Annotated in this window: 43 protein-coding genes and 5 pseudogenes (2 of these 48 only partly in view); 33 read left to right on the top strand and 15 right to left on the bottom strand. The window is 57.2% G+C overall.

Going from position 1 to position 57,671, the window contains the following annotated elements; genetic code table 11:
* Nucleotides 1–165, top strand: the 3' end of a protein-coding gene (gene coaE / locus PSPTO_RS04875; RefSeq protein ID WP_005770017.1) for a dephospho-CoA kinase. It extends 459 nt beyond the left edge of the window; the window shows 165 of its 624 coding nt (coding positions 460–624); its start codon lies beyond the left edge, outside the window; it ends in the stop codon at nt 163–165.
* The gene (gene yacG, locus PSPTO_RS04870) at nt 162–371 is read left to right on the top strand and encodes a DNA gyrase inhibitor YacG (protein WP_003381207.1); all 210 of its coding nucleotides are present in this window, start codon (nt 162–164) and stop codon (nt 369–371) included. The genes coaE and yacG overlap by 4 nt, the downstream gene beginning before the upstream one ends.
* Nucleotides 372–637: 266 nt before the next feature.
* Here yacG and PSPTO_RS04865 read toward each other — a convergent pair whose 3' ends face one another.
* Nucleotides 638–964, bottom strand: a complete 327-nt coding sequence (locus PSPTO_RS04865) for a hypothetical protein (protein WP_005770015.1) — start codon at nt 962–964, stop codon at nt 638–640.
* Nucleotides 965–1,160: 196 nt separating this feature from the next.
* On the opposite strand from PSPTO_RS04865, the gene PSPTO_RS04860 reads away from it, so the two are divergent.
* The 12 genes from PSPTO_RS04860 (at nt 1,161) to PSPTO_RS04800 (ending at nt 12,970) form a co-directional block, all read left to right on the top strand.
* Nucleotides 1,161–1,790 carry a DUF1780 domain-containing protein gene (locus tag PSPTO_RS04860; RefSeq protein WP_003381213.1) on the top strand — a complete coding sequence of 210 codons (630 nt, stop codon included), beginning with the start codon at nt 1,161–1,163 and terminating at the stop codon, nt 1,788–1,790.
* Nucleotides 1,787–2,320: an MOSC domain-containing protein gene (locus PSPTO_RS04855; RefSeq protein ID WP_005770014.1), complete on the top strand. Its 534-nt coding sequence runs from the start codon at nt 1,787–1,789 to the stop codon at nt 2,318–2,320. The genes PSPTO_RS04860 and PSPTO_RS04855 overlap by 4 nt, the downstream gene beginning before the upstream one ends.
* Nucleotides 2,321–2,536: 216 nt before the next feature.
* Complete coding sequence (locus tag PSPTO_RS04850; RefSeq protein WP_005614782.1) at nt 2,537–3,835, top strand: NAD(P)/FAD-dependent oxidoreductase; 1,299 nt, start codon at nt 2,537–2,539, stop codon at nt 3,833–3,835.
* Nucleotides 3,836–4,263: 428 nt separating this feature from the next.
* A complete protein-coding gene (locus PSPTO_RS04840; protein WP_005770011.1) occupies nt 4,264–5,478 on the top strand; it encodes a methyl-accepting chemotaxis protein in 1,215 nt (404 codons plus the stop codon).
* A 9-nt stretch (nt 5,479–5,487) separates the two neighbouring features.
* A complete protein-coding gene (locus PSPTO_RS04835) occupies nt 5,488–5,856 on the top strand; it encodes a response regulator (RefSeq protein ID WP_004880039.1) in 369 nt (122 codons plus the stop codon).
* 26 nt (nt 5,857–5,882) lie between these two features.
* The gene (locus PSPTO_RS04830; RefSeq protein WP_005770009.1) at nt 5,883–6,173 is read left to right on the top strand and encodes an STAS domain-containing protein; all 291 of its coding nucleotides are present in this window, start codon (nt 5,883–5,885) and stop codon (nt 6,171–6,173) included.
* A gap of 46 nt (nt 6,174–6,219) precedes the next feature.
* Entirely contained in the window at nt 6,220–8,322 is a 2,103-nt protein-coding gene (locus tag PSPTO_RS04825; protein ID WP_011103345.1) for a chemotaxis protein CheA, read from the top strand.
* Between the two features lie 28 nt (nt 8,323–8,350).
* A complete protein-coding gene (locus PSPTO_RS04820) occupies nt 8,351–10,006 on the top strand; it encodes a methyl-accepting chemotaxis protein (RefSeq protein ID WP_005770005.1) in 1,656 nt (551 codons plus the stop codon).
* A gap of 36 nt (nt 10,007–10,042) precedes the next feature.
* On the top strand, nt 10,043–10,582 hold the full coding sequence (locus PSPTO_RS04815) for a chemotaxis protein CheW (RefSeq protein ID WP_003381223.1): 540 nt from the start codon (nt 10,043–10,045) through the stop codon (nt 10,580–10,582).
* 9 nt (nt 10,583–10,591) lie between these two features.
* Nucleotides 10,592–11,401, top strand: a complete 810-nt coding sequence (locus PSPTO_RS04810; RefSeq protein WP_005770000.1) for a chemotaxis protein CheR — start codon at nt 10,592–10,594, stop codon at nt 11,399–11,401.
* Nucleotides 11,398–11,904, top strand: coding sequence for a chemoreceptor glutamine deamidase CheD (gene cheD, locus PSPTO_RS04805; RefSeq protein WP_005769998.1), 507 nt, complete (start codon nt 11,398–11,400; stop codon nt 11,902–11,904). The genes PSPTO_RS04810 and cheD overlap by 4 nt, the downstream gene beginning before the upstream one ends.
* Nucleotides 11,894–12,970, top strand: a complete 1,077-nt coding sequence (locus PSPTO_RS04800) for a protein-glutamate methylesterase/protein-glutamine glutaminase (RefSeq protein WP_005769995.1) — start codon at nt 11,894–11,896, stop codon at nt 12,968–12,970. The genes cheD and PSPTO_RS04800 overlap by 11 nt, the downstream gene beginning before the upstream one ends.
* Before the next feature lie 33 nt (nt 12,971–13,003).
* Here the strand turns inward: PSPTO_RS04800 and PSPTO_RS30155 are convergent, their stop codons facing one another.
* The 4 genes from PSPTO_RS30155 to PSPTO_RS04780 all read right to left on the bottom strand — a co-directional run bounded on the left by PSPTO_RS30155 (nt 13,004) and on the right by PSPTO_RS04780 (nt 18,461).
* The gene (locus tag PSPTO_RS30155) at nt 13,004–14,215 is read right to left on the bottom strand and encodes a hypothetical protein (protein ID WP_011103344.1); all 1,212 of its coding nucleotides are present in this window, start codon (nt 14,213–14,215) and stop codon (nt 13,004–13,006) included.
* A gap of 168 nt (nt 14,216–14,383) precedes the next feature.
* A complete protein-coding gene (locus PSPTO_RS04790) occupies nt 14,384–15,187 on the bottom strand; it encodes a type III secretion system effector phosphothreonine lyase (RefSeq protein WP_005769991.1) in 804 nt (267 codons plus the stop codon).
* A gap of 169 nt (nt 15,188–15,356) precedes the next feature.
* A complete protein-coding gene (locus PSPTO_RS04785; RefSeq protein ID WP_255302329.1) occupies nt 15,357–16,151 on the bottom strand; it encodes a cellulase family glycosylhydrolase in 795 nt (264 codons plus the stop codon).
* Between the two features lie 582 nt (nt 16,152–16,733).
* Entirely contained in the window at nt 16,734–18,461 is a 1,728-nt protein-coding gene (locus tag PSPTO_RS04780) for an NUDIX hydrolase (protein ID WP_226992680.1), read from the bottom strand.
* A gap of 19 nt (nt 18,462–18,480) precedes the next feature.
* Here PSPTO_RS04780 and PSPTO_RS04775 point away from each other — a divergent pair, with 19 nt between their 5' ends.
* Together PSPTO_RS04775 and PSPTO_RS04770 are read left to right on the top strand one after the other, a co-directional pair.
* Nucleotides 18,481–19,458, top strand: coding sequence for an IS5-like element ISPssy family transposase (locus PSPTO_RS04775; RefSeq protein WP_007247571.1), 978 nt, complete (start codon nt 18,481–18,483; stop codon nt 19,456–19,458).
* 214 nt (nt 19,459–19,672) lie between these two features.
* Nucleotides 19,673–20,650, top strand: a complete 978-nt coding sequence (locus PSPTO_RS04770; RefSeq protein WP_007247571.1) for an IS5-like element ISPssy family transposase — start codon at nt 19,673–19,675, stop codon at nt 20,648–20,650.
* Between the two features lie 144 nt (nt 20,651–20,794).
* Here the strand turns inward: PSPTO_RS04770 and PSPTO_RS04765 are convergent.
* A pseudogene (locus PSPTO_RS04765) lies at nt 20,795–21,238 on the bottom strand (type III effector); the annotation flags it as partial.
* 729 nt (nt 21,239–21,967) lie between these two features.
* Here PSPTO_RS04765 and PSPTO_RS04760 point away from each other — a divergent pair.
* Nucleotides 21,968–22,090: pseudogene (locus PSPTO_RS04760) on the top strand (M20 family peptidase); the annotation flags it as partial.
* Nucleotides 22,091–22,175: 85 nt separating this feature from the next.
* Nucleotides 22,176–22,595, top strand: a pseudogene (locus tag PSPTO_RS04755) (cell wall anchor protein); the annotation flags it as partial.
* 15 nt (nt 22,596–22,610) lie between these two features.
* On the opposite strand, the gene PSPTO_RS04750 reads toward PSPTO_RS04755, so the two are convergent.
* Complete coding sequence (locus PSPTO_RS04750; RefSeq protein WP_011103339.1) at nt 22,611–24,224, bottom strand: ATP-binding response regulator; 1,614 nt, start codon at nt 24,222–24,224, stop codon at nt 22,611–22,613.
* Between the two features lie 273 nt (nt 24,225–24,497).
* On the opposite strand from PSPTO_RS04750, the gene PSPTO_RS04745 reads away from it, so the two are divergent.
* The 3 genes from PSPTO_RS04745 (at nt 24,498) to PSPTO_RS04735 (ending at nt 27,901) form a co-directional block, all read left to right on the top strand.
* Nucleotides 24,498–25,121, top strand: coding sequence for a response regulator (locus PSPTO_RS04745; protein WP_005769977.1), 624 nt, complete (start codon nt 24,498–24,500; stop codon nt 25,119–25,121).
* A gap of 409 nt (nt 25,122–25,530) precedes the next feature.
* Nucleotides 25,531–27,153: an ATP-binding response regulator gene (locus tag PSPTO_RS04740; protein ID WP_161797801.1), complete on the top strand. Its 1,623-nt coding sequence runs from the start codon at nt 25,531–25,533 to the stop codon at nt 27,151–27,153.
* Between the two features lie 241 nt (nt 27,154–27,394).
* A complete protein-coding gene (locus PSPTO_RS04735) occupies nt 27,395–27,901 on the top strand; it encodes a hypothetical protein (protein WP_011103337.1) in 507 nt (168 codons plus the stop codon).
* A 124-nt stretch (nt 27,902–28,025) separates the two neighbouring features.
* Here PSPTO_RS04735 and PSPTO_RS04730 read toward each other — a convergent pair whose 3' ends face one another.
* Both PSPTO_RS04730 and PSPTO_RS04725 read right to left on the bottom strand, forming a co-directional pair.
* Nucleotides 28,026–28,526 (bottom strand): lipoprotein, encoded by a 501-nt coding sequence (locus tag PSPTO_RS04730; protein WP_005769982.1) that lies wholly within the window; start codon nt 28,524–28,526, stop codon nt 28,026–28,028.
* A gap of 179 nt (nt 28,527–28,705) precedes the next feature.
* Complete coding sequence (locus tag PSPTO_RS04725) at nt 28,706–29,974, bottom strand: OmpP1/FadL family transporter (RefSeq protein ID WP_011103336.1); 1,269 nt, start codon at nt 29,972–29,974, stop codon at nt 28,706–28,708.
* Nucleotides 29,975–30,399: 425 nt separating this feature from the next.
* Here PSPTO_RS04725 and PSPTO_RS04720 point away from each other — a divergent pair, with 425 nt between their 5' ends.
* Nucleotides 30,400–33,369 carry an autotransporter domain-containing protein gene (locus PSPTO_RS04720; protein ID WP_046463799.1) on the top strand — a complete coding sequence of 990 codons (2,970 nt, stop codon included), beginning with the start codon at nt 30,400–30,402 and terminating at the stop codon, nt 33,367–33,369.
* A 103-nt stretch (nt 33,370–33,472) separates the two neighbouring features.
* Here PSPTO_RS04720 and PSPTO_RS29850 read toward each other — a convergent pair whose 3' ends face one another.
* Nucleotides 33,473–33,631 carry a hypothetical protein gene (locus PSPTO_RS29850; RefSeq protein ID WP_005769963.1) on the bottom strand — a complete coding sequence of 53 codons (159 nt, stop codon included), beginning with the start codon at nt 33,629–33,631 and terminating at the stop codon, nt 33,473–33,475.
* A 167-nt stretch (nt 33,632–33,798) separates the two neighbouring features.
* Nucleotides 33,799–35,376 carry a carbohydrate porin gene (locus PSPTO_RS04715; RefSeq protein WP_032639929.1) on the bottom strand — a complete coding sequence of 526 codons (1,578 nt, stop codon included), beginning with the start codon at nt 35,374–35,376 and terminating at the stop codon, nt 33,799–33,801.
* A gap of 167 nt (nt 35,377–35,543) precedes the next feature.
* Between PSPTO_RS04715 and PSPTO_RS04710 the strand changes: the two genes are divergently transcribed.
* The 6 genes from PSPTO_RS04710 (at nt 35,544) to PSPTO_RS04685 (ending at nt 42,386) form a co-directional block, all read left to right on the top strand.
* Complete coding sequence (locus PSPTO_RS04710; RefSeq protein ID WP_011103332.1) at nt 35,544–36,818, top strand: ABC transporter substrate-binding protein; 1,275 nt, start codon at nt 35,544–35,546, stop codon at nt 36,816–36,818.
* A 21-nt stretch (nt 36,819–36,839) separates the two neighbouring features.
* Complete coding sequence (locus PSPTO_RS04705; RefSeq protein ID WP_005769959.1) at nt 36,840–37,802, top strand: carbohydrate ABC transporter permease; 963 nt, start codon at nt 36,840–36,842, stop codon at nt 37,800–37,802.
* On the top strand, nt 37,799–38,641 hold the full coding sequence (locus PSPTO_RS04700) for a carbohydrate ABC transporter permease (RefSeq protein ID WP_007246155.1): 843 nt from the start codon (nt 37,799–37,801) through the stop codon (nt 38,639–38,641). Before PSPTO_RS04705 ends, PSPTO_RS04700 begins: the two co-directional genes overlap by 4 nt.
* Before the next feature lie 27 nt (nt 38,642–38,668).
* A complete protein-coding gene (locus PSPTO_RS04695; protein ID WP_011103331.1) occupies nt 38,669–39,814 on the top strand; it encodes an ABC transporter ATP-binding protein in 1,146 nt (381 codons plus the stop codon).
* Nucleotides 39,811–41,313 carry a glycoside hydrolase family 32 protein gene (locus PSPTO_RS04690; protein WP_046463798.1) on the top strand — a complete coding sequence of 501 codons (1,503 nt, stop codon included), beginning with the start codon at nt 39,811–39,813 and terminating at the stop codon, nt 41,311–41,313. Before PSPTO_RS04695 ends, PSPTO_RS04690 begins: the two co-directional genes overlap by 4 nt.
* Before the next feature lie 80 nt (nt 41,314–41,393).
* Nucleotides 41,394–42,386, top strand: a complete 993-nt coding sequence (locus tag PSPTO_RS04685; protein ID WP_011103329.1) for a LacI family DNA-binding transcriptional regulator — start codon at nt 41,394–41,396, stop codon at nt 42,384–42,386.
* A gap of 71 nt (nt 42,387–42,457) precedes the next feature.
* Here PSPTO_RS04685 and PSPTO_RS04680 read toward each other — a convergent pair whose 3' ends face one another.
* Nucleotides 42,458–48,190, bottom strand: coding sequence for a hypothetical protein (locus PSPTO_RS04680; RefSeq protein ID WP_046463803.1), 5,733 nt, complete (start codon nt 48,188–48,190; stop codon nt 42,458–42,460).
* Between the two features lie 462 nt (nt 48,191–48,652).
* On the opposite strand from PSPTO_RS04680, the gene PSPTO_RS04675 reads away from it, so the two are divergent.
* The 4 genes and pseudogenes from PSPTO_RS04675 (at nt 48,653) to PSPTO_RS04660 (ending at nt 52,351) form a co-directional block, all read left to right on the top strand.
* Nucleotides 48,653–49,186, top strand: a complete 534-nt coding sequence (locus tag PSPTO_RS04675; RefSeq protein WP_005769947.1) for a hypothetical protein — start codon at nt 48,653–48,655, stop codon at nt 49,184–49,186.
* A 60-nt stretch (nt 49,187–49,246) separates the two neighbouring features.
* Nucleotides 49,247–50,095: pseudogene (locus PSPTO_RS04670) on the top strand (TraM recognition domain-containing protein); the annotation flags it as partial.
* Nucleotides 50,096–50,134: 39 nt separating this feature from the next.
* Nucleotides 50,135–50,884 carry a TIGR03747 family integrating conjugative element membrane protein gene (locus tag PSPTO_RS04665; protein WP_007251563.1) on the top strand — a complete coding sequence of 250 codons (750 nt, stop codon included), beginning with the start codon at nt 50,135–50,137 and terminating at the stop codon, nt 50,882–50,884.
* A 9-nt stretch (nt 50,885–50,893) separates the two neighbouring features.
* Nucleotides 50,894–52,351 (top strand): UvrD-helicase domain-containing protein, encoded by a 1,458-nt coding sequence (locus tag PSPTO_RS04660; protein WP_005769933.1) that lies wholly within the window; start codon nt 50,894–50,896, stop codon nt 52,349–52,351.
* A 237-nt stretch (nt 52,352–52,588) separates the two neighbouring features.
* Here PSPTO_RS04660 and PSPTO_RS04655 read toward each other — a convergent pair.
* Nucleotides 52,589–52,870, bottom strand: a pseudogene (locus tag PSPTO_RS04655) (phosphoribulokinase); the annotation flags it as partial.
* 189 nt (nt 52,871–53,059) lie between these two features.
* Between PSPTO_RS04655 and hopQ1-1 the strand changes: the two are divergent.
* Nucleotides 53,060–54,283: a type III secretion system effector HopQ1-1 gene (gene hopQ1-1 / locus PSPTO_RS04650; RefSeq protein ID WP_005769931.1), complete on the top strand. Its 1,224-nt coding sequence runs from the start codon at nt 53,060–53,062 to the stop codon at nt 54,281–54,283.
* Between the two features lie 115 nt (nt 54,284–54,398).
* Here the strand turns inward: hopQ1-1 and hopD1 are convergent, their stop codons facing one another.
* Nucleotides 54,399–56,516: a type III secretion system effector HopD1 gene (gene hopD1, locus PSPTO_RS04645; protein ID WP_011103324.1), complete on the bottom strand. Its 2,118-nt coding sequence runs from the start codon at nt 56,514–56,516 to the stop codon at nt 54,399–54,401.
* 465 nt (nt 56,517–56,981) lie between these two features.
* Nucleotides 56,982–57,671 carry the 3' portion of an ATP-grasp domain-containing protein gene (locus tag PSPTO_RS04640; RefSeq protein WP_005769303.1) on the bottom strand. Its footprint extends 555 nt past the window's final position, so 690 of the gene's 1,245 nt are visible here — the last part of the coding sequence; its start codon lies beyond the right edge, outside the window; it ends in the stop codon at nt 56,982–56,984.

Raw genomic sequence — 57,671 nt, 5'->3', positions numbered from 1 at the left:
AGCCAGGAGCAGGTCGAAGCCATTCTCAAGGTGCAGATCCAGCGCGAAGACCGCCTGCGCCATGCCGACGATGTGCTGGTCAACGACCGCGATCACGCTTGGCTGAACAGCGAAGTCGAGCGGCTGCACCACTTTTACCTTACTTTGCGTGGAGGCCAATCATGAGCCAACCAATGACCGTTCAATGCCCAACCTGCGACACCCCAGTGGAATGGAGCGCCGCCAGCCCGAGCCGTCCGTTTTGCTCAGAGCGCTGCAAACTGATTGATCTGGGGGCGTGGGCTTCTGAAGAACATGCCATCCCGGTGAGCCCGGATGCTGAGGATGAGATGTTTTCGGGTGATTTAGAGGCCCCGCACCGGGGGCATTGATACATTCCGGGATGCATGCACACGCTCTACGCTCATCGTTCTACTCAATTACAACTGAATCCCGTGCCAATGCTCCGCGTTGGCATGCATTTCGTGACGCTCCGCGCCACAACTCTGAGCCGCGCCGCACATTCCAATGTTAGACGCAGAGCGTCCAGAAATGCATTCCCACGCGCAGCGCGGGAACGAGAATGATCGAGATCAGAGCCCCGTTTTTCGGGCTCATTCCAACGCTTAAAAAACGTCACGCACGGGCTTAACAGTTTTTACTGAGTCTTTCCGCTAGTGCGAATGGAGTCCCACTCGGTGACAAAAGCAGCTTTCGCTTTGCTATTGAAGAGGCAAAGCTCGGTACCTTGACGACCTTTCATATGCTTCTGCGGATACTGGCCTTGCATGAGGATAGCTGTATAGCCAACGCGGTCATCAAATTGAGCTGGAGTACCGACAGGTTTGGCATCTTTCAAACCACTGGATCTGATACAGCTTTCCAAGGCGACTTTATCGTAAGCCGCCCAAGCATCAGCGCTGGAAGCTTGAGCTTGAGTGGCAAGGGCAGTGAGGCAGAGAAAGGCAAGCGAGGCGGCTTTCATAGGGAGGGATTCTTTATCGTAGGAACGAGCAGGGTCGGAGTACTTCCCGCAGAGTGTTCCAGCTCAGCGTAACAAAGCAAAGCTTTAGCCTGCTGAAAGGTTTTTTCACTCACTCTGGAGCTTTAGTCGAAAAACTCCCGAAATCATCTCAGTCTTTGTTTTTCACCTTCACGTTTGAGCGGTAAGCTACAGCCCCATGGATGACTCAGACTACCTACGCCTGTTGACGATCCAGGCCGAACAAGCCAACGCCTTTCTGTCCAATGCGCGGAAGTGGGAGCGTGAGCGTTGGGTTTGTCAGCGGTTGTTGCAGGGGCTGAACATTGCGCACCGTAATGAGGACTTCACGCCCGCCAGTCAGGAGCCGCCCGATGTGTTGTTTCGCGACGGGCGCTTTGAGGTGTTTTTTGTGCTGGATGAGGGCCGTCGTCTCAATGACGAGTGGCGTGAGGAACTGGCGCGACGACGTAGCGCGTTCTCGCTGAGCCAACTGGTGCGCCGGGAAGCCAAGCCCAAGCGTATTCCGGCCTCTGAATTGCTGCACCGACTCGCCCCTACCCTGCGCAAGAAATCCACCAATTATCGTGAACGCGGCATTGATCTGAGCGGGCTGGATATCATTGCCTTCGCCAGCCTCAAGCGCGAGGTCCTGGACCTTAACAGTCATTTTCCGCCGCCCACCGAATATCTGCGTCAGGGCTGGCGCTCGTTGTCGCTGGTGGGGCCGACCTTTGCTCGGGTATTGTTCGCGCACCCGGGCGCCCCGGATTTTCTGCGTACCAATCTGGGTCGCAGTGTTGTTTTCGATGTTGGAATCAGTCTATGAGCCCCTTGCAGGAACTGCTGGCCGATGTGCCCCAACACGGTCGTGTGCGCTGGATCGGCGTGCGCCCGGAGTCGCGGGTCGAGATGATCGAACTGGACGCTGTCGAGGCGCGCCGCGAGGCTGGCCTGACCGGCGATCACTCGCGCCCAGGCCCGCGCAATGCGCGGCAGGTCACGCTGATTCAGTGGGAGCACCTGGCTGTGGTCGGTTCGTTGCTGAACCGCTCTGCCGAAAACCCGATCGTGCCGCAGGATTTGCGGCGCAATCTGGTGATCAGCGGCATCAACCTGTTCAGCCTCAAGAATCGGCGCTTCAGGATCGGTCAGGCCGTCTTTGAAACCACTGGCTGGTGCCAGCCTTGCGCAAAGCTTGAGCAGCGCCTCGGCCACGGTACTTTTCAGGCGATGCGTGGGCATGGCGGAATTACCGCGCGGGTGTTACAAAGCGGCATCATCCGCCTGGACGATACGCTGCAGGTCGAGCCGCTGGAAATCACCGATCCCTGGCCCCCTGCCCGACAGCACGCTTGAGGCGACGCATAAAGTGAGTAGACGCCTGAACCCGGAAGCGCAAAGGTGTGTCGAAGAGTACCTTCAGGCAATCCCGTATCCAGTCGAGCGCAGGCCGCTCCTGATGCCGGTGTTGCTGTGATGAACCTGTTTACGAGCCATCTGACGCTATGAGCTGCCTTGCGCTCGCGAAGATCAAGCTCCCCCCCGATTCCTTAAACCTTCCGAGTAATCCTTATGACGCATCGTATTGTTATCGTTGGCGGAGGCGCTGGCGGTCTGGAGCTGGCGACCAGTCTGGGTAAAACCCTGGGCAAGAAAGGTACGGCCAGCGTCACGCTGGTGGACGCCAACCTGACTCACATCTGGAAACCGCTGTTGCACGAAGTGGCTGCCGGTTCGCTCAACTCTTATGAGGACGAGCTGAACTACGTGGCTCAGGCCAAGTGGAACCACTTTCAGTTTCAGCTCGGGCGCATGACCGGGCTGGATCGTGCCAGCCGCCAGATCCATCTGGCGGCCACGCTGGATGAAACCGGTGCCGAGCTGGTGCCGGCGCGCAGCCTGGGGTATGACTCGCTGGTGATCGCAGTGGGCAGCACCACCAATGATTTCGGCACCACGGGCGCTGCGGAGCACTGTCTGTTTCTCGACAGTCGCAAGCAGGCCGAGCGCTTTCATCAGCAACTGCTCAACCACTACCTGCGTGCTCACGCGGGCCAGGCAGACAGTGCGCAGGAAATCACCGTTGCCATCGTTGGCGCAGGTGCAACCGGTGTTGAGCTGGCGGCAGAGCTGCACAATGCAGCGCATGAACTGGCGGCTTACGGGCTGGGGCAGATCAAGCCGGAAAACCTGCGCATCACGGTCATCGAGGCCGGGCCTCGGGTGCTGCCTGCGTTGCCTGAGCGTATCGGTGCGCCGGTGCACAAGACGCTGGAAAAGCTTGGCGTCACCGTGCTGACCAATGCGGCGGTGAGTGAGGTGACGGCCGATGGTTTGATCACGGCCACCGGGCAGGTTATTCCGGCGAGTTTGAAGGTCTGGGCAGCGGGTATCCGTGCTCCGGCCTTTCTGCATGAGCTGGACGGGCTGGAGAGCAACCGCATCAATCAGTTGCAAGTGCTGCCGACGCTGCAAACTACCCGCGATGAAAATATCTTCGCCTTCGGTGATTGCGCCGCCTGCCCGCAGAAAGGCACTGATCGCAATGTCCCGCCGCGCGCTCAGGCGGCTCACCAGCAGGCATCGTTGCTGGCCAAGTCGCTGCGCCTGCGGATAGAAGGCAAGACGTTGCCGGAGTACACCTACAAGGACTACGGCTCGCTGATCTCGCTGTCAAGCTTCTCGGCAGTCGGCAATCTGATGGGTAACCTCATGGGCAGCGTCATGCTTGAGGGCTGGTTGGCCCGAATGTTTTATGTGTCGCTATACCGCATGCACCAGATGGCGCTGTACGGCACTTTCCGCACCCTGATGCTGATGCTGGGCAGCAAGATCGGCAAAGGGACAGAGCCGCGGATGAAGCTGCACTAACAGCAAGGGACGCTTCTGCGTCCCTTTTTTCGACGCAGAGCGTCGCGAAATGCGTTCCGACGCTGGAGCGTACGGAACGATAGCCTTCCAACTAGCGCAACTATCGTGCGACGCTCCGCGTCGCCATGCCGTTCTGGACGCTCTGCGTCCTCTTGTGAAGCAGCGACGAATTGTTGGCGATCATACCGGCCCTTTCGCGAACAAGCGAAGCGTCGCCCGGTTCGCTCCACGCCCTGCGGGCAGACGCCTGAAAGCCCCATTTCCGACGCTGACTTGCAGCGTTTTGAATACCCGCTATTTTTAAAGGGATCGGGCTCTACGCGCAGTGATCAGACGGAAGGCACCCGCACAGGTATCAAGTTCGTCTACGCCACGCAGATAACTAGGGAGTCGTGTATCACGCTGCACTGTTCAGGGATCGAACCCATATGTCGAATCAATTCAGCAGTACTGCTGCGCAAAGCCATCCGCGCTTTATCTGGTTTCCCCTGATTCCTGTCATACCTGCCGTTGCCTGGATACTGACGCAATCAGGTACGCGCCCTGCCGAACTGGTTGCGTGCGCTGCCCTTGTTGCCATCGGCGTTGGCGCTGCTTTCTGGGCTGCTCAGTCACAACGCAATGAAGTGCGTCGCGCCGTGACTCAAACGCTGGACCATCATCAGGCGCACAGCGCGCAAACCGCCGCGACGGCCACCAGTGCGCAGCTCAACGAGATCTTTCTCGGGGCCATGCCGATCTGGGCCAAGCAGGTCGAAAGCTCGCGCCAGCAGACCGAAACCGCCATTGTCGAGCTCACCGACCGTTTCACCGGTATTTCCGAGCGTTTGCAGGAAACCGTGCAGGCGTCGCAGCACGCTGCCGGTGAACTGGACGGGCAGAATGCCGATGGTGCGTTAAAAGTTTTGTCGCAAAGTGACAGCGAACTGAGTCAGGTGATTGACTCACTCAAGGCCACCCAGGCCAGCCGCGACCAGACACTCTCCCAGGTTCGCAACCTGACGGCCTACACAGGTGAATTGCGCACCATGGCCGCGGACGTTGCCGCCATTGCCGCTCAAACCAACTTGCTGGCCCTCAACGCCGCCATCGAAGCCGCCCGCGCGGGTGAAGCGGGTCGGGGCTTTGCGGTGGTCGCCGATGCGGTGCGCAGCCTGTCGAGCAAGTCCAGCGAGACCGGCCAGCAGATGTCGGCCAAGGTCGATATCATCAACAACGCCATCACGCAATTGGTCCAGGCGGCGTCCAGCGGTGCCGACCAGGACAGCCAATCGGTGAGCACCTCCGAGCAAAGCATCCAGAACGTATTGGAGCGCTTTCAGACCATTACCCGACATCTGGCCGAGTCCGCCGATCTGCTCAAGCAGGAAAGCTACGGCATCCGCGACGAGATGACCGAAGTGCTGGTCAGCCTGCAATTCCAGGACCGGGTCAGCCAGATTCTGAGCCATGTGCGCGACAACATCGACGCTCTGCATGCGCACCTGTTACAGGCCAGCCAGTCCCCCGACCAGGCCGTCGCCATCGACGCCCGGCAGTGGCTGGCGCGCATGGAGTCCACCTACGCGACCGACGAGCAACGCCGCACCCATCGCGGAGAGTCGGCGGCACAGCAGAATTCGCAGGAAATCACGTTCTTCTAGGAGCAGATCATGGCTAAGAGTGTATTGGTGGTCGACGATTCGAGCAGTGTCCGGCAGGTCGTCGGCATTGCCCTGAAAAGCGCCGGATACGACGTTATCGAAGCCTGTGACGGCAAAGATGCGCTGGGCAAGCTGAGCGGGCAGAAAGTGCACTTGATCATCAGCGACGTGAACATGCCGAACATGGACGGCATCACGTTCGTCAAGGAAGTGAAGAAGCTGGCCAGCTACAAGTTCACGCCCATCATCATGCTGACCACCGAGTCTCAGGAATCGAAAAAGGCTGAAGGTCAGGCCGCAGGTGCCAAGGCCTGGGTCGTCAAACCGTTTCAGCCGGCGCAGATGCTGGCGGCGGTCTCCAAACTGATTCTGCCCTGATCATAAAGCGGCCCCTGGAGGTCAGCATGTCTACAACCGCCGAGCACCGCGATGACATTGCACACATGCAGATCGACGGCGAGCTGACGATCTACACCGTGACCGAACTTGCCGCCCGTTTGCTGCCGCAGATCGCTGGCGCGGCGCGCGTGGAGGTGGACTTGTCGCGCGTTACCGAGATGGACGGAGCCGGCCTGCAATTGCTCGCGGTCATCCAGCGCGAGGCCGGGAAAACCGGCACAGCGCTGCATCTGACCGGCCAGAGCCAGGCAGTCACCGAGACCTTCGAACTGTGTAATCCGGGTGTCGTGCTGTAACGCGTCTATTTGAAGTACCGCCGGGTGATCGACAAAGGAAGTCATCGTGAGCATTAATCTCGATCAGGCACAGCAGACATTCATCGTTGAAGCCCGTGAGCTGTTGCAGGCCATGGAGGAATCCCTCCTGCAACTGGAAAACGATCCGGGCGACCAGGACGCGATTGGCGCGATCTTCCGCGCTGCGCACACCATCAAGGGTTCGGCCGGGCTGTTCGGGCTGACGCCTATTGTCAGCTTTACCCACATTGTCGAAGACGTGCTGGACCGCCTGCGCGAGGGCAGTGTTGCGGTGGATGCCGGGCTGATCGCGGTGCTGCTCAAGTCAGGCGACCACATGCTTGAATTGATCGAAGTGGTCGCCAGCCGTGGCGAAGCACTTCAGCCTGCGGCACTGGAGCGCGAAGCGGCCTTGCGCCAGGCGCTGCACATCTATCAGGCACCCGGCAGCGCCCCGGCCGAAGACACTGCCTGCGCGCCCGGCGCGGTGGACGGCGAACAGGCCGAGGTGGTGTGGCATATCTCGTTGCGCTTTGGCGTGGACGTGTTTCGCAACGGCATGGACCCGCTGTCGTTCCTGCGCTATCTCAACACTCTGGGGCAAATGATTCAGGTCACGACCGTGACCGACGGCATTCCGCCGGTGGAATCATGGGACCCGGAGTCCTGCCATCTGGGTTTCGAAATCGATTTTCGCTCGGCAGCCGGGCATGACGCGATCAACGAAGTGTTTGATTTTGTCCGCGAAGACTGCGTCGTACTGATCACCCCTGTCGAGCAGACGCCCGAGAGCAGCGAGCCGACCGGCACTGACCTCGTTTCGCAGAACGCGCAAAGCCCTGTGGTTGCCAACGGCGAACTGCTCGGCGATCAGCGCGCTGTGCCGCGAGTGCCAGGCCAGACGACGGCAGTGGAGCGCCCCGCCTCGGGCGGCGAGCACAAGAGCAAGGACGGCAGCTATGTGCGCGTCAACGCCGACAAGCTCGACGAACTAATCAACCTGGTCGGTGAGCTGGTCATCGCCAGCGCCGGTGCGAAACTGCTGGCCCGCTCGTGCAACAACGATCCGTTGCAGGAAGCCAGCTCGACGGTATCGGGGCTGGTGGAACAGATTCTTGATGGCGCGCTGCACCTGCGCATGATCCCCATCGGTGACACCTTCAACCGTTTTCGCCGAGTGGTGCGCGACGTCAGTCAGGAGCTGGGCAAAGACATCGACCTGATTATCAATGGCGCAGAAACCGAACTGGACAAGACCGTTGTCGAGAAGATCGGCGACCCGCTCATGCACCTGCTGCGCAATTCCATGGACCACGGCATCGAAAGCGCCGAGGCGCGTCGCGCGGCAGGCAAACCGGCCAAGGGTCATTTGAACCTCAATGCATTTCACGACTCGGGCAGCATCGTCATTGAAATCGCCGACGATGGGGCCGGGCTGAACCGTGAGCGAATTCTGGACAAAGCACAGCAGCGCGGGCTGGTGGCCGCTGGCGCAAGCCTGACCGATCAGGAAATCTACAACCTGATCTTCGAACCCGGTTTTTCCACTGCCGAGGCGGTCACCAACCTGTCCGGGCGTGGCGTCGGCATGGACGTGGTCAAGCGCAACATCACCCTGCTGCGCGGCACGGTGGACCTGGACAGCCAGCCGGGCCAGGGCACCATCGTGCGTATCCGCCTGCCGCTGACGCTGGCGATCATCAATGGTTTTCTGGTCGGCATCGATCAGTCCACCTACGTCATCCCGCTGGACATGGTTCAGGAATGCATCGAGCTGGACGAACACGACCGCCAGTCCAGCCGTGACAAAGGCTATCTGGACCTGCGCGGCGAAGTGTTACCACTGGTGTACCTGCGCGATCACTTCAACCTTGAAGGCCCGCCTGCCCGCCGTCAGAACGTGGTGGTGGTGCGCTACGCCGAGCACAAGGCCGGTCTGGTGGTCGATGACCTGCTCGGTGAATTCCAGACCGTGATCAAGCCACTGGGCAAGCTGTTCGGCGCACTGCGCGGCATCAGCGGTTCGACGATTCTGGGCAGCGGCGCGGTGGCCTTGATTCTCGACATACCGGCACTGCTCAACCAGATCGTCCAGCTGGAAGCCCGCCTGGCCCAGCCCCCCCATTCGCTCTCGCCCGCTTCTCGCTGACGGATTTGCAATTCCAAGGAGTAACCCGATGAAATGGTTCTACGATCTGAAGATTTCCACCAAGTTGATTACCTCGTTTCTGGTGGTTCTGTTGTTGACCGCAGCCATGGGAGTTTTCGCGATCATCCAGCTTGGCCAGGTGAATCAGGCCGCTCAGGACATAAAAGAAAACTGGATGCCGTCCATGCGAGCTGCTTCGGGCATGCGCTTTTACGCAGCCAATTACCGGCTGAAGGAAAACCGTCATATTGCCGCTGATGCCGCTCCGGAAAAAGCCCAGATGGAGCAGGAAGCTGCTGAGGCGCGCAGCCAGTTTGAAACACGGCTGGCAACGTACGACAAGTTGATCATCAGCGACCAGGATCGTCAGATGTTCAGCGCCGTCAGTGCGTCATGGTCCGCTTACCTGAAAGTCAGCACTAATCTGTTCGAACTCTCCCGTCAGGGCCAGGAGACCGAGGCACGTGCATTGCTGCGAGGAGAGTCCAAACTGCACTTCGATGAAGTGACCAGCCAGTTGCAAAAAATGGTCGAACTCAACGACGCCGGCGCAACTGCCGCCGGAGACAAAGGCTCGCAACTGTACGAAACCGCCCGCATCTCGATCATCGTGGTACTGATTGCAGCCTTGTTGGTCGGTCTGGGGCTGGCGCTGTTCATCGCCCGGATCATTTCTCGTCCGCTCAAGGAAGCAGCGACTGCCGCCGAGCAGTTGGCAGAAGGCAACCTGAACGCCTACATCGGGCACGGCTCGAAAGACGAAACCGGCATGGTGCTCAATGCCATGCGCAACATGGTCGGCAAACTGGCGCACATCATCGGCGAGGTGCGTAACGCAGCCGACAACCTGGCCAGCGCTTCGGAAGAAGTCAGCGCCACCGCGCAGTCGATGAGCCAGGCCACCAGCGAACAGGCCGCCAGCGTCGAAGAAACCAGCGCGTCGGTCGAACAGATGAGCGCCAGCATCAACCAGAACACCGAGAACGCCAAAGTGACCGACGGCATGGCCAGCAAGGCCGCCAAGGAAGCCACCGATGGCGGCGAATCGGTGCAGCAGACTGTCGTGGCGATGAAGAAGATCGCCCAACGCATCAGCATCATTGATGACATCGCCTACCAAACCAACCTGCTCGCGCTCAACGCGGCCATCGAAGCGGCCCGTGCCGGTGAACATGGCAAAGGTTTCGCAGTGGTGGCCGCTGAAGTTCGCAAGCTGGCCGAGCGCAGCCAGGTTGCAGCGCAGGAGATCGGCGAGCTGTCTTCCAGCAGTGTGGAAATGGCCGAGAAAGCCGGCAAGTTGCTGGACGAGATGGTCCCCTCGATCAACAAGACCTCTGATCTGGTGCAGGAAATCAGCGCCGCTTCCGAAGAGCAGGCGGCCGGTGTGGCGCAAATCAACACCGCCATGACCCAGCTCAATCAGGTCACCCAGCAAAACGCATCGAGCAGTGAAGAGCTGGCCGCAACGGCTGAAGAGATGAGCAGCCAGGCCGAGCAACTGCAACAGTCCATGAGCTTTTTCACCCTTGATTCGTCGCCAAAGCCCACAACGTCAGGCAGCAGTATCGATCACCGCAGCAGCCCGAGCCGCCAGCCACCCCGCACGGTGCAACCGCCGGCGCGCAAGGCATTTGCCCACAGCATGGCGAGCGCCCCGGACGAATCGGAATTCACCCGTTTCTGATTACCGGCTTCGATACCGCTTCACAGGGAGAACGACATGGGCTCATTGGTCACGACTCGGCAGGCCGTAACGGCGGTCGAAGAAGAGGCGCAATACCTGACTTTCATGCTCGGCGGCGAGATGTTTGCCATCGGCATTCTGGGCATCAAGGAGATCATCGAATACGGCAGCCTGACTGTCGTGCCGATGATGCCCGCCTTCGTGCGCGGCGTGATCAACCTGCGCGGCGCGGTGGTGCCCGTGGTTGATCTGTCGGCGCGTTTCGGGCGGCAGAACTCGGAAATCACCCGGCGTTCGTGCGTCATCATCATTGAGGCCAGCACCGAAGACGGCCAGCCGCAGGACATCGGGTTGCTGGTGGACAATGTTTCGGCGGTGCTGGAGATACCCGCTTCGCAGATCGAGCCGCCGCCGAATTTCGGCGCGCGGATTCGTGCCGACTTCATCAGTGGCATGGCCAAGGTCGATGGTCATTTCGTGATCGTGCTGGAAGTCGAGCGCGTGCTGTCCATCGATGAGATGTCCAGCCTTGCCGAGGCAGGTCAGACGCCAGCGCTCGACGCCGACGCGCACTGAGGCCTGCACATGCCTGACACAGCGTCGCTCAATGATCGCGAATTCGGCCAGTTCCAGTCCTGGCTGTATCGCGCTGCGGGCATCAAGCTGACGCCGGCCAAGAAAGCGCTGGTGGCCGGCCGCCTGTTCAAACGTCTCAAGCATTACGATCTGGACAGCTACGGCGAGTATTTCAAGCTGATCATGACCGACCAGCGCAACGGCGAGCTGCAAGTGGCGCTGGACCTGCTGACCACCAACGAGACGTATTTTTTTCGCGAGCCAAAGCACTTCGATTTTTTGCGTCAGCAGGTACTGACCAAGGTGGCGCCAGGCAAGGTATTCCGGGTCTGGAGCGCCGCCAGTTCCTCTGGTGAGGAGCCTTACAGCCTGGCAATGACACTGGCGGAGCAACTGGGCACCACCCCTTGGGAAGTCATCGGCTCGGACATCAGCACCCGCGTATTGACCAAGGCGCGCAGCGGCCATTACCCCATGGAACGCACCGAAACCCTGCCGCATACGCTGTTGGTGAAATACTGCCTGAAAGGCACAGGTCGTCAGGAAGGCACCTTTCTGATCGACAAATCACTGCGAAACCGGGTCAGCTTCATTCAGGTCAACCTCAACGAAACCCTCCCGGACCTTGGCGAATTCGACGTGATTTTTCTGCGCAATGTGATGATCTACTTCGATCAGGAAACCAAGAGCAAGGTCGTCGCACGCTTGCTGCCACGCCTCAAGCCCGGGGGCTATTTCATCATCAGCCATTCGGAAAGCCTCAACGGCGTGAACGACACGTTGAAACTGGTCGCCCCCTCCATTTATCGCAAGCCATGAGAAAACCCGTCGGCGCGATCGAAATAGTCCTGGCACCTGGCGAAGTGGTTTTTGAAACCCGGCCTGCGCGTTTACGCACATTGCTGGGTTCCTGCGTGGCGATCACGTTCTGGCACCCCCAGCAGCACATTGGCGGCATGTGTCACTTCATGCTGCCTCACCGCCCTCACAAACATAAGGCACTGGACGGCAGGTACGGCGACGAAGCGCTGGAAATGCTCATCCGCCACGCACTGGCCAACCACACAAAACCGCGGGACTATCAGGTCAAGCTGTTCGGCGGTGGACAGATGTTTCCCGAGCAGCAGAATGACTCGCAACAACTCAACGTGGCAGATCTCAACGTGCATGCAGCGCTGGCAATGGCAGAGCGCCACCGGCTGCAACTGAAGGCTCAGGACATGGGCCGCACCGGTCATCGCACGATCATATTCGACCTGTGGGACGGCAACGTCTGGGTCAAGCATCAACCCATAGAAGTGACTGAAAAAGATGCCAGGTAAAAAAATCAGCGTGCTGCTGGTCGATGACTCGGCGGTGGTTCGTCAGGTCCTTGTGGCAATCCTCAATGAAACGCCGGACATCCACGTCATGGCAGCGGCGTCCGATCCGATATTTGCCATGGGCAAACTTGCCCACGAATGGCCGGATGTGATTGTGCTGGACGTGGAAATGCCGCGCATGGACGGCATCACGTTCCTGAAAAAAATCATGAGCGAGCGACCGACGCCCGTGGTGATCTGCTCGTCGCTGACCCAGAAAGGCGCGGAAACCTCGTTACAGGCGCTGTCTGCAGGAGCCGTGGAGATCATCACCAAACCCACGACGGGTCTTAAAAACTTTCTGATCGAGTCAGCCGCCGAGCTGGTCGCCGCCATTCGCGCGGCGGCGAACTCCAACGTGAAAAACCTCGGCAAGCGCACAGCCACACCGGTACTGACACCGGCCAGCAAACTCACCGCAGATGCCATTTTGCCTGCAGCCAGCGGTCACTCGATGGCCCAGACCACCGAACGCATCGTCGCCATTGGCACCTCGACGGGCGGCACGCAGGCGCTGGAAGCGGTGTTGACAGCGCTGCCCAGAGTCTGCCCGGGCATCGTCATCGTTCAGCACATGCCGGAAAAATTCACCGCCTCGTTCGCCGAACGCCTCAACGGCTTGTCGCAGATCGAAGTGCGTGAAGCCAGAAACAACGACCGCATCCTGCCCGGCCTGGCCCTGATCGCACCCGGCGGCAAGCACATGATGGTAACGCGCAGCGGCGCCTATTATCACGTCCAGGTCATCGACGGCCCGCTGGTCAATCGGCACCGCCCATCGGTGGACGTGCTGTTCCGCTCGGTGGCCAGGTTCGCCGGCAAGAACGCCACCGGCATCATCATGACCGGCATGGGCGACGACGGCGCACGCGGCCTCAAGGAAATGCTCGACGCAGGCAGCTCGACCGTCGCCCAGGACGAAGCCAGCTGCGTGGTGTTCGGCATGCCCAAGGAAGCCATCAAACTCAATGCTGCGCAAAGAATCATGCCCTTGCAGGAGATTCATCAGGCGATTTTGCACCGATAACGTTCGAAGGCTTCCCGATCAGATCAAGACACCTCAGCGTTCGCCATAAGCAAGCCGTCCGCTGACTGCAAAACCTTGCTCAAGCATCACGATTTTTTCCGGCTGAAAGTAATGCCCTGGATTGAGCAGAATTTCCTGCTCACCCGCCTCGCTGATGCTCATATCCGGATTGTGAGCATCCTGAATGGCATCCACGTGAATACCCGCAACGTGGTCGGCCTTGAAGCGGAAAAAGATCGACGAGGCATCAACGCGATTGCTCTGCAGATCACGCAGCGTTTGACGACGCAACACTTCAGATGAAAGGTCACCGCTTGTAAGGTCCACCGTATACCTGGCTCTGCTCAACCCTCGCTCATCCGACACACTGGAGAATTCTACTGCCGCGTCCGCGCTGGATGTCGTACTGAGAAAACCGTTGAACCGCAACGCCTTGCCAGAGAGCAGAGCTTGCAGCGCAGACTCGCCATTGAGCTGAGTCGTGAACAGATCGTCATGCCCTGTCGCACCTTTCAACAGAGAGACACCTGAAATACGCGGAGCGGCATGAATGAACCTTCGTAGAAGAGCCGTTTGTGGCGCCAACTGTGTTTCGATGTGGGTCTTGTGGATATTAAACTCCTCAGCGTTCAGTTCGCCCGCCTCGTAATGTCGAGCGAAGTCCCGGACGAAATTATTGACCTCGGCTTCGTTGTGGTATTTAGGGTCGAGGGATTGCAAGTAGTGGCTCAGTGAGCGATAACCCATCGCGCTGACATTCATCAGGTAGTTATCACCATAATCCTGCTGATAGATATGCAATGCATCAACGACTTGCGTGCCCTGCGCAGGTGAACAGCGGTTAAAGTGCTGCAGACTGTTATATGCAATCCTGCTTTTTTCTGTCGGGAAATTATTCAGCTGATTGTTGAGAATACGCTGTTTTTCAAGCTCTGCCGCGTGCGCCAGTCGGTGGCGCTGACTTAAAACCTGTTGGGCAGAGGCAGGCGCTATGCCTCTTTGCCCCAATTGCGTGGTGTGCACTGTCTGAGGGGTTGCAAAGGCAGACGCAAACCCTGTCCGGTTAACGGCGGTTAGCGGAACAGAATGCCCCCCGATGACAGCCGTCGTATTTCCAGGTCTGGCAACACGGTGAACGCCTTGTGAGCTTTGCTGCGCGCGAGACGTGGATGCCTGGTGATGGGAAGGCTGATTATTGTAGAGGTAAGCCTGATTGGCAGAGTATTGAGAGACTGGATGTGGCATGGAATATTTCCTGTAAAGCGCGTCGTTGTGCGACGGCGTTCGTTCTATTTTTTGAGACGTGCTTTGTAAACACGCTCAGGCAGTGCATGGGGTAATCACACTCTTTGGAGAAACCCGTCATGGGCTTTAACGCAACTTGCTATGGGTGATGGTCACAGCCAGACTTGCTCAGCGAGTCCAGGGCGGTGGCATCAGCGAACGGCTTGACGCGCCTGATTTCACGGGCGAAGCAGCCACGTCGGGAAATGAAACCAATTGGAAAAACGGCTCTTTTTCCAGTTCATTGGCCTGGCTGGAGGACCCCGCTCTTTCGCTTCTGTGTTCATTGCGATAAGACGCATACGCCCAGTGACCGGGCGCTACATCCGATGCAGGGCGATTATTGCTTTGCTGTACGCCGGCTGTGTGCAACTCACGCTCGATACTGCTGATCATGCCGCGCATTTTCCCCATGTATTCGGGGCTGTAAGTGTTGTCCGCGCGATCAGGTTTGGCGTACAGCGTGAATTGAGCCCCCTGCGTGACGCGCTTTTTTTCAGGCTGCAAGTCGGAACTCGCGCAACTCATGTCGGTGACTTTCCATTTGTCGACGGGGCTGTCGTCGGCTTGCAATATTTTGCCTATCGCATTGAATGCACTGGCCACATGCTGAGGGGCAACGCTGAGGTGAATCTTGTCTCCGGCGAAATCTCCCTTGCTCCTTGAATCACTGCGCTCCATGTGAATAAACACTTCAGACTCTGTCACCTTGAATTTATTGACAGCCGTCCAGCCACCATGATTTTCACCCAGAGCGCTTTGCGCAACTTCGTAAGTGGGAGCACGATGGTTCAAGGTAAAGCGCGTCGGTGTATGAGCACGCACCTCTGCGTGATTCATGTGGCGAAGTTCAGCTTCCGCATTTTTCTTGAGGGGCGCCTGTGCAATTGAAGTGTTCAGCTTCAAAGCGAGCATGGGCTTGTTTATGGGCATAACGTTGTTTTCCTGCTTTCTATCGAGAATTGAAACGCAGGGGTGGCGACGCCGTTGAATCTCGTCGCCCCCCTTTTTTATTCAGGAGCCTGAATTGATCGACAGCGTCTTTGCGGGTAACCCGGGCGACGGTCTGTTGTTCAGCGTGATCAGACTTCCATAGGCCATGTCAGGAGAATTGATCCCCTTTCGAGAAGCCGACATCGTGTTTGATCTTGCCGCCCTGGAACTGGTCCATCCACGGCAGGACATCGGCACCGGCGGCTTTCAGCGCGCCCATGTTGTCTTTTACGGCCTGATTGGCCCCGTCACGCTGTTCGAAGTTACTGCCCCCGGTCCAGTTGGCATTGCCGACTTCGCCGATCTGAGGTTTGAAGCCTGCGCCGCTCAGCGCCTTGATCTCCGATCCCAGGCGTGAAGAGGCGTCGGCACCGCTGGCGTATTCATGGATACTGCCGATCAGGCCGGGGTTGTTACTGCCGTTGGCGGCCTTTAATTGAGCGGCGTATTTGACCAGTCCGCTTTCCCCGCCAGCCGTCAGACCACCGCCCCAATTGCTGTCCTCAACCACGATGTCGCCTTTATAACCCGCGTCACGCGCAGACTTGATCAACGTGCTCTGCATGTTGGCCCAATCCTGAGTCGCACTTTTGCCACCTTCATTGAAGGTGTCGAGTACAAAGCTTGGGTGTTTTCCAAGTGCAGACACTACGTTTTTGACATCGTCGGCCGCTTGTTTCAGCTTGTCGCCCGTCAGCACATTGCCACCGCCACCATTGGCGTTGTCGCGGAACGTAAACTGAACCTTGACCCCTTGTTTGTCACCGGCATCGACCATCGCCTTGAGCTTGGCCATTTGCGCCGGGTCATTGATCTGGTCGTGAGTCATCTGGATGCGCAGTGTTCCACCGCCGGCATTTTTAACATCCTCAACCATTTTTCGCGCTGCGTCGGGAGACGCAATCCGGTCAGGGACCGTGTTCGCGCCGCCATGAGCACCCAACCCCGCGCTATTGAACGCCGGGGTATCGCTGGGCTGTTGAGACGGGTTTGAGCCTGAAGTCGGACTGGCAGCACTGCAGGTGGAAGCCTGTCCGTGTCCGTTTCCGGGCGAAGCAGAAGGCTGGCTTTCAGAACGATTATGGGCGGAGGCATTTCCGATTACGCTTTTTAGCAACGCATAGATGAGCGTCTTCAAGGCCTCGACCAGGCCACTCTGTCCCGCGCCCCCCGCTCGTCCATTCCCTGTGGTGGCGGCTGTCGGCGTGCTGTTCCCCCAACTCACCGCGCTTGGCGAACGATGGGCACTTTCCGGAGAAAGAAAGTGCACGGCATTGCTCGATGATTTCCCGGAGAAGTCCGGGCTCGGCGCGTGATTGCCCGATGAGACGGGGGACCACACAGGGCCGTTGTTGCTTACAGAGGTATTCATACTCATTTCATTACTCCTTTCCTGTGGAGGTAACGCGTTTGGGTAAACTGTTTTTTTCGCAAAACATTAAAAAAAATCCAATGCCGCCCTCGGTCATCAAACACCCGACGATCATTAGAAGGGGTTAAGCCTGAAAACCTCCGCTGCCTTCACCAAGATGGTATGGTCTATTTCGCTGATTCCACTGGCCCCTCTGGTCAATAATTTTCCGGCCTCGGTAATTCTTGCCAACTTGACGCTTTGAGATTCAAAGCCCATATCAGACGGCGTTCCGTCTACGCGCTTGGCAAGGTAATAGCGGGTGCGTGACGTTGTTCGGTCGTAATCACCGATAAAACCGTGCAACTCAACTTTAAGCCCTGTCTCTTCGTAGACTTCCTTGAGTGCATTGGTCCTCAAGTTAAGACCGGGTTCCAGCTTTCCTTTAGGAAACGCGTGCGTTGCGCCGAACGGGTGGTTGGTCGGCTCGGTGATCCATAGCCTGCCGTCAGGCTCAAAAATTATCGCGCCACTGGCGGGAGCAAGATGATTGGAAAACTTGAATTCGGGCTCTTTGAAGTCGACAGCATGGGTTCTATGCCGGCGCCAGCCATCCACCGTGTCGGGTGGCGCAAATGATTTGAACGGTATGTTGTTCAGACTGCCACGGACAGGACGATGAGGTACAAAAACGGCTGTTGCAGATGAATCACTCAACGCACGCACATCGCTGGGTGACGTGGGGTTTTTAACAATGACCACATCGCCGCCCTCATTCTTTTGGCGATGAATATGAGGAAGCGCCTGTTTCATATTGACAAGCCAATGCTTACGACTGATCAGTCTTTTACCGAGTTCAATGCGTTCGCTGTAATTACCGGGGCCGTGTTCTGCGCAGAGTGCCTTAATACGGTCGTCCGGTATTCTTTCTATTGCCGCAATGCCCATGCGGATGTCATTACGCTCAATTTTCCGAAAGGCGTGACTGGACGTGTTTTCTTTGCGAGACAGCATCGTGACCAGTTCCATTGGCGTGTTACCGAACTGATTACCCTTATGCCCCCCTTGGGCGCGAAAGAGCAGCGAGCCACCCAGGTCGATGCGCACAGGTTTGTTACGGTCATTGAAGATGATATTGTCTCCCGTCTGACCGATGACATCCCAGTTCGCCAACCAGGCGTCCACAGCAAAGCCGGACCGTAACTGGCCACTTCCCTCTATCGTTTTGATGTCTTTATGATTCCCGCCTATCAGTTTGGAAATCAATGCCGGCTTGCCCTGGCGAGACGCCATTTTTATGTCAGGCACATCAATTCCCGCGGCGCGGTACAACTTGGATGCCAGAACCTCGTTTCGAAGTCTATTGGTAGAAGGGTTCGTTTTCACATACCATTTAACGCCATCGGGTGCTTGAAACAATCCTCCTGGGTTAGAACCCTTGGCGCCAGAGAGCTGGCTCCATTTATCAGTCTCGATGACCTCGAGTTCGCCCCCCCTTTTGGACCGCCCTAAAACGTTCATGTCTACGACAATGTACGCACCTTCCCGGCGAGCATGGGTAATTTCGTACCGGTTGGTGATATCCAGAATGACTTCATGTTCACTCTTGCTGGCCACCGATAACGGCAACCGGCTTTCACTGAGTGTCACACCCCTTGCACCACTGAGATTGCGCGCGGGAACAGCGGACTTCGCGTGCAGCACAAACAGAACCGGTGTTTCTTTATTTTTGTTCGCGTTCCCCACCGCAAAACCTTGTGAAATGGCCGACACTGTCGAAGCACTGGCCACCCCCGTCGCGGTATAAACACCTTTAGGGAAACTCTGAAAAAGGTTTCCTGATTTGGCAAAATACCCCAACACCTTTCACCGAGCTTCCCTGATGAAACAGATGACCTTCGCCGATGCCGAGTACGCGGGTAAACGTAAGCATACCCGCCGCGAGCGCTTTCTCATCGAGATGGATCAGGTTGTGCCCTGGAAAGGCTTGATTGCCCTTATCGAACCACATTATCCAAAGGGCGAAGGTGGCCGTCCGGCTTATCCGCTGATGGCGATGCTGCGTATTCACCTGATGCAGAACTGGTTTGGTTACAGCGATCCGGCGATGGAGGAAGCACTTTACGAGACAACGATCCTGCGCCAGTTCGCAGGGTTGAGTCTGGATCGAATCGCCGATGAAACCACGATTCTCAACTTCCGGCGTCTGTTGGAAAAGCATGAGTTGGCAGGCGGGATTTTGCAGGTCATCAATGGCTATCTGGGTGATCGAGGTTTGATGCTGCGCCAAGGTACGGTGGTCGATGCGACGATCATTCATGCGCCGAGCTCGACCAAGAACAAGGACGGCAAACGCGATCCCGAAATGCATCAGACGAAGAAAGGAAACCAGTATTTCTTCGGCATGAAAGCGCATATCGGCGTCGATGCCGAGTCGGGTTTAGTCCATAGCCTGGTGGGTACTGCGGCGAATGTGGCGGACGTGACTCAGGTTGATCAATTGCTACATGGTGAGGAAACCTATGTCAGCGGTGATGCGGGCTACACCGGCGTGGACAAGCGTGCGGAGCATCAGGATCGTCAGATGATCTGGTCAATTGCGGCCCGCCCAAGCCGTTATAAAAAGCATGGCGAGAAAAGTTTGATCGCACGGGTCTATCGCAAAATCGAGTTCACGAAAGCCCAGTTACGGGCGAAGGTTGAACATCCGTTTCGCGTGATCAAGCGCCAGTTTGGTTATACGAAAGTCCGGTTTCGCGGGCTGGCTAAAAACACCGCGCAACAGGCTACTCTGTTTGCCTTGTCGAACCTTTGGATGGTGCGAAAACGGCTGCTGGCGATGGGAGAGGTGCGCCTGTAATGCGGAAAAACGCCTTGGAAAGGTGCTGTTTGAAGGAAAATCGATGAGTTAAGAGCGGAAAACGTCTAATTATCTGATCGGGCGAGCTTTTTTTGAACCTCAGGCCATGAGAGCGTCAAAAATCGATGCCTACTTCAGACCTTCCTTAGGGAAACTCTGAAAAAGGTTTCCTGATTTGGCAAAATACCCCAACACCTTTCACCGAGCTTCCCTGATGAAACAGATGACCTTCGCCGATGCCGAGTACGCGGGTAAACGTAAGCATACCCGCCGCGAGCGCTTTCTCATCGAGATGGATCAGGTTGTGCCCTGGAAAGGCTTGATTGCCCTTATCGAACCACATTATCCAAAGGGCGAAGGTGGCCGTCCGGCTTATCCGCTGATGGCGATGCTGCGTATTCACCTGATGCAGAACTGGTTTGGTTACAGCGATCCGGCGATGGAGGAAGCACTTTACGAGACAACGATCCTGCGCCAGTTCGCAGGGTTGAGTCTGGATCGAATCGCCGATGAAACCACGATTCTCAACTTCCGGCGTCTGTTGGAAAAGCATGAGTTGGCAGGCGGGATTTTGCAGGTCATCAATGGCTATCTGGGTGATCGAGGTTTGATGCTGCGCCAAGGTACGGTGGTCGATGCGACGATCATTCATGCGCCGAGCTCGACCAAGAACAAGGACGGCAAACGCGATCCCGAAATGCATCAGACGAAGAAAGGAAACCAGTATTTCTTCGGCATGAAAGCGCATATCGGCGTCGATGCCGAGTCGGGTTTAGTCCATAGCCTGGTGGGTACTGCGGCGAATGTGGCGGACGTGACTCAGGTTGATCAATTGCTACATGGTGAGGAAACCTATGTCAGCGGTGATGCGGGCTACACCGGCGTGGACAAGCGTGCGGAGCATCAGGATCGTCAGATGATCTGGTCAATTGCGGCCCGCCCAAGCCGTTATAAAAAGCATGGCGAGAAAAGTTTGATCGCACGGGTCTATCGCAAAATCGAGTTCACGAAAGCCCAGTTACGGGCGAAGGTTGAACATCCGTTTCGCGTGATCAAGCGCCAGTTTGGTTATACGAAAGTCCGGTTTCGCGGGCTGGCTAAAAACACCGCGCAACAGGCTACTCTGTTTGCCTTGTCGAACCTTTGGATGGTGCGAAAACGGCTGCTGGCGATGGGAGAGGTGCGCCTGTAATGCGGAAAAACGCCTTGGAAAGGTGCTGTTTGAAGGAAAATCGATGAGTTAAGAGCGGAAAACGTCTAATTATCTGATCGGGCGAGCTTTTTTTGAACCTCAGGCCATGAGAGCGTCAAAAATCGATGCCTACTTCAGACCTTCCTTAACTACCCGCAAGCCATGGATAAGACCATGGGCTATTTCGCGACTTTCGTAACCCCAAGAGATATTCAGTAATCGCGCCGCAGTCTTCTCCGGCAGCGATATCCCCCGATAAAGCACTTTAGTTTGACCCGGCTCGGCCAGGTCAATGGAATAGCGCGGTATGGCGGCCCTCAAATCCGCAAATTCTTCGTCGCTTGTTTCGGCGGCCGTGTACTTCTGCAGCAGTAGCATGAACTCTCTGCCGTCTATTGATTTCAGCACGCCGCCCTGCTGGCGTGCCAAACGATACTCATCAGCGGTGTTGAAATGCTCAAGCGGGACTCCTTTGCCTCGCCCTCGCGAAACAAAGTTCGGCACTTTATTACCGCCGGGCGCCAGCGCTGACGTACTTTGAGCGTTTGAAAACCCAAGATGACTAAAGCTGTGTGTTATAGGGTTCATTATTGAGCACTCCTGCGCGTTCGTCTCGGGGCACGCGATGAATTTTCGTCCTTGGCATTACAGGCATCATGATAGTTATCAGGCCCGACAGCAGTCAGTCGATACTCACGAGGCACATAGCCACTCTCCGGCTCGGCCGAATCCTGAATAACGCTGGGTGATAATAAGCAACTTAGAATAAGCAGCCAATTGCCACTACGGACCAAATACTGCCAATAAGCGGAGCTTATAATTGATTCGAGGTAATCCATGGCAAATGCTCACCGTCTATACCCATTAGAAAATTGAGTTAGCTGAGTGTCGCCTTGTGTCATCGGGTTCCATTAAAAAACAGGAGATGTAAGAGTAATAAAGGACTATCACTGTGAGTGATAAAGCATTGGGAAAAAGCGTGTAAGTTCGGTGAAAAACAAGAGGGCGCGGCACCCGACCGTCAATGTGTAGCAAACTGATTATTCATACGATAACTTATGAGGCGTTCATCGCTCACATCAATAAGCTTGAACTGTACAAGTTCGTTCAAACAGAGCATGTCGCAAACTTGCAAAATACCAACGATCTCTGGCAGCGGCCTTTACAGTAGAGGCTACCTCCTCACAGTCGCTTGAACGCCTCAGAAGCTGTGCGCGCGAGTACGCTCTGCAGGACGGCGCATGGCTTTTCTCGCCGAACAACTGACCCTACACGGGTTTTCCTGCGAGCTGCGGTTTCAGGGAGCGTCGTTTCAACCTCCTGGCCTGCCAGCGCAGCCGTGACGCCATTCGGCGCGGGCCTGGCGTTGGTTTGATACTGACTGGCGGAGAAGAAACCGCCTGTGACGGCGCCAAGGAACTGTGCAGTGACGCACCCCACTAGCTGGGCGAACCGGGCGCGCAACTGAGCACCCTGATTGATTTACCCGGTATTTGCGCCGCCCCCGACGCGCCCTGGGTACAACAGGGTGCAGGAAAGCGGACGCGATCAGGGGCACTCAACGCTGGACATCGCCCTGATCGGCGTCATAGGCCAGATGGCCTGGAATCAGGGTGATGATTTATTCGGCTTTGAGAATAACCTCGTGCTTAAAGCCAGCGAGTATGTCGCCAAATACAATCTGGGTTATGACGTTCCCTGGACGTACTACACGACCAGCGACGGCACCGTTCAGACTGAAATCTCATCGGCGAGCAGAGGCAGCACCCGCCCTGTCTGGACGCTGATCTACAACCACTACAACCGGGTCAACGGTCTGGAAGCTAAGTACACCAAGGAAATGATGGACAAGTTCGGCCCTGAAGGCGGTGCATATGGCGCAAACAGCGGCGGGTTCGATCAATTGGGTTATGGGTCGCTGCTGTTTAATTCCGATGTGAAGTAAAGCACTGCGCACGTGTCAGGGCGTATTCACCCGCCTTTCGCGAACCGACAGCAGGTTCAGGCGCAACTCGGAGGGGCGCAACGGTTTGGACAGCACCGACACTTCAGCGCCCTGCAATGATTCAAGAACCACTTCCACCTCCCTGCCGGTCACGATCAGTGCCGGCACATCCCAGCCTCGCGCCGCTCGTATGCTCTCGATGCAGTCAAGGCCGTTGGCCGCTGTGCCCAGATCGTAATCGGCGACGATGATGTCGCAATCGGTAATCAGCCCTTGCGCCGAGCGGGCGGTCTGGACTTCGCATCCCCATCGTTCAAGCAACGCCGCGGTGGCCATCAACACGTTGTTGTCGTCTTCCACCAGGCAGATCCTGACCCCCTTGAGCAAGCTGTCGCCCAATGGTTTTTTGCGCACGCGCTGCACCGGCGCGCTCACTTCTTCAAGGCCATGAATGGTGACAGTCGTGCCGCGATCCACCTCAGACTCGATGTTGATCTTTACGCCGAGAATCTGACTGAGCCGCTTGACGATGGACAACCCCAGCCCCACGCCCTCCACGTCTTTGTCGCGGGCATGCCGGATCCGGTAAAACTCTTCACATACGCGGGGCAGATGCTCGGCAGCAATGCCGCGCCCACGATCATGCACGCTGATCGACAGGCCACCCTTGTTTCGCCGCACACCGATCAGCACCGGATGCTCCGGCGCATATTTGAGCGCATTGGACAAAATGTTCTGCACCATCGTCGCGAGCAGGGTGGCATCGACCCTTGCCCAGCGCCTGCAAGGCCGCACCCTGAGGTCCACTCCCGCCCATCGCGCAGCCGCGGTGTTTTGCTGAGCGATCTCATTGAGCATTTCACCCAGATGGACCAAGTCTGACTTGGCGAAGACCTTGCCGCTGTCCAGTGTGTAGATGTCCAGAATCGTGCGAAACAGCTGCGAGACGTTGTGCAGGGAACGATCAATGTTGTCGACCAACTGACGCTCATAATCGCCCAACGGGCTTGAGCGCAAACAGGCGGTAAACATACCGATGGAGTGAATGGGCTGACGCAGATCGTGACTGGCCTGCGCCAGAAAACGCTCCTTTTCACGAGTAGCCACGGTCGCCTGTTCCGACGCCTCACGCGTTCTCACCAGCAGAATATGAGCGTATCCGGGCACCAGAATGGTAACGGCGACCAGCATCAGCACCATGAACGGCTGTGCCTGCCAGTAAGGCGTCAATTGATAGATGATCAGTATCGCCAGCAGGGCCAGCGACGCGGCAATTGCCAGATAACGAGAGCCATAGCGCATGCCATTGCCCAGCGTCACCCAGACCATCACACTGAAAATCGGCAGTGTCGCCTCTCCTCCCACAATCAGCCCTACGGAAATACCGGTGTAGTCATGGACCATCCCGAGTACCCGACGCACCGCATATACACCGGGGTAACTGATAATGTGCTGGCGCAGGACCAGAGAAACCACCAGAAAGCCCGCATAGTAGAGAATGATCGGTTGATATTTCGCCACATTGAGCCCTGGCAGGAAGCCGACCAGCGATACATAGCTGATCGCAAAGGTTGCCACGATCAGCCTGAGCGTGGCCTGATCCAGTTCAGCGTTTTTCCGGTCTTTCATTGGCGCACCTCGTTGCTCTGCATGCGTAGCTGCTTTAAGGCTCCAGGCTCATTGCCCTGTTCATACGGGCACAACAAAGCCCTCTATTCTGCCGCCCGAAAAGGCAACTAAATCACACTATCGATCCCGGTATCAGCGTATTAGCATCATACGATCAGCTCTTTCCCGAACGTCGATACCGAGCAAAAATAGTCACTTTAAATGTGTAACACAGACGATACATATTGTTTCTATCGAGTATGATGGCCCGACTAAAATACCGGAAGCAGAGGCATGTCGTGCAGAATCATAGTGGCTGACGACCACCCCTTATTTCGTGAAGGTATGTTGCGTACCATCGAACGTCTGTTACCAGAGGCAGTTATCGAGCAGGCCGGCAACCTCAATGAGGTGCTGATGCTTGCGCGCTCGGGCGATGAAGTTGACACGCTGATTCTCGACCTGCGCTTTCCAGGTTTGAATTCGATGCAGACCATCGCCGAACTGCGCAACGAGTTCCGGCGTACCTCCATTATCGTCGTGTCCATGGTCGATGACCCCGAGACCATTGCTCAGGTCATGTCGAACGGGGCTGATGGTTTTATCGGCAAGAACATCGACCCGCAGGAGATAACCGAGTCCATTGTCGCTATCCGCCAAGGCGAAGTTGTCGTCAAGTACAAGTCTGAAGGCTCGATATTCAATGAATCGGCGGTTAACGCCCTGAGCCCGCTCACGACTCGCCAGAAGCAGGTTCTGGGTCTGGTGGCGGCAGGAAAAACCAACAAGGAAATCGCCAAGGAACTGGGTATCTCGCCCTTCACCGTGCGTATACACGTTTCCAGTCTTCTCAAGGTTCTGGGCGTTTCCACCCGATCCGCCGCTGCGGCTCAATTTTCCAGCCTGGCTATCAGGTAACAGCATCAGTCTGCACGACTCAGTGCTGTCAGGTTCAGCGCGCGGTTGATAAGAGGTTGCACCCCCCTCTTCGTTCAAAACCGTACAACGCTGCTGACAATAACTTTGATTTCTGGGATCAGGCATTAAAACGCAGGAAGCTAGAAACCCCAATAGTACACCTGTACTAATGGCCAAAAGACATATAATCGGATAAGCGACCTGCATCAAGCGCACGCTAACTTTCCTTGCATCCACGCTGGTACACCGGACACTTCTATCCTGCAGTGCGCCCGCACGCTTAAACTCCCCAGCGTATATAAATCGTTGTACTATCACCGGCTCACTGACAAACCTGACTTGCCCTCTCAGCCTCACAGGACTGACCAGGATCGTGATGTCTATTCTCTCCAGATGCAAAGACCTGGAAATGATCCAGGCACTGTTGCGCATGGCTGTTATTGCTACGTCGTCACTGTATGCGCTGATCATGTATGCCCTGGACGACATGTCTGCAAACCGGATGTGGGTGATTCTGGGTTATTGCCTGGCCTTCGCTGTCGTCAATGCAGGCCTGATCTGGCGTATTGCAGTGCGACCCGGCGCGTCCACGCGGCGCAGGATGTTCGCACTGGTTGTCGACAACATGGCCGGTATCGTCACCATTACCGTGGGTGGCGAGCCCATGCTGCCGGTCTATTCGGTCATGCTGAGCATGACGGTCGGCTACGGCATGCGCTACGGACGCAATTACCTGTTGCTGGCCACCGGTTTTGCCTTGGCATCGTTATGCCTGATCATTCAGCTCACGCCCTTCCTGCAGGAGCATCCTGCCGTGGCGGTCATGATGATCCTGACAATGCTGGTGCTGCCATTATTCGTTTATTTCCTGCTCTCGCGACTGCACATTGCGTTGAATGAAACCCAGGCGGCCAACGATGCCAAATCACGTGTTCTTGCCCAGGCCAGCCATGACCTGCGCCAGCCGATCCACTCCATCAGCCTGTTTACTGCGTGCTTGCGCGACGCATCACTGGGTGCGGACGAGCGCCGCCTGGTGGATAACATAGACCGGGCCTTGAGCGCCGTAGAACAGCTTTTTCGCTCGTTGCTGGATATCTACACGCTGAACCAGGGTGAGGTTAATCCACGCCTGGAAACCGTCGATGTCGATGCGTTATTGAGCGGGCTGGCCGGACAGAACAGCGAAGCCGCCAACTGGGCTGGGGTCGAGATCCGTGTGCGCCCTTGCCGGCAACATATACACAGTGACCCGGCGCTGCTGCGCACCCTGCTGCAGAACCTGATGTCCAACGCCTTCAAATATGCCCCGGGCAAACCGGTGCTGATGGCCTGCCGACAGCGCGCCGGAAAATTGAGTATCGGTGTCTATGACATGGGCCGTGGCATCCCGGCAACACACCTGCCGCATCTGTGCAACGAGTTTTATCGCGTGCGCGAAGAGCGCGATCAGGACATCGAGGGCGTAGGGCTGGGGTTAAGCATCGTCAATCGGGTCGCCACGTTACTGAACCTGCACGTCGGGATCAATTCACGCCTGGAGAAAGGCACAGCGGTTGTGCTCAGCGGGCTGCCGATCGTGAACGCACTTCAGGCCGCGCCCACGCCGGATATCGACTGGAACAAACACTTGCTGGGCGGCTTGCGTGTGCTGTTGATCGAGGACAACTACAACGTGCTGCAAGCGACCGCCATGCTGCTGCGCAAATGGGGCTGCGACGTCCAGACCGCCTCCGCCACCCCCGAGGCAAGCGTCGATTGCGATCTGGTCGTCACCGACTTCGACCTTGACCGAAGTGCCACCGGCGCCGACTGCATCCGCTACCTGAGCGAACTGCATGGCCGACGGATACCGGCCATCGTCATCACCGGTCATGCGATCCAGCATGTACAGCAATCGCTGAACGACCCACGGATTCCGGTTTTGTCCAAACCGGTACGACCTGCTGAACTGCGCTCGCTGTTGCTGAGTTTCAAGATGGATCTGCTGCAAACGGCAACTCCCGACAGGGCGTCCCTTGCCGGGCCATGAGTGCGATCGGCAACTTGGAGTTGCGCACATATCTTGGTTAAAGCTGTGCGCCGTACCGCGTTAGTACACCTGTACTATAGTTGATCGTTATACCTGTAGCCTAAGCTAAGCGTTAAACGACTTCAGCAAACATGAGACGTTGCAAGGCCTGTTCATCGAGGCTTTGCCGCACGTGTCTGTCTGTCTGTCTGTCTGTCTATAAAAGCTTTCAATAACGGGCTTACCTTCAGGGGCAATCGGCATGGGCAATTATTATTCACTGGCACGGCTAAAGGGTTTAGCGACTGCAATAACGATCATGGCAACGATGACCGCCTGCTCGACAGGGGGCGGTAATCCTCTTGGTGCGCTGGATTCGCTGACGGGCGATTCAAAGTATGCGCCCGAATTCATCAAGGCCAATATCATTGCCAATAAATCTACCAAGGCAAGTATCAGAGAAAAATTCGGCGCGCCTAACTCCGTACGCGATAACCTGGGTAATAATTCATCGACGTGGAGTTACGATCGCCGCGAATCCGGGCTAAACACAATAAAGAAAATGGCGATCAAGTACAGCAACCGTTATGGGTCCGGAACGGCCGCGTCAAGTGTTTTGCAGGGTGAGTCACGTGTGGGTGATGCCCAGGAAATACTGGACGACACAGGAACTGTCACAGGGTCCAACGCACCGGGACAGAAGACCGTAATCAATGAAATCGATATCGACTTCAAAGGTGATGTAGTGAGCAGCTTCAGGACCTACTGATAACACGGCAGCTCACCGCAACAACACACCGCACGCCGTCAAGCACTCTCGGTTGAATCACGCCATGACGGCTGAATCTTAAATAAAGCCGGTCATTACTCAAAATTACCGGCGATAAGCCGATCTATTTCTGCAGTGTAAACTCAGCCTTGTCAAAAGACAGCCAGCAGGAATCGTTGTCGGTCCACTTCGATTCGCTGGTGCCTAATACGCCTTTCATGAGAATCTTGTCGCCTTTCTTGAAGGCGCTTATCTTCTTCTTGTTGACCAACAGGTCATCGCGGGTCAAACCCTGGCCAGTGCATTTGGGATTGCGAGGGTCGCTGAATATGACAGCGATCTGATTTTGGCCGACGATTGTTCCTGTTTTGGTAATGCGCTGCACAACACCTGGAATAATCAATGTTCGGGCGTCCCATTTTTCTTTCGCGGTGACCTCGTTGGTTTGCCAATCGCCCCAGATTTCTGTCAACGTTGTTTCCTTGGCATCGGTCAGCCCTCTGAAATCTCCGCTTAGCACATCACCTGTCTGGTCAATTACACCATTAGTCACCGACATGGCCTGATCAAGACCTGCACACCCCGACAAAGCCAGAATCAATGGAAACAAGGCTACACTTTTCATTCACACACTCCGCTGGCTGGTTACTTATGTGCTCTACCCCCTATGTTGAAATAATGGAGGGCAAAAAACTTCGCACAAAATCGTAGCCACTGCGCAAAACGACATCAATAGTACAGGTGCACTACAACGCGCTGCTCCAGCGGCTGGAAACATGAAACATCACACATAACAACTGACGGTCAGAAACGATAGGTCGCGCCAACGCCGAGTAAATTCGCATGGCTCTGATACGTCGCACTGTAACTGCCTAGCGCATTGGCGCGGCTGACATCGACACTTTCTTCCTGAAGATAAGAGTAAGCCACATCAAGAGTCAGTTGCGGGGTGACCTCATAGCCAGCCCCGACGCTGAATACCTCGCGATCCCCTGTGGGTGTGCGTGGTGATCGATCAGTGTTGCTGGTCGGCGACTGATCGAACAGCACGCCTGCACGCAGTACCCACTGTTGATCCAGCCGGTAGGCCGTGCCGATGGCATAAGCCCATGTGTCGTGCCAGTTCAGGCCTTCCTGAATAGACCCCGTCAGTGCTGATGCCAGGGAGCCTCCCTGCGCAGCAGAAACGGGCTGATTACGAAGGCTCAGGTCCTGCATGCTGCTCCAGCCGGTTCGGGTAGCACTGGCATAAAGCGTCCAGGCGTCACTCAGTTTCTGAGTAACGGAAAGATCGTATGACTCTGGCGTGGCCACTTTCAACGTACAGTCATAGCGATTGCTGGCGAGCAACTGCGGTGGCGTCCCGGCACCGGTCGAGACCTGCGTATGGCAGCCAAGTTTGTAATCGACTTTGGAATGGTACGTCAGCCCCACACGCGTGGTGTCGGTCGCATTGAACAGCACGCCGATGTTGAAGCCTACCGCCGTGTCATCACCGCTGACTTTTACGCGCGTGTCGGCGATGGCGGGATTGAGCGTGATATCCGACTCCAGCGTCCCGGCAATTCGATTGAACGTGGGGCCTGCGCCAATCGACAACCTGTCGTTGAAGGCGTAGCTGACCGTGGGCTGCACTGTCACCACCTTGAGGTCGCTCTTGCTGGCAAACATGCGCCCCTGAAAGCCATTTTCATAGTCAGTCGACAAACCAAAAGGTGCATAGATACCCAGGCCAAACGCCCAGTGCTCATCGAGTTTCTGGGTGTAAAACCCGAATGGAACCGAGCTGAACGGCACCATGTCGCCGTCATTGCTGCCTCGTGAACGACCGGCTGCATGGCTGATGTCGGTCGATGCATCAACGAACGTGACACCTGCCGTGATTTGCCTGCCCTCAAGACGCGCCATACCCGCCGGGTTGCCATAGACCGTGCTGGCGTCCTGCGCCATTGAAGCGCGTCCGGCCTGACCGACGCCCATGCCGCTGATGCTCTGCTCGGTGCGCGCAAAACCGCCAGCAAGAATTTGGGAGGATGCCAGCGCAGCCGTGAGGCCAAGTGTTCTCTTGAGCATAGTAATTCTTATCTGCAGGATTCAGTGTTTATACGTGACGGGAACAGCTTCGCGGGCAACTTGCTTGGGCCACTGTCATCTTTCACGAGCGATGTTTAGTGCGCGCACGAGATTAAGTTGCGCAGAAGAAAACTTCTATAGTACACATGAGCTATTGAAATATTGCATGCCCGGTGTATCGGCCAACTCGCACTGTAGTGATTGGCCACTAGTACATGCGTGCTATTTTAATAACAACTTCGCCTCTCGATACTCCCGTTGTTGGCACCCTGCCGAACGGAAACGCTTAAGCCCTCAGGGCTGGCAGCCACCCTTGTGGTCTTTATGGAGTATCTGGAGTCGCTATGAACCCCTTATTTAGAATATCCCCCCTTGCCTTTGCGATTACTCTTGCACTGCTCCCGGAGGCCCATGCAGTTGACTATGTGCTCACTAACGGTCAGGACACCTTTAGCAGCGACCGCGTGATCGATGGCGCGATCGACGTCAATTCAACTGACGGCAACACCTCCACCCTCACGATCAACAGCGGCGCGACGGTGACCAGCGAAGGCGGCCGTATCGTGGGTCAAGCCAGCCGCACCGGCGTCAACATGGCTCAGGCCAACGTTGTAGTTGAAGGGGCCGGTTCGCGCTGGGTGGTGCCTCGTACCTCATTCGTGCTCGGTAACACCATCGTTGTCGGTGGTGTAGGCCAGGGCGACCTGACGGTTCGCAACGGGGGCCAGGTGTCGGTACGGGATCTGGATCTGGGTGACGTCAGTGGCGCCCGTTCTAATGCATTTTCGAACGCGACGCTGTCGGTGAGCGGCCAGAACTCCCTGGTCGACGCAGTCAACATCGAGGCCGGTGGAGTGTTTGTCTATCGCTCGAGCATCACGGCCAACGAGGGTGCCAGAATCAACAGCCAGCAGGTCGACATCGACTCGGTCGTCAGGCTTTCTGGTGCAGGAACGCGCTGGGACAACAGCGGCTCCTTCCGGAACAGAAACGACCTGACCCTCGAAAACGGCGCAGTGCTGACGAGTAACGAGCTGCGACTGGGTTCGGCCGTTGTCAACCGTAGCAATCAGGTCAATGTTACCGGACAGGGCACCCGCCTCGACGCGCAAACGTTGACGCTCGGCACCAGCATTGTCCGTACTTACCTGACGCTGGCCGACGGTGCCGAATTGAGCGCCACCAACGGTATGCTCATCAGCCTCGTGAACGACAGCAACACGGCGACGCGCGGTACGCTTGCCATCGGCGGCTCGGTCGCGGTGGACCCTGACCGTACCGATGTCGATTCCATGACTGCCGGCGCAGCTCAGGCGGCAGGCCGACTGAACCCGCAAACCGCCGTCAGCTTTGGCACCGGCAACGGTTCCCTGGCGTTCAACCATACCGACCCCGATCTGCAGTTCGCCAACACGCTGAACGGAACGGGTCGAGTGTATGCGTTCAGCGGAAACACTACGCTGAGCGGCGACACCTCGGGGTTAGCCGGTAGCGTCGTTGTACGCGGTGGGCGGCTGGTGTTGTCAGGGAACGTCGACCAGGTCAATCAGCGCGGCAACACGGCCACCACCCAAAGCGTTTCGCGGTTTAACGTAGGCAACGGCACCCTGGTGGTCAACGGCATTGCGGGCCGCACCGAGTTCGGAACCTACACCAATAGCGCTCAGGTACTGGACGGAGGTATTCTGGCTGGCGTCGGTCAAGTGGGCACCACCCAGGTCTCTGCCGGCGGTACGCTGTCGCCCGGCGAAAACGCCATCGGCGCACTGGCCATACAAGGCGACCTGGACATGGCCGCCGGCTCACGCTACGCCGCAGACATCGCCGGCGACGGCAGGGCAGACAAGATCAACGTGAGCGGCACAGCGACCCTGCGCGGTACGCAGGTAAACGTGACCGCGCTGGATCCAGCGCAAAGCTATCAGAGCGGCAGAACCTACACCCTGCTCTCCGCTCAGGGCGGCTTGGTCGACGGCGCTGCCGCAGGCACTGCCTATGCCCAGGCGCTGACCAACTCGGCGTTCCTGAATGTCGGGCTGCAACGCACCGCCAATGATCTGAATCTCACCATCGAGCAAAAAAGCGTAGAGCCGACTCCTACACCTACACCTACACCTACGCCAACTCCAACTCCAACTCCAACTCCAGAGCCCACACCGACGCCAACCCCGACTCCAACACCAACACCAGAGCCTGTACCGACGCCAACCCCTACACCCACTCCAGAACCTGCGCCAACGCCTGCTCCCGAACCTGCCCCTGCCCCGGGCATCTTTCAGACAGTCATGCTGACCCAGAACCAGTTCAATACCGCTGGCGCGCTAAGCGTACTGGCGCAAAGCGGCGAACCCCTGCGTCTCTACAACAACCTGCTGGTTCTGGACGCTGAAGGGGCTCGTGACGCTGCCGATCAACTGTCCGGCGACTACCACAGCAGCACCTCGACCGCCCTGATCGCCAACAGCCAGGTGGTCTCCGGCGTTCTGGGCACTCGTCTGCGCAATCTTCTGGATACGGGCACGCTGCGCATGCCAGCCATGGCACTCAATCTGATGCCAAGCGCACCGACCACTCAAAACGGCGCCTGGGTGCAGCCATTCGGCAACTGGACCAAGGTAGACGGCAATAACGGTGCCGGCGGTCTGCAACAAAGCACCGGCGGCCTGCTGTTCGGGGCGGACGGCAGCTTTACCCCTGACTGGCGCGGCGGCGTTTACGCCGGCTACAGCCGCTCGAAGTTCGATGCCGATAACCGCGATGCTGACGGCCACAGCGACAACTATCATCTGGGCCTCTACACCGGTGCTCAGATCGACGCTCTGCGCCTCAGCGCTGACGTCGGTTACACCTGGCACAAGCTGGAGAGTGAGCGGAATGTGGCGTTTGCCGGATTCAGTGACCACTTGACCGGCAAGCGCAACGCCCAGTCGCTGCAGGCCAGTGGCGAAGCGGCCTACCGCATACCGATTGGCCGCGTGGCCCTGGAGCCTTTCGCCGGCCTGTCCTACGTGCGCTACGATGCCAAGGACATGCACGAAAAAGGCGGACCAGCCGCTCTGGACGTGTCCAGCGATAAACAGGACACCTTCTTCTCGACGTTGGGTCTGCGCGCGTCGTCGAACATCGATGTGGCCAACATCAACACTCAGGTTTACGGCTCGCTGGGATGGAGACGCGCCTACGGTGACCTGGACCCGCGCAACATCCAGTCCTTCGCCGGCGGCCCGAACTTCGAAGTACAAGGGGTCGCTCAAGCCCGCAACACGGCCCTCACTGAAGTGGGCGCGAAACTGCGCTTGAATCAGCGCACCGACCTGGACCTGTCCTACCAAGGGCAGTTCGGTACCGACACGCGCTTCCATTCGGTTAACGCGGGGGTGACGGTCCGCTTCTGACCGTAGTTGCAACGTAGGGCTGGATAACACCCGACGGGTTGCAACGCTCACTTCAACAAGCACTGACCAAAAAGGCGTCCCGACGGACGCCTTTTTGCTGTGCTCAGACCTGCTCGTCGTCCTTGTCATCATCGTCATGCTTGAGTGCCGGCTTCAGGCCTGGCTGAGGCGCGTGCTCGGCATTGGGCGCGATTTCTTCGCCGTGGTTCTTTTTCTCTTGCTGAACTTTTTTGTCGTGGGCGACATTACGTGGGTCGGTCATGAGAATTCCTTGAGTGGGCAGAGGGTTCAAACACCCACCGACGCGATACGCTGGCTTTAGGCGTCGGGGCAAGATTTGGAGTCAGGCCGTGCGCAGGCGTTCAGTGCATTTCGCCCCTGTGCCCTGGTACTGCGAACGTTGCGGGCGCACATGCATGTCTTATAACGCTAGAACCAGGTTTCCATCTGGATTCCGAATTGCCATACGCCACCGGCGCTGAAGTCGCTTTTGCCGAAATTGCCGGTCGTGCTGTAGCGGTCCAGGTCCGAAGACCAGTTCATGAGGCTTGCGAACACGCGCAATTCGGGACGCGTGAGCAAGTCGCCCATGTCTGGCTTGAACGTCGGCGCAACCGTAAACTTCCAGAAGTTGCCATCGACTGCGTTGCGTTGCAGGTAGCCTTTGGGGTCCAGGTCCATGGTTTGCCAGCTCAGCTCGTAGGCCATCTCGAAGTTACTGTTGATCTCGTTGGCCAGGCGCATGTTCAGCGTGAGCCAGCGATAATCGTCGCCTTTGACATATCGGTCTTTGCTCTGCTCGGCCAGCAGGCTGGGGCCGATGCGCCATCCCGGCGCAACAGGGGTTTCGCCATATAGCGCCAGACGCACCGCGCGAGCGTCGTCGAGCAGTTCACCGTCCGAGCCGATGTCCTTGACCTGCGCCCCCAGACCTTGCCCATAGAGCAAAGCGGTCTTGAAGAAGCCTTCACGGCCGAAAAAGTCTTTCTGGTGATTGGCCAACATGGAGTGCAAGCCGGAATCTGCGGGCGTCGAACCGGCCTGATTGGTGCGAGTGCCAACGTCGTTTTTCTTCGCCCCAATGGCATTGAACATCCACTGCCACTGGCCACTGTCGAAGAATTGGTTGGAGGTCAGGATGTAGCTCTCTACATCAGCATCGACGCCGCCCTCACTGAAGTCTCCGTAGTTACGCCCGATCAGGGAATAGTTCGAGCGCCAGCCCTTGTTCATCTGAACATCGTAGATACCGCCGCCGGTCCCGGCCAGAAAGACCACATCCGAGTCCAGCCAGTGAATATCGAAATTATCCCTGTCGAATCGCTTGCCAGCCCACAGGGTAGCGTTCTCGAATACCGGGTTGCCTTTGAACGCGGCGATATGGTCGAGCTCGGTGAATACCTGCCGCACATTCAGGTTGCTCTCAGTGGCCGTCCAGTCGTTGTAGCTTTCCACTCCATCGGCGATGGAAACCGTGAATTTGGAACGCGTGCCGTTCTGCGCATAGATTTCTTTCGACAGGTCGAAGCGCATGTAGGTGTCGTCTTCGTTACCCAGTCGCCCGACCGCACCGCCGACTGAACCCGCCGGGGTCGTATAAGGCCCGCCGCGGCCGCCACCCAAACCGTCATTGATCAACAAGCCGGAACGGGCATAGCCCTTAAAGCTGAAGCCGTCGGTGAGATGCCCGGCACCGCTTGGCTTCTCCATGCTCAATTGGCGGGCTTCGAGTTTTGCCACGCGCTCATCCAGGGCAGGCGCCGGGCTGGCCGCCACAGTGGGTGCCACAGCAGGCGCCGCAGGCTGCAAAGCAGGGTTGGCCAGTTTGATTTGCTGCAACTCCCTGGCGAGCGCCTGGGTTTGCTGTTCGGCTGCGGCTGCACGCCTTTCAGCAGCACTGGCACGGGCTTCAAATGCAGCCATCCGTTCTTCCAGAGTCGCTGCCTGAGAAACCGCCGTCGAGGTGCCGAGCACGCCTGCGAGTACCCATCTTGATGCGTTCTGCATGTGGACTTCCTGTTTTGTTTTTATTGTTTTGGTGACGTTGGCCAAGCTTTTTTCCTTCAGCGCAGAATTGTGCGAATCGAAGAAAAAAGGGTGCCACATCGAAAATACGCTGTTACATTGACGATGTTAACGTTAACTTTTATAAAAACAAAAATAAAGAGGGCTCTATGAAACAGCTGAAATCTCTTCTTCCTGTGGCGCTGCTCACCCTGTCTGCGGGGTTCTCTGCGCTGTCCAACGCAGCAAATCTGACGATCTCGTGCGGGGCCGTCGGAGCAGAATTGCAACTGTGCAAAGAGGCTGTTGATAGCTGGTCGAAACAGACCGGCAATGACGTCCAGGTGGTCTCCACGCCTAACTCGGCAACCGAGCGCCTGTCGTTCTACCAGCAAATTCTCAGTGCCAAGTCCACCGACATCGACATCATTCAAATCGACATGGTGTGGCCCGGCATGCTCGCCAAACACCTGACGGATCTGCGCGAGCTACTTCCAGCGGATGCGACACAAGGCTATTTCCAGGCTCAGGTGGACAACGCCACCGTTGACGGCCGGCTGGTAACGATGCCCTGGTTCACCGACTCGGGGCTGCTGTATTACCGCAAGGATTTGCTCGACAAGTACCAAAAGCCGGTTCCCCAGACCTGGGAGGACATGACGGCCACCGCCAGGCACGTGCAACAGGCCGAACGCGGGGCAGGAAACGCCAATATGTGGGGTTATGTCTTCCAGGGGCGCGCCTATGAGGGCCTGACGTGCAACGCCCTGGAATGGATCAGCAGTCAGCCGGAAGGCGGGGTGATCAACCCGAAAGGGGACATTGTGGTGAACAGTACCGCCTCGAAAGCCGCGCTGACCCTGGCGAAAAGCTGGGTCGGCGACATTTCTCCACGCGGCGTACTCAACTATACCGAGGAAGAGGGGCGCGGCGTATTCCAGTCGGGAAATGCACTGTTCATGCGCAACTGGCCCTATGTCTGGGCGTTGGTGCAAAGCCCGGACAGCGCGGTAAAAGACAAGGTCGGCATCGCCCCCCTGCCCCGCGGCGGAGCCAACGGCACCCACGCCTCCACACTCGGAGGCTGGGGCCTGGCAGTTTCGCGGTACAGCGCCAACCCCAGGCTTGCGGCAGAGCTGGTTGCCTACCTGACCAGTGCCCGAGAGCAAAAACATCGTGCACTGGCAGGCGCTTACAACCCGGTGATCGAGTCGCTTTATAACGATCCCGAATTGCTCGCAACAATGCCTTACTACAACCAGTTGCACGGCATCCTCGCCAATGGAGTGATGCGCCCCGCCGCCATCACAGGCAGCGGCTACCCACGCGTATCCAACGCGTTCTTTGACCGGGTGCATAGCGTGCTGGCGGGCGATTTGCCGGTCGATCAGGCACTGCTTGAACTGGAAACCGAACTGACGCGCATCAAACGCCGCAACTGGTAAGCCACACGCAAGGAAATCATCATGCCTGCCTCTTCTATCGACTTCCCCCGTGACGACGTTCTCATTACCCGGGAAACGCCTGTACAACGTCGCAGGGTGCGCGCTGCATGGCTGTTTCTGACGCCGATGCTGGTGTGCCTGACGCTGGTGGCGGCCTGGCCGCTACTGCGCACATTCTGGTTCAGCCTGACCAACGCCGACCTGTCGGACACAGAAAGCAGCTCGTTCGTCGGCCTGAGCAATTACCTGTTCTACGACGGTGCCATCTGGTCAGGCGTGCTGGTCGATCCGCAGTGGTGGAACGCAGTGCGCAACACCTTGCATTTCACGGTGGTGTCGGTAGGTCTGGAAATGGTCCTGGGGCTGTTGGTCGCGTTGCTGCTGAACGTCAAGTTTACCGGCCGCGCGCTGGTTCGTGCGCTGATTCTGATCCCTTGGGCGATTCCGACCATTGTCTCGGCGAAGATCTGGTCATGGATGCTCAATGACCAGTTCGGCATCATCAACCACCTGATGCTGAGCCTTGGCTTGATTGACGCGCCTTTGGCCTGGACGGCAGATGCGGACCTGTCGATGTGGGCCGTCATCATCGTCGACGTCTGGAAGACCGTGCCCTTCGTCACCCTGCTGATGCTGGCCGCCCTGCAGATGCTGCCGAGCGATTGCTACGAAGCCGCCAGGGTCGATGGCATTCATCCGTTGCGGGTGTTCTGGCGTGTCACCTTGCCGCTGCTGATGCCTGCCTTACTGGTTGCGGCGATCTTTCGCATCCTCGATTCACTGCGGGTATTCGACGTCATCTATGTCCTGACCTCCAACTCTTCGAGCACCATGAGCATGTCGGTCTATGCCCGCCAGCACCTGGTGGAGTTTCAGGACGTGGGCTATGGCAGCGCAGCCTCTACCTTGCTGTTTCTGGTCGTGGCCGTGATTGCCATGCTTTATCTGTACCTCGGACGTCGTCAACTGGAGGTGCGCTCATGAACCTGCGCCGACTGAAAAAAGCACTACTGCGCCTGGGCTTCTGGTGCCTTGTCGGGATCTTGCTGTGCTATGCAATCTTCCCGTTCTACTACGCCATCCTGACGTCGCTCAAGCCCTCCAGTGCCTTGTTTGAGGCGAGCTACTGGATCACCAAAGCCGACTTCTCCAACTACGCGGCGGTCCTCAGCCAGGCTTCATTCCTGCAGGCCATTGCGAACTCGCTGGTGGTTTCGCTGTGCGTGGTGATGCTCGCGCTGTTTCTCGGCCTGACGGCGTCCTATGCCTTGGGCAGGGTCAGGTTCCGTGGGCGCGGCACGGTCCTGATGATGGTGCTCGGCGTGTCCATGTTTCCACAGGTTGCGGTGCTGTCGGGTCTGTTTGAAGTGATCCGCGCGCTTGGACTCTATAACACCTCGTGGGCGCTGATCCTCAGCTACACGATTTTCACCCTGCCCTTCACCGTCTGGGTGCTGACCACCTTCATGGGGCAATTGCCGCATGAACTGGAAGAGGCAGCCATCATGGACGGCGCCTCGCCCTGGGTCACCCTGACCCGCGTGCTGTTGCCGCTGCTGTGGCCCGCCCTGGTCACCACCGGTCTGCTGGCTTTTATTGCCGCGTGGAACGAATTCCTGTTTGCCCTGACTTTCACCCTGACAGACGCCCAACGCACGGTGCCGGTCGCCATCGCCCTGATTTCGGGTGGCAGCTCCCATGAATTGCCTTGGGGCCTGCTGATGGCGGCGTCGGTGCTGGTGACCGTCCCGCTGGTGATTCTGGTGCTGATTTTCCAGCGCCGCATCGTTTCCGGCCTCACTGCCGGCGCTTTAAAGGGTTGATGCACAACCATGACAAGGAACAGCATCATGATGAAATTGAAGCTAGCCAACATCGACAAGCAATTGGGCGGCATGCGCATTCTGCGCGACGTCAGCCTGGAGATCGCTGCAGGTGAGTTCGTTGTGTTCGTCGGCCCGTCTGGCTGCGGAAAGTCGACGCTGCTGCGCTTGATCGCCGGACTGGACTCGATCTGTAGTGGCGACCTGCTGATCGACGGACGACGGGTCAATGACCTGGAACCGCGCGAGCGTGGTGTCGGTATGGTCTTTCAGTCCTACGCGCTGTACCCGCACATGAGCGTCTACGACAACATCAGTTTTGGTCTCAAGCTGGCCAAGACAGAAAAAAGCAGCCTGCGCGAGCGCGTGCTGAAAACCGCACAGATTCTGCAACTGGACAAACTCCTGCAGCGCAAACCCAAGGAACTGTCCGGTGGGCAGCGTCAGCGGGTAGCAATGGGCAGAGCCATGGCGCGGGAACCGGACATTTTGCTGTTCGACGAACCGCTCTCCAACCTCGATGCGTCGTTGCGGGTGCAGATGCGCAACGAAATCGCGCGGCTGCATAAGCGGCTGGGCTCGACCATGATCTATGTCACGCACGATCAGGTAGAGGCAATGACCCTGGCGGACAAGATTGTCGTGCTCAACGGCGGTCAGGTCGAACAGGTTGGCTCACCACGCGAACTCTATGAGCGTCCCGCCAGCCGCTTCGTGGCCGGTTTTCTGGGCTCACCGAGAATGAATTTTCTGCCAGTACGCTTGCAGGCACCAGGCCGCAACAGCCTGATCGATGTCCCGGCACTGGGCATGACGTCCCTGCCCTTTGACAGCTCGAACCTCGCCAACGGTGCGCAATTGACCCTGGGTGTTCGTCCGGAACACATCGCCCTGACGGCTGCGAACAACGGTGTTGGCGTCATGGTGACCGGTGTCGAATACCTGGGCAGCGAGGTTTACGTGCACCTGGCTACCGGCGAGAGCGAACCCTTGATTTGTCGCTGCGATGCCAAGGCTGGTTGGCAGGCAGGCGACCAGGTCGCGCTGCAACTGGATGACAGCAACCTGCACGTGTTCGACGCCGATGGCCTGGCCCTGAAGCGTCATGCAGACGCCGGTCAGCAGCTGACACCCGGCACCACGCCGCACCTCGTACAAGCAGGCACCCTATGAGTTTTTCTGTAAATGCCATGAGCAACCCGATGTCTCCCGCCCTCGAGCGCGCGCACCATGCGCTTGAGGAGGGTCTGTCGCAGGTCATCCACGATTATCGACCCGGTTATCACCTGGCCCCGCCTGCGGGCTGGATGAACGACCCGAACGGCGTGGTGTACTTTCGCGGCGAATACCACGTGTTCTATCAGCACCACCCCTTTGACGCGAAATGGGGCCCGATGTACTGGGGCCACGCCAAAAGTGCTGATCTGGTCCATTGGCAGCACCTGCCTATTGCGTTGGCACCGGGCGATGACTTCGATCGGGACGGCTGTTTTTCCGGCAGCGCCGTGGTGTGTGGCGATACCCTGGCGCTGATCTACACCGGGCACACCTGGCTGGGAGAGGTGGGCGACGAGCGTTTTATCCGTCAGGTGCAGTGCCTGGCCACCAGTCTAGACGGCATCAACTTCGTCAAACACGGCGCCGTTATCGACAGCCCGCCGCAAGACACGATCATTCATTTCCGTGACCCGAAGGTCTGGCAGCAGGATGAGCACTGGTACCTGATTGCCGGCGCGCGCCTGGGTGACAAGCCGCTGCTGCCGCTGTATCGGTCTGCAGACCTGCACGCCTGGGAATTGGTGAGCTATGTATCCAGTGGCAACGAAGGCGATGGATATATGTGGGAATGCCCTGACCTGTTTCGCCTTGATGGGCGCGACGTACTGCTTTACTCCCCGCAAGGCATGCCGGCCCAGGGCTACGAGCGGCTGAACAAATTCCATACCGGCTACCGAGTGGGCCAAATCGACAGCCAGTGGCAGTTCAGCGGCGGGCCTTTTATCGAACTGGATAACGGCCACGACTTCTATGCGGCGCAAACCCTCGTGGCTGCCGATGGCAGACGTCTGGTGTGGGCGTGGCTCGATATGTGGGAAAGCCCGACGCCCACTACCGCGCATCACTGGCGCGGAATGCTCGGCCTGCCACGCGAACTTGAAGTGCGCGACGAGCGCCTTTGCGTGCACCCCGCACGCGAACTGACGGGGTTACGCCATGCGTCAGTGCCAGGCACCCCGTGGTGGAGCGAGCCGGGTACCCGGTGGGTGACCGAGGTGCGGGGCGACCTGCTCGAAATACATGTGCATCTGGACCTGCTCGACTGCCTGGAAGGCCATTTGGGCGTGGCACTGCGTTGCAGCGCAGATGGCAAGGAGCAGACTCTGCTTTATTACGATGCCTCGCTAAAACGCTTGATCCTGGACCGCGACCCGTCGGGCTCCCACGTCAGCGGTCAACGCAGCGTGGCAATAGACCCCAAACAGGGCCAACTGGAACTGCGCGTGTTCCTTGATCGATCATCGATCGAAGTATTCGACAAAAACGGCAGCTTCTCCCTTAGCAGCCGACTTTATCCACAGGCCGACAGCCTGGGGGTGAAACTGATTGCCAACGGGACAGGAGGCCGGGTCTGCATTGCCAACGCATGGACACTCGCCTCGGGCTACCGGTAGGCCGCATCATTGACGTCGCGAAAAAAATCAGGCCTCTGTAGCATGACAATCATCAGTCAACCTGACAGGCCCCGCCTCGCATGACCTCAGTTAAAGACGTTGCACGATTGGCCGGTGTGTCCCTGATGACGGTGTCTCGAGCGCTCAATAATCCGGAAAAACTGAGCCCCGAGACGTATCAGCGCGTCCGTAGCGCGATTGACGAGCTGCAATTCGTACCCAGCCTGTCGGCGCGCAGGATTCGCGGTGACAACTTGCAGACACGAACCATCGGAGTGTTTGCCCTGGACACCGCGACGACACCGTTTGCGGTCGAGCTGCTGCTGTCAATTGAGCAGACCGCGCAGCAAGCAGGCTGGAACGTGTTTATCCTCAACCTGCTGAGCAACCCGCCCACCGACCAGAATATCGACCTGATGCTGTCGCACCGACCCGACGGGTTGATCTTCAGCGCCATGGGGTTGCGTGAAGTGAGTATTCCTCAGCGCCTGAAGAGCAAACCGCTGGTGCTTGCCAATTGCGTAGCCGATGACAGCAGCCTTGTCAGTTATGTGCCGGATGACGAAACAGGTCAGTACCGCGCCTTGCACCACGCGTTCAACCAGGGTTATCGACGCCCGCTGTTTATCAACCTGCCAAAACAGAGCCTGGCCTGGGAAATCCGGCAAGCGGGTATGCAGCGTGCCTGCCTGGCATTCGGCTTGGCTGCAGACGAACACATGCAGTACAACCTGTCCGAACATGACGCCTATTGGGAAACCGCCGCCATCCTCGAACGGCACATGATCGATGGCCGTCCGCAGTTCGACATTCTGGTCTGCGGCAATGACCGCATTGCCTTCTGCGCCTACCAGTTGTTGCTGGGTCGAGGCCTGAAAATCCCCGCAGATGTCGCCGTACTGGGTTATGACAACATGATCGGCATCGCCGAACTGTTCATCCCTGCGCTGACCACAGTGCAGTTGCCGTATTACGAAATCGGGCGCAATGCCGCCCGGCACTTGATAGAAGGCCTCGACGTATCGGGAACTCAGCCAGTGGATTGCCCGCTGGTGGTCAGGGAATCGTTATGAACGAGGTGCATGACAAGAAAGCGACCATCAGGTCGCTTTCTGTGTTTTGCCAGGGAGAAGCGCAATAACCTCTACACGTTATCGAGTTCGCCCCACGCCCTGTCACGCACGGCGTCGCTGAAGCTGCGCTCACCTTCGAGGGCAGCGCGGCTCGCCTGATCCAGGCGTTTGGCGGTAGCCTCCATCGCCTGCCGCTCGCCGAGCAAATCGGCGCGCAACCGCTGCAGCACTGAGGTGGTCAATTGAAGTTCCATTTCCAGCTCTTCGCTATCCAGACCGCCCTCCTGAACACCGCTTTCACGCTGCCTTAGCAGCGCGTCCCGGCGAGCGACCAGATCATTCACTTGCGATGAGACCCTGTTAAGTTCAAGCCCTGTGGCCGTGCCCGCTTCCACCCCTCTGCCCGCCAGTGTTTCCAAGGCATGCCCGAGCGAACGCCGACGTTTTTCAACAGAGAGCAGTTGAGCCAGCGCCGGGTCTTGCTCTTGAGTGGCCTGCTTGCCAGGTATCGTGTACACCTTTTCGCTGGCCTGATGCATGGCACTTATAGCGTCATCCAGCGCCTGATGATGTCGCTGGAGCGACGCAAATGTACCGCGCACACGTCCTCCATCGACGTCGCGGTCATCAATTTCAGGTAATGGCAATTCAGGAATGCGCAAAAGCAGCCTGTCTAGATGCGCGGACGCGATCCCATAAGCCTGCTGGAACGAACTGATAGCATTCGCCTCACGCTCATGCGCGGTATTCATGCGCTGGACTTTAACCTCAAGTTGTCGCGCGATGTCACTCGTTGTCAGCGCAGCAGCATCCACTGCGGTGCGCAACGGCGACTCTTTGCGCGGCGAAGGGGGGCCATACGCAACCTCCCCGGCCTGGGTTCTCTGCCCCAGGGCCTGAATACCGGATTGCTGTAATGCCCGTAACGGCGACTGCAATGCCCTGTTTCCGGCCTCCAGCAACTCAACCCCTTGCAGACCGTCATACAGACCGTATCGGAACTGGATTTCCGCCTCGAACAACTGATGCGATGTCGCGCCTGTGGCCGACACATTCAGCAGCGGCAGCCCTATTCTTGAGGTCACGGGGTTTTCATCGGTGTTATGTACGGCGATCGCCGCCAGCCGATAAAGGTCAGGCGTGGTTTTGATCTTGTCCAGAACGCCGCGCCAATTCAATTCACTTCCCGAGGGTCCCTGCAAACCGAGCGCACGTGCCGATGCCTGCTGCTCGCGCGCCAGTAGCGCGTCATTGATGGCGAACCTCGCCTGAGGGCGCATCTCAAAAACGTAGCGCACCTGATTGACCTTGGGCAACGACTGGAAACTCAGCATGACCTGATCGAGACCCGGCACCTTGCGACGCAGCTCCGCCAGATCGTTCAGCTTGCTGCCAAGCCCCAGATGACCGATGGCGTGAAAGACCACCGTTTCCAGCGATTCACGACCGAACAGGTTGAATTCCACACGCGCGCCGGGAATGGCTCGGGCGTGATTCTGGACGGCGCTTTGTTCCTGCTGACGCAACTGATGCAGCATCTCCACGATCGAGGCGCGCTCAATTTCGGAACTCGCCCGCCATACGCTGTTGCCGGCGTTCGACATTTCTCTCGCGGCATCGAAACGCTGACGGTGCAATGCCTTTCCGTCCATTGCACCGACGGCTTCCACGCTACGCGCCTTCGCACCTTGTATGCGGTCAATCACCTGTTTGATGGTCGCGATACGCTCACCGGGCCTGGTGGGGTAATCGAGCGCGCCCAACTCTGCGATATTGTCAGGAAAGGCTTTGGCAAGGCGCTGGCGCATCTGGCTCCACTCCCCGGCCGTAACAGGCTTGGCAACTTCGGTATCGAAGGTGCGTTTATAGCTGGCCGTCGACAGGAAGGGGCCACGGCGCTTGTCGTCAACCACAGCATCGGTCGGCAACTGCACATCGCTTGACGCGACGCGGATGCCGGCGAGTTGCAGATTGCCGTTTCCAGTGGACGCATTTATCAACTTTTGGGGGTTATCGCCCAGCGCGGAAGACAGCGCGCCTCCCAGATTCAGGCCGCTATTGAATTCAAGATTGAAATCCGTGCGGCCCTGAAATTCCAGACCGATAATATCGGCCCAGGCGTGATCCAGGTGCAACTCCATTTGCCCCCAGTGCGCGCCAGCCTGAGCCGTCCCGCCTACCGACAACGACCCTGACGCGGTGCTGCGCCGATTGTCTGGGCCAGAGACGGCCGCATCTGCCGTCGGTTTCTGTGGCCCATATTTCTGGCTCAGGCTGAATGGCGATACGCTGACGTTCGCCCCCACAGAGGCATTCACATTGGTTTCAAACAGATCAAGACCAATCGAACCACCGTTCACACCGGTGCGCAGGATTTGGGTGGTATCGGGATGGTTGACATCGAATAACAGCCGCACGAAATCGGAGATCGTCGACGGTGCGATGATCACGGCGGCGCCCTGACCATGCTGGTACGCGCCGGAAATACCCAGGTTGGTAGAGCCTCCCCACGTCGAGTTCATCGAGCGACCCGGTCGCGAATCAATAACACGGCCGCCAGTGCCGGGGCCTGGCTTGAAATCGATTCCGATCCCTGACGTCGCAGATACAGAGGCTTTGGCGTGGCGCACAAAAAACGCGACCAACCCGGCATCGCCGTCCTTGCCATCGCCGATGCGCTCTACGCCGAGCACTTGAAGCGCCTCGCCAGTCACGCCGACGCTGAACGCATTGAGATGTTTCCAGTCAGCCGATCCCAACGAACCGCGCAGTTCCAGACCACGCGACTGCGTCGAAAAGAAGGTGCTCCGGTTGAACAGATCCAGGAGTAAGTCGGACATGCGCGCCGCCATTTCGTCCGGCGCGGCATCGGGTGGCAAGCCAAGATTTTTGAGCAACTGGGTGCGGCGTGCCGAGCCCGGTAACGATATCTGTTCGCGAAACGTCGTCACCACATCATCGAAGGCCGCTAATTGACCCCACGAAGACAGACCGAGTTTGCACAATGCAGCAAGCCTGGCATCTTGCTGAAGTCGCTCCGCCATTTCCAGCGCCTGCGCGTCGGTACTGCTCAACAGCGCATCATAGTCCACCAGACCTGCAATCAATCCTGCTGTTCTCAAGCCGTATGGCGCCTGGCTGTGGGCGCTGTCAACGCTTCCATCATCTGCCGGCAAGCGTACGCCAGCGCGCATCATTTTTTCGCTGACCTCGCACAAAACGCTCAACAACTCAGCTTCACGTTCGCTCATACGATCCGCATTCAGCGCCGCGCCGCCAGCCAACGCGTTGATACTTAGGTTCAAGTCCGGAAAAATATCTTCCGATCTGGATAATCCAGCGGAAGACAGCGCCTTATCCACTCGCGAATGCTGCCGTCGCCATAGCTCGGCCAGCCGGAACGTTGGTGTCGATGTCGTCGAAACAAGACCGTGCGCACTGTCGCTGTCGCCCATATCGCCCATGATCACCCCTTCATGAAAGCCGATCTTGCGCAAGTCGCGTAACAGCGCTTCCAGCTTCCCCTCTCGCAGCGTCAACAAGCGTTGCGTTTGCTGATGTGACAGCCCGAATCTTTCTCCGTCCGACGGCCCTACGGCTGAAGCGACGCGCACTTGCGCGAGTGACGGCAGATGCTCAAACAGTATTTTTCCTGATGTATAAGCCTGTTTCGCCTCATTATGGAAACTGGCCAGGCGCTTCTCCTGAGGCGTTGGCGGCAGTACAACACCCAAGGTATGCGCCATTGCCCGCATCGTGCTGTTCGCCGCTGCGCCCACTACATCTCTCGCCAACGCGCCTACCTGAGCGCGGGTCGTATCAACCACTGCCTGTAGGCTCGACGCCATCGTCAACGGGTTGTTGGCTGTTGTCCCCGCCAGCGTCGTAACCACCGATGCGTCATGATGCGGTGTGCTGATACGACTGGCTTGCTGCTGATTGGCGAGGGCGTTGCTACCCGCCAGGAAATTCGCCGACGGCGCCTCATCCCCCTCTGGTTCAGGTTTTACGCGGGCAGGTAAGCGCTGATTATCGTGCGACGTCATTGATGGCAGCAACGTATGCCAGTTTTCTCCCAGCTGCACTTGTATTTGCCCCGTGCGAGTAGCGCGAAGACTTGAAGGGTGAACAATACCCGGCAGAATTATCGGCACCGGCTCCCAGTCATCTTTCGCACTCAACCGTTTCAACTGGGGGCGCTGGCTATGGGGATGATGCAGCACCAGTAACTGATCGTTGAGCCCTACGGCGATGGCGATGGGGCGCTGCAACGTGGGAAGTCGGCGGGCTGGGGTGTCCGCATCGGCAGCCATTAATCGCCCCGAATCCGTCAGCGCGACGACCCGGCGATTACCGTGAACCGCCAGCGCCTGTACAGGCTCGTCAAACTGCGCGATCGGGCTGGTGCGTAACGCTACCGTATCCGGTATCACCGCCAAAGGCCCGCCCGCAGGGTGACGCGGAAGCTCGGCATCGCTCGGCAACCAGGATGTACGCCCCTCCAGTTTCAACTCGACCACCTGCCGGGCATCCCCCACTAAAGCGAAAACCGGTTTCCTGTCGATAAATCCCAGCGGGCTGGAATAAAGAGCAGTCAAACCCGTCAGCGGTTCGCCGCCCGACTGCTTTAGCCGTTCCCATGACTGATCGGGAGCCGCTTTATAATGCAGCACGCCATCGATATGCCCCAGTTGAGCATGACCATCAAGCTGAACGTGCGACTGCACCGCGGCCTCCGACGGAACATGCAGCCCTTCGGTATAGAGCAGCAGCAACGGGCGATCCAGCAGGTACGCAGGACGAAACAGCGCCTCGCCCGGTGCTCGCTGCAAGCTCATGCGACGCCCGTTCTGATCCTGCAGCATCAGATGAACAGTGTCGTCTCGGGACAATCCCATGGCGGTCACGGCCCAACCTTTACCCTGCGCAAAGTCAGCAGGTAATTTCAGCCGGTGGGCTTCAACAGCGCCTGTGCCTTTCAGATCAGCGTGATAAATACGTCCCTTGTCATCAAGGATCAGTGCAGCGGTGCCACCCGGTAACGGCAGCAAATCAACGGGGCGCGCCGGACTCTGCTCGCGCCCCGGCGCGCCAGCTTTTGGCCGCCAAAGCTCGATTGGACGGGAAATGCCATTCGAATGAAGCGCGCCTTCATGCAGCCCATGCACCTCGCCACCGGCGCCAATGCGTACCGCCGCACCTTCAGGAAGGTTTTCGGTGGTCACGGACTCGGCGGCAGTTTCGGTCAAGCGCCACAGTTGGCTGCCGTTATGCAGATAGACTCCACCATCGGCCTGCAAACCGGCCATTCGCAGGGGCTCTCGGGGATTGATGCCTGGCAGCGTCAACGGCGCCCAGCGCTCTTCCATATTGGCGGTATGCACCACACCGCCACGCTCCAGATAGGCTCGATCATGGGAAGACTGCCAGATTCCGGTTAGCAACCCTATTGGCGGTTCGGCAAGCCGGGCAGCCACAGCATCAGCAGTTATGTCCCCGCTGATGCCATGTTCCATCTCGGGGTGGACCGTCAAAACGGCCATCAACATCCCCGGCACCGAGGTGAAAAACGCCTCATTGCGCGGCGCCAGCGGCTCATGATTCACGGGGGTGTAACGCACCAGTTTGCCATCGTTATCAAGACTGGTTTCGCTTTGAACCGAGGGGCGCTTTGCCAGCCAGGCATTAATGACACTCTCGCCATCGGCATGACTTCTGACACGAACATGCTTTCCACGTTGCGACGGCACCGCTTGCAGTTCGAGCACCTGACTGTTCAAACTGGCATGCGGCCGATTTCGCATGCCGCCCTTGCGGGACGACTCGCTTAAATCAACCAGATGCACAGGCTCCGGTAACTGAGGGGGACTGTTCGCGGGGGAAACACTGTCCGCATGATGAGAGAGAGGGTTGGCAGTAAATCCGGAAGAGGTAACCTTGACCATCGTTATTATTAAACTCCTGTATATAAATTTACATCCCGTTTATTACCCACGAAGCACCAACGGCATCATGCCGAAGAGGACGCGGTCTACATCTCCATTAGAAGCTGATGACCTGAAACACGATGAGCGCTGCCGGTTGGTACTTTCTCCGATGTGGTAATAAACGACAGCAAATTGAGTGGCCAGGCAACCGGATCGGTTCCGAAAATGTCATAAAATCGTCATAAACGAGGCTGTAACCAACGCACGAGAACAGGTAGGCACGCGACACCGAAGTCATATGGCCAGCAGACAGTTGACGGATGAACCACTGGAGGTGCGATGAGTTACGACAAGGACAACGTTCTATTTTTAGCGTTACAAAACGACGAGCTGGACAGATTTCTGGTCGGCGAGCCTTTTTATTTCCTCGAAACCAAAGACGATAACGATGAGCCACAGAATGTTCCTGTCGCTCTCAGACTGCTTTTTCTGCCTTACTGGCGCGAGGTTAGGGACCCCTCTTTCCCTGCGCAATTCACGCAAGCCTTACTAAAGCTGCTGAGAAGTTATCCAGATCAGAATCGAGCCATTTACATGGCCCAGTGGTGGGTTTTTTGTTACAGGTATAGCCTGACCCAAAAAGCCAAGGACCCAGAAGGGATTTACGCCGGGTTGTTTGATGTAGACATGGGGCCCGTGTCAGCAGAACTTAAATCACGCCTTGAAGCCAACAAGGAATCACTTATGGCCGACACCCGCTGGGCAGGTGTGGAATGGAACAGCGATAACGGCTTGTGGGGGCCCTTGCTGCGCTCGGCATTGAGTCTGCGTGACAAGTTCGGCGGTCCAGATTACGTACCAGAAAACCGCTGACGGTCAAGCGAGGCACAGGAACTCCAAATGCATGGGAGGAAAATTCCGCTCAGGTACGCCAACGATCCTCGACCGATCTTTGACTGGATGCAGGTGGTCCGCAAAAAGGCCGTGGTCTATATCGGCCTGGACGCCTTGTCGGACACGGAGGTCGCCGCTGCCGTCGGCAACTCGATGTTCTCCGACCTGGTCTCGGTCGCTGGCCATATCTACAAGTTCGGCGTCGACGACGGGTTACCGGGTAGCGTCCCTGGCACCAAAGTGCCTATCAACCTCCACGCCGATGAGTTCAACGAGCTGATGGGTGAGGAATTCATTCCGATGATCAACAAGGGTGGCGGTGCCGGCATGCAGGTGACTGCCTACACCCAGACCATGAGCGATATCGAGGCGAAGATCGGTAACAAAGCGAAGGCTGGCCAGGTGATCGGTAACTTCAACAACGTGTTCATGCTGCGCGTCCGTGAAACATCCACCGCCGAGCTGCTCACAAACCAGTTACCTAAGGTTCAGGTTTTCACGTCCACACCGGCCAGCTCGGCTAATGACAGTGCAACGGGCAACACCGCGTTCACGTCCTCCAGTCATGACCAGGTGCAGCAGGTCAGCGTGCCCATGATTGAGCCCGCGCATGTCGTGGGCCTGCCCAAGGGCCAATGCTTTGCGCTCATGGAAGGCGGCAATCTGTGGAAAATCAGAATGCCTTTGCCTGGACATGATCCTGATGAGGTGATGCCGGCAGATCTGCAGGCCCTGGCGGAAAGCATGCGTCAGACCTATCAGGTGGGCAAGGTCGACGACACGGGTTGGTGGTCCGCGCCTGGTTATCAGACGCTCAACGAGTCCCTGCCTGCAGATCTGCTCGACGACTTCAAAAAAATCGCTGTTGCACCTGAGGATGCGGCATGACTCTCGGCGGGTTGAGCGATCGGCAGGGGGGCATCTGATATGGCTGACGTTGCCGATCGCGCGAAACAGCAACAAGACCACGAACAGTCTTTCATAGGATCTCTCTTCACCCTGCCCTTCCGATTCGCGGCAGTAATGTTCCTCTCTCTGGGGGGAGCCATCATCGTCGAATGGATCTGCATGTACTTCTTCTGGCCGGAGGCCGGTTGGCAGCATGCTCGTGCAATGCTCGATCATGAACTCAGCTGGCTCTCCAAGGGGTTCCTGCAGAGTGTGGTTGTTCAAGAGCCTGGCCGAACAGCGACATGGCTGGTTCAAACCACGTATGACTGGCTGGTGGTCAAGACGGGGCTTCAGACCTGGGTTCAACACACCTCTGATTATGCTGCGACAGGAGAACGATCACGCGGTTTCGACGTGCGATACATGCTCGGCGTGGGAGTCAGCAAGTTTCAGGATTACGGCCTTGCGGCGCTCTACACGACACTGGTGTTTTGCGTGCGTCTGGTGATCCTGACCCTCGCAATCCCGTTATTTGTGATGACGGCGTTTGTTGGTTTTGTGGACGGACTGGTGCGCAGAGACTTGCGGCGGTTCGGTGCCGGCCGTGAGTCCAGCTACCTGTATCACAAAGCTCGAGCAACGATGGTGCCGCTGGTGATCATCCCCTGGAGCCTTTACCTGGCTCTGCCATTCAGCGTGAGCCCTTTGCTAGTGCTCCTGCCATGCGCGGCACTGCTCGGCCTGGCGGTCAGCATTACGGCGTCCAGCTTCAAAAAATACCTCTAGGTGCCCTCCATGCAATGGACAGAAGAACAACTGCCAGCTATTCACTCCTTCGCAAAGAAGCTACTGGTCCAGGCGTTTGCCGGTACCGGGAAGACAACGACACTCGTCGGTTACGCCACGCATAACTCGTCGGTCAAAATGCTGTACCTCTGCTACAACAAAGCCGTTGAGATCGCGGCAAAGAACCGTTTTCCACGTAACGTGACCTGCAAAACAGCTCACGGCCTCGCCTACGCTGTCTATGGCAGCCAGTACAAACACAAGCAGGCTGGCAATCTGCGTTTGACCGACATCGCGAGGACGATCAATACCCAGGACTGGGAGCTGGCCAAAGATATCGTTTCGACCCTCAATGCCTTCATGGCCAGCAAGGATCTGGAGCTGCTGGAAGACCACTTTGTGCGATTCCAGAGCAACCGCACACTGACCTCGGTCCAGCAGCAGTACATGAGTAAAGCGCTCAACCTGACCAGAGACGTTTGGGACAAGATGGTCGATATCCAGGACCGCTCAGTCTCCATGACGCACGACGGCTATCTGAAGCTGTACCAGATGAGCCAGCCGGATCTGAGCCAGCGCTTCGGTGCGATTTTGCTCGACGAAGGGCAGGACGTGAACCCGGTGATCGCGAACCTGGTCCAGATCCAAAAAATCACGCAAGTGACCGTAGGTGATCGGCATCAGCAACTTTATCGGTTCAGAGGCGCTGTGGATGCTTTAAACAGCCCGGCTATGAAGGACGCCGAGAAGCACTTCCTGACTCAGAGCTTCAGGTTTGGGCCGGCAGTTGCCTACGTGGCCAACGTCATCCTGTCCTTCAAGGGTGAAAAGATCCCCCTGCAAGGCCTGGGACAGCCCACGTTGGTGAAACGAGCCTTACCGGAGGATCTACCTCACCGAACCTACCTGCACCGCACTGTGAGCGGTGTGATCGAGAACGCGCTGCGCCTGGTCAACCAAGACCACCGCATGCAGTGGATCGGAGGGATCGACAGCTATTCCTTGCGTGATCTGGAGGACCTGTTCTATTTCAGCCGGCATATGAATGACCAGGTTCAGCAGCGAAAACTGCTCACTGACTATGCCGATTACGACCAGTATGTCGTGATCGCGAAGGCCACGCAGGATCCTGAGATGCTGCGCTCGATCAAAATGATCGAAAACTACCCCGACCTGCCCAAACGAATTGAGCAACTGCGAGGAGCCTCTGTCACCTCGGAGCTCGATGCAACGGTGACCCTCAGCACTGCGCACAGAGCCAAAGGTCTGGAGTGGGACTTCGTTGGGCTTTATGACGACTTTTCTGCGGATCCGCTTTCCCCTGACATCGACGCCGGCAAACGCGACGATGAGCTGAACCTTCTATACGTCGCTGTCACAAGAGCCATGAAGATTCTGGCGGTCAACTCACTCGTGATCGATATCATGCAGCGCTTCAAGGACATGAAGCAGCGCTCAAGACCTTGATAAGCTGCACCTTGCGACGCTCAATTGCCATGACCAATATGCGTACCTTAAGTGTAGCGGCTTGCAATCGAAAACAGCCGTGCTCGCAATCAGCGCAATTTTCGGCTCAGATTAACTGCGACTGACGGAGCCGTCGGGCTCAGATTAATTGCGAGCGAGCTTGCATTCAGCCGCATCGGCTTGCATTCCATCTTCTCCGACTCACATTAACTGCAACTGACCGGTCTTCGGCCTGAATCAAATCGGCAGCCCTGCGGCCAGCATTTTGTCACGCAGTTCAGCGGCTCGGGCCGGATCAAGCGCGTTGCTGAACAGCGCCTTGATCTCGGTGGGTCTGGCGTCGAACTGCTCGACCAGATCCTTGATGCGGTAGCCATGGCGCGTCAGGGTTGGTTCCAGATCATCCAGTTGCCGCGACAGCACGGATTTCACCAACTCCGCTGAGACAGGTTTCTCGCCTGTCAGGTATCCGGCGGATAAAATCCGCATATGCTGTAACCCGGAGCGCGCTGCACTTGACCCTGGTGATGAAACCGAAACGGCGTTGCTTGCCACACAGCAGGTTCATCTATCCAGGAGATCGACTCAATGCATCGTCCTATCACCGCAGGCCATACCACCTCACGTCTCATCCTAGATCAGTCAAAACAAATATCACGTACCCCATCGGAAAGTAGCGCGCAATCAGCGCTTTCTCAGCAAGCAAGCATGAGCAGCCCAGTTTTGGAGCGGTCGAAAAGTGCGCCAGCTTTATTGACTGCGGCACAGCGCACGATGCTTGCACAAGTGGGAGCCTGTAACGCTCATCTGACCTCAGATGAAAACATGGCCATCAACGAACTGAGATCACACAAGCCCCTTTTACCTAAGGATACGTGGTTTTTCACTGATCCTAACAAGGACCCAGATGATGTCGTGACCTACACCTTGGGCAAGCAATTGCAGGCTGAGGGCTTTGTGCACATCACGGATGTAGTGGCGACACTGGGTGATGCTGAAGTTCGCTCTCAACGTGCCGAGATGGCCAAAGGCGTGTTCAACAAGCTTGAGTTGCATGACGTGCATGTGTCGCGTGGTCGGGATTACGCAATGAATTCGCTTCAGTCGAAGGAACATGCCAAATTTTTACTGGAAGGTCATGCTTTAAGGGCTGGACCTGGTGAAATACACCGCGACAGCTTGCAGGACATGAGCAGGCGCCTGGCCCGTGCGCCACATGGAGTCGGTATTGTCGTAATTGCAGGCATGAGTGATATCAATGCGCTCATCACTACCTGCCCGGATATGGTGCGCGAACGGGTTGATGACATCACCATCATGGGCGGCGTCGAGCCTTTAAAGGACGCAGATGGTTTTGTACAGCCTGATGCACGCGCTTACAACAATGCGACCGACATGGACGCTGCGCGCAGTCTTTATCGGAAAGCGCAGGAGCTTGGCATTCCACTTCGTATAGTGACAAAGGAGGCGGCCTATAAAACGGCGGTTTCGCCTTCATTTTACGAAGGGATAGCGGGGAGCGGACATCCAGTAGGCCACTACCTGAGAGACGTTCAGAAGAGTGCGTTGAAAGGCCTCTGGGAAGGTATTCAAGCTGGATTGCTTCCCGGGTTGGATGACTCATGGTTCTTTCGGACGTTCATGCCGAATGCACAGATTGAAGCAGCACAACTGGATAAAAATAAAGAGAGTTCGTTTGAAGATATCTGGCCTAAGGTGACGAAGCTAAACCTGTATGATCCTCTGACATTACTGGCCTCAGTGCCAGGGGCGGCAAAACTGCTATTTAAACCAAAAGCTATACACACAGAAGGATTTGGTGTTGTAGAGCAAGTAGGTCCAGATGATGTGACGCATCCAGAGAAAGCAAAGTTATTGATGTCCGCTTTAGCCAAATCTGCGCTTGTCCAGTCGACGGTAGCCCCAGATTGACCCGTAGTGCCGACAAATGTGGGACCATCCGCGATGGCGAGGGTAGCATGGTGAAAAACCATGCTACCCGCCTGACTGCTGCTCGTGAAGTCCAGTAGATCGCGTCGACTATGATTCAGGGTGCGGGCTGCCGCGACGTGTCGGGCACAGCCAGGTCTTGATACGGAATACGTTCGGCCAATGGAGCCTCACCATATCCAAGCTTCCGAACCAGGGCGGGAATTGCCTCAAAGCTGGCATTCATGCCGTTGACAATCGCAGATCCCACATGGCGCAGGAACTCGCTCCGGGGAGCCAGCATTTGATGTAGCTCCTCTGCGGAAATGTCACGGTCTCCAGCTTCCATGTGCTGGCTGGCCCGCGCAAGGATGGTTTGTACCACGCGTGCATGCTTGGCATTGTCGGAATCAAATAGCCCGGGAACGTTGACACGCCCGCCAAGCGCCAACGCGTTCAGAGCGATGGCTTCGATTGGATTGAAGACGGCGCTCCGGAAAATACGCAGTACCTGTTCCGACAGCAGCCCGGTTGCCTTGTTGCTGGCAATCAGTGGAATCATCCCGACAATCGATGCCAGCCCCATGGACTTGACAGCGGTGCTTTCGCCCGGAGCGATATCCAGCGCATGGCGCGTCATCCGCTCAATCGTTTTTTTGGTGTCCACCCCCTCGCCTGAATGAGCCATCACGCCGTCCTTCATGCTCTGGAATAAGCCAGCACGCATCAGCTCTTCACTTTCCTTGACCTCGGGTGGAATACCGGAGGCGGCGCCAAAGATGGCCGCTTCAGTTGTCACTGAGTTTGCCGCAAGATCGCCGACTCTGGATTTGAAACCTGCATACTGCAAAACATTATTGGGGAATGACACCACCGAGGAAATAGCACCGGCCTTCAACGCCTTGGGAAGTAGATCGCTCATGGACCACTCCTCACCCTTCATGCCCTTGATGATGGCAAGTACGCACATGGTGTCCATGGACTCGATAATCAAAGGAGGCACTGAATCGATTCCAGCCAATTGCAGGGCATATTGGCTCGGTGAGAAATTTTTGCCGAAGATGGCATTTTTCAACAGCTCAGAAGCGCCAAGCTCCCATGCCGAGCCGAGTATGCTGCTGACCCCGATGCTGCCGGCTAGACCGCCGAGCTGGAATTCCTTCTTGGTGGCTACATGCAACAATTCCTGTGCGCCCAGGCGAACCTGAAGATCGTCGTCCCCCTTGAGTTTCTGGTTGATGAACTCGGAGAGGACATCGTCATTGGACGTGATCTTGGGAGCACATGAGGCGAGAAACGCTTTCGCGCTATTCTGGCCGATTGATGCGTTTGGACCAAATGCCGCAGCCCCCCGCTCGATGGCCTTGAGCAATAAGGGGATATGGATGTCTGCGTTGACATCCTCATCTACACGCTCCGACGAGTTGGCACCGGACATCAGTTGCGCCTTCACCACCGTGAAGGCGCCTTTGAATTCCTCAAGTGCTTTCTCAATATCCCGACGTGGCCGCATTTCCAGCTGGACCCCGGCAATGCTCGCGGCCTGTGGTGGAAATGCCTGGTCGGCCTGCGCAAACGATAGCAGGGCCTGCACTACCGGGTTATCGGAAACAAGGCTACCAGAGTCCCTGCGGACCGACCCGATATGCACGGGCTTTGGCTGTGATGGCGGACGAGAATGGTCTGGCGAGCTCAGTAACGGAGTTTCCAGGCTACTGCTGTCTACTGCATCTTGTGAGAGAACGCGACTCATACCTAGATGGGTCCGTTCACTCAAGACAGAAGATGCTGAACCATGTGCGGGCGGGGGGCTGGGTACGTCGAAGGATATGGCTTTCGAAGAGCCATGCAAATGTGCGCTGACGATGTCGTACTCCGATTGATCATTTAATCGGGCCTGAACCGTCAGCTCGTTATTAATCAAGTGGTCGGTTCTCACGGTATCGGTGTCAGCTGGCAGACAGATTGACGCTTTATAGGTTACTTGCGTGTGGTTACTGGATTGAAATTGAAATGTGCCATCCTGCAGAGCGTTGCGTACCAGTGATGCAAGGCGTTGGTGTTCGGCATTAGCTGAAAGGCGTTCTAGAGCCTGGTGAGCGCTTTGGCTCAATTGAGAAGGTGAAATCCTTTTAGGATGGGATTGCTGGGCCTGAGGGCCCACCGCGTCTAATGGCTGACCGCCACTGATTGGGGGAGTTGCAATGTTGTGTTGAATAGATCGTAGAGGATTCATAGCGCTATCAGCTGTCCCGGATGAAGTAATCGGATCCAATGTGTGGTCGCAAGGGCTCTTGGGTTCCAAAGACAGACTCAAAACCGGCGAATGCGTCGAGCGGGAAGCACACCACTGACATGGACACACTGCGCGACGAAATGCTCGCGGCGGATTTGCCAATCTGCCCCGCTCATTTTCACTCGCAGCTAATGTGAGTTGCCAGCGATGTAATGCAAGCAGAGGCAGTTGAATGCAAGCTCGCTCGCAACTAATGTGAGCCAGAGGGCTGCGTCAGCCGCAGTTAATCTGAGCCGAAAAGTGTGCTGATTGCGAGCACGGTCGTTTCCGATTGCAAGCCGCTACACTTAAGGAAGGTTCTCACGCGCCAGCCGATGCATCGGGCGATGCAAGACAGATCAGTTGCTGCCACATAACTTGCGACCGGTTTGATTCAAGCCGGGATGCCCGGACGGGTACTGTCTATCAACCACGCGCAGCTTCTGCATGCACTTGATAATGCTCCTCAACATGCTTCAAGTCATGAGCGACGCTGCCTCGATCGCCACAGAATACAAAGGCCCCCAAACAATCCTTGTGGCAGAAAAATTCACCTGAAGCGATATCGCCTACCTGCGCAATTTTCTTCATCTTCAGTGTTTGCAGGGTTTCCATACTCGACAGTGAAACCCGAGTGACATAAAGCATTTCTTTGGCCAAGTGTTTTTTAGGGAACGTCATATAGCCAAAGGCCTCGCCCTTACGGTCAACGTGCAAGGCATCGACAAGCCCTAACTGGACGGCAAGATGAATGAAACGCAGGTCTATTCCATAAGCGATTTTTATCATATCGACAGTGGAAGCCCCACCGGGCCGATAGGCAATCTCAAGTAATTCAAATCCGTCGCCCGCATCACCAAACGCTTCAATATGGTAAACACCATCAGGCCCTTCAAAAGCGGACAACACTCGCTCGATGAATGGACGCCATAGGGTGTGTAGATCGTCTTCAGCAAGTGAAAAATATCCCAGTGGACATTCGGCCAGATAATCGATGGGTTTACCTAGGTACTTACCTGCAGACAGGAACGCCAGCTGCCCTTTTAGAACCACAGCATCAATTTGATAAAGGGGTTGTGAGTTGTAAGTTTCAATAAGATACTGGTGCTCATTCAT

It is taken from the genome of Pseudomonas syringae pv. tomato str. DC3000 (assembly GCF_000007805.1).
Lineage (GTDB): Bacteria > Pseudomonadota > Gammaproteobacteria > Pseudomonadales > Pseudomonadaceae > Aquipseudomonas > Aquipseudomonas avellanae.
This window is presented reverse-complemented; position numbering and strand designations above follow the sequence as displayed.

What these genes read in the sequence shown, in the direction of transcription:
- cheD (WP_005769998.1), top strand. Translation starts at nt 11,398, where the DNA reads ATGAGAAAACCCGTCGGCGCGATCGAAATAGTCCTGGCACCTGGCGAA.
- PSPTO_RS04685 (WP_011103329.1), top strand. Translation starts at nt 41,394, where the DNA reads ATGACCTCAGTTAAAGACGTTGCACGATTGGCCGGTGTGTCCCTGATG.
- PSPTO_RS29850 (WP_005769963.1), bottom strand. Translation starts at nt 33,631, where the DNA reads ATGACCGACCCACGTAATGTCGCCCACGACAAAAAAGTTCAGCAAGAG.
- PSPTO_RS04690 (WP_046463798.1), top strand. Translation starts at nt 39,811, where the DNA reads ATGAGTTTTTCTGTAAATGCCATGAGCAACCCGATGTCTCCCGCCCTC.
- PSPTO_RS04750 (WP_011103339.1), bottom strand. Translation starts at nt 24,224, where the DNA reads ATGAAAGACCGGAAAAACGCTGAACTGGATCAGGCCACGCTCAGGCTG.
- PSPTO_RS04770 (WP_007247571.1), top strand. Translation starts at nt 19,673, where the DNA reads ATGAAACAGATGACCTTCGCCGATGCCGAGTACGCGGGTAAACGTAAG.
- PSPTO_RS04680 (WP_046463803.1), bottom strand. Translation starts at nt 48,190, where the DNA reads ATGCGAAATCGGCCGCATGCCAGTTTGAACAGTCAGGTGCTCGAACTG.
- yacG (WP_003381207.1), top strand. Translation starts at nt 162, where the DNA reads ATGAGCCAACCAATGACCGTTCAATGCCCAACCTGCGACACCCCAGTG.
- PSPTO_RS04820 (WP_005770005.1), top strand. Translation starts at nt 8,351, where the DNA reads ATGAAATGGTTCTACGATCTGAAGATTTCCACCAAGTTGATTACCTCG.
- PSPTO_RS04660 (WP_005769933.1), top strand. Translation starts at nt 50,894, where the DNA reads ATGCAATGGACAGAAGAACAACTGCCAGCTATTCACTCCTTCGCAAAG.
- PSPTO_RS04730 (WP_005769982.1), bottom strand. Translation starts at nt 28,526, where the DNA reads ATGAAAAGTGTAGCCTTGTTTCCATTGATTCTGGCTTTGTCGGGGTGT.
- PSPTO_RS04710 (WP_011103332.1), top strand. Translation starts at nt 35,544, where the DNA reads ATGAAACAGCTGAAATCTCTTCTTCCTGTGGCGCTGCTCACCCTGTCT.
- PSPTO_RS04735 (WP_011103337.1), top strand. Translation starts at nt 27,395, where the DNA reads ATGGGCAATTATTATTCACTGGCACGGCTAAAGGGTTTAGCGACTGCA.
- PSPTO_RS04715 (WP_032639929.1), bottom strand. Translation starts at nt 35,376, where the DNA reads ATGCAGAACGCATCAAGATGGGTACTCGCAGGCGTGCTCGGCACCTCG.
- PSPTO_RS04790 (WP_005769991.1), bottom strand. Translation starts at nt 15,187, where the DNA reads ATGCCCATAAACAAGCCCATGCTCGCTTTGAAGCTGAACACTTCAATT.
- PSPTO_RS04740 (WP_161797801.1), top strand. Translation starts at nt 25,531, where the DNA reads ATGATCCAGGCACTGTTGCGCATGGCTGTTATTGCTACGTCGTCACTG.
- PSPTO_RS30155 (WP_011103344.1), bottom strand. Translation starts at nt 14,215, where the DNA reads ATGCCACATCCAGTCTCTCAATACTCTGCCAATCAGGCTTACCTCTAC.
- PSPTO_RS04705 (WP_005769959.1), top strand. Translation starts at nt 36,840, where the DNA reads ATGCCTGCCTCTTCTATCGACTTCCCCCGTGACGACGTTCTCATTACC.
- PSPTO_RS04850 (WP_005614782.1), top strand. Translation starts at nt 2,537, where the DNA reads ATGACGCATCGTATTGTTATCGTTGGCGGAGGCGCTGGCGGTCTGGAG.
- PSPTO_RS04815 (WP_003381223.1), top strand. Translation starts at nt 10,043, where the DNA reads ATGGGCTCATTGGTCACGACTCGGCAGGCCGTAACGGCGGTCGAAGAA.
- PSPTO_RS04855 (WP_005770014.1), top strand. Translation starts at nt 1,787, where the DNA reads ATGAGCCCCTTGCAGGAACTGCTGGCCGATGTGCCCCAACACGGTCGT.
- PSPTO_RS04745 (WP_005769977.1), top strand. Translation starts at nt 24,498, where the DNA reads ATGTCGTGCAGAATCATAGTGGCTGACGACCACCCCTTATTTCGTGAA.
- hopD1 (WP_011103324.1), bottom strand. Translation starts at nt 56,516, where the DNA reads ATGAATCCTCTACGATCTATTCAACACAACATTGCAACTCCCCCAATC.
- PSPTO_RS04800 (WP_005769995.1), top strand. Translation starts at nt 11,894, where the DNA reads ATGCCAGGTAAAAAAATCAGCGTGCTGCTGGTCGATGACTCGGCGGTG.
- PSPTO_RS04675 (WP_005769947.1), top strand. Translation starts at nt 48,653, where the DNA reads ATGAGTTACGACAAGGACAACGTTCTATTTTTAGCGTTACAAAACGAC.
- PSPTO_RS04725 (WP_011103336.1), bottom strand. Translation starts at nt 29,974, where the DNA reads ATGCTCAAGAGAACACTTGGCCTCACGGCTGCGCTGGCATCCTCCCAA.
- hopQ1-1 (WP_005769931.1), top strand. Translation starts at nt 53,060, where the DNA reads ATGAGCAGCCCAGTTTTGGAGCGGTCGAAAAGTGCGCCAGCTTTATTG.
- PSPTO_RS04860 (WP_003381213.1), top strand. Translation starts at nt 1,161, where the DNA reads ATGGATGACTCAGACTACCTACGCCTGTTGACGATCCAGGCCGAACAA.
- PSPTO_RS04835 (WP_004880039.1), top strand. Translation starts at nt 5,488, where the DNA reads ATGGCTAAGAGTGTATTGGTGGTCGACGATTCGAGCAGTGTCCGGCAG.
- PSPTO_RS04700 (WP_007246155.1), top strand. Translation starts at nt 37,799, where the DNA reads ATGAACCTGCGCCGACTGAAAAAAGCACTACTGCGCCTGGGCTTCTGG.
- PSPTO_RS04775 (WP_007247571.1), top strand. Translation starts at nt 18,481, where the DNA reads ATGAAACAGATGACCTTCGCCGATGCCGAGTACGCGGGTAAACGTAAG.
- PSPTO_RS04840 (WP_005770011.1), top strand. Translation starts at nt 4,264, where the DNA reads ATGTCGAATCAATTCAGCAGTACTGCTGCGCAAAGCCATCCGCGCTTT.
- PSPTO_RS04665 (WP_007251563.1), top strand. Translation starts at nt 50,135, where the DNA reads ATGGCTGACGTTGCCGATCGCGCGAAACAGCAACAAGACCACGAACAG.
- PSPTO_RS04865 (WP_005770015.1), bottom strand. Translation starts at nt 964, where the DNA reads ATGAAAGCCGCCTCGCTTGCCTTTCTCTGCCTCACTGCCCTTGCCACT.
- PSPTO_RS04830 (WP_005770009.1), top strand. Translation starts at nt 5,883, where the DNA reads ATGTCTACAACCGCCGAGCACCGCGATGACATTGCACACATGCAGATC.
- PSPTO_RS04695 (WP_011103331.1), top strand. Translation starts at nt 38,669, where the DNA reads ATGATGAAATTGAAGCTAGCCAACATCGACAAGCAATTGGGCGGCATG.
- PSPTO_RS04810 (WP_005770000.1), top strand. Translation starts at nt 10,592, where the DNA reads ATGCCTGACACAGCGTCGCTCAATGATCGCGAATTCGGCCAGTTCCAG.